This window comes from Muricoprocola aceti (genome assembly GCF_025567005.1).
Classification (GTDB): domain Bacteria; phylum Bacillota; class Clostridia; order Lachnospirales; family Lachnospiraceae; genus Marvinbryantia; species Marvinbryantia aceti.
In genome coordinates this window covers 1-57,671 of the sequence record NZ_JAOQKE010000019.1, presented here as the reverse complement: position 1 = coordinate 57,671, position 57,671 = coordinate 1, and the positions used below count along the sequence as shown (strand labels likewise).

General features: G+C 43.6%; 48 protein-coding genes and 3 tRNA genes (1 of these 51 running past the window's edge). 15 read left to right on the top strand and 36 right to left on the bottom strand.

Annotation, left to right across the window (positions count from 1 at the left end; translation table 11 throughout):
* The 4 genes from gltB to OCV47_RS12665 all read right to left on the bottom strand — a co-directional run.
* Positions 1-990: the 5' portion of a glutamate synthase large subunit gene (gene gltB / locus OCV47_RS12680; RefSeq protein ID WP_262655456.1), read on the bottom strand. The gene continues 3,558 nt to the left of window position 1, outside the view; only the first 990 of its 4,548 coding nucleotides appear in the window; its start codon is at positions 988-990; its stop codon lies off the left edge, out of view.
* Positions 991-1,336: 346 nt separating this feature from the next.
* On the bottom strand, positions 1,337-1,903 hold the full coding sequence (locus OCV47_RS12675) for a Maf family protein (RefSeq protein WP_117448433.1): 567 nt from the start codon (positions 1,901-1,903) through the stop codon (positions 1,337-1,339).
* Positions 1,904-1,961: 58 nt separating this feature from the next.
* Positions 1,962-2,879, bottom strand: coding sequence for an AEC family transporter (locus OCV47_RS12670; protein ID WP_256297243.1), 918 nt, complete (start codon positions 2,877-2,879; stop codon positions 1,962-1,964).
* A 29-nt stretch (positions 2,880-2,908) separates the two neighbouring features.
* Positions 2,909-5,314 carry an ATP-dependent DNA helicase gene (locus OCV47_RS12665; protein ID WP_262655454.1) on the bottom strand — a complete coding sequence of 802 codons (2,406 nt, stop codon included), beginning with the start codon at positions 5,312-5,314 and terminating at the stop codon, positions 2,909-2,911.
* 393 nt (positions 5,315-5,707) lie between these two features.
* Here OCV47_RS12665 and OCV47_RS12660 point away from each other — a divergent pair, with 393 nt between their 5' ends.
* The 3 genes from OCV47_RS12660 to glyA all read left to right on the top strand — a co-directional run bounded on the left by OCV47_RS12660 (position 5,708) and on the right by glyA (position 9,432).
* On the top strand, positions 5,708-6,253 hold the full coding sequence (locus tag OCV47_RS12660) for a DUF8052 family protein (RefSeq protein WP_256297247.1): 546 nt from the start codon (positions 5,708-5,710) through the stop codon (positions 6,251-6,253).
* Positions 6,254-6,256: 3 nt separating this feature from the next.
* Positions 6,257-7,978, top strand: a complete 1,722-nt coding sequence (locus tag OCV47_RS12655) for a carbon starvation CstA family protein (RefSeq protein ID WP_262655451.1) — start codon at positions 6,257-6,259, stop codon at positions 7,976-7,978.
* A gap of 215 nt (positions 7,979-8,193) precedes the next feature.
* Positions 8,194-9,432: a serine hydroxymethyltransferase gene (glyA, locus tag OCV47_RS12650; RefSeq protein ID WP_262655450.1), complete on the top strand. Its 1,239-nt coding sequence runs from the start codon at positions 8,194-8,196 to the stop codon at positions 9,430-9,432.
* A gap of 61 nt (positions 9,433-9,493) precedes the next feature.
* On the opposite strand, the gene OCV47_RS12645 is transcribed toward glyA, so the two are convergent.
* Positions 9,494-10,687: a DUF362 domain-containing protein gene (locus OCV47_RS12645; RefSeq protein ID WP_262655448.1), complete on the bottom strand. Its 1,194-nt coding sequence runs from the start codon at positions 10,685-10,687 to the stop codon at positions 9,494-9,496.
* A gap of 74 nt (positions 10,688-10,761) precedes the next feature.
* Between OCV47_RS12645 and OCV47_RS12640 the strand changes: the two genes are divergently transcribed.
* Entirely contained in the window at positions 10,762-11,277 is a 516-nt protein-coding gene (locus OCV47_RS12640; RefSeq protein ID WP_262655447.1) for a heme-degrading domain-containing protein, read from the top strand.
* Here the strand turns inward: OCV47_RS12640 and OCV47_RS12635 are convergent.
* The 5 genes from OCV47_RS12635 to OCV47_RS12615 all read right to left on the bottom strand — a co-directional run bounded on the left by OCV47_RS12635 (position 11,274) and on the right by OCV47_RS12615 (position 18,270).
* The gene (locus tag OCV47_RS12635) at positions 11,274-12,167 is read right to left on the bottom strand and encodes an RluA family pseudouridine synthase (RefSeq protein WP_262655446.1); all 894 of its coding nucleotides are present in this window, start codon (positions 12,165-12,167) and stop codon (positions 11,274-11,276) included. The two genes, OCV47_RS12640 and OCV47_RS12635, sit on opposite strands and share 4 nt — an antisense overlap.
* Before the next feature lie 55 nt (positions 12,168-12,222).
* On the bottom strand, positions 12,223-13,125 hold the full coding sequence (locus OCV47_RS12630; RefSeq protein ID WP_262655445.1) for a radical SAM protein: 903 nt from the start codon (positions 13,123-13,125) through the stop codon (positions 12,223-12,225).
* A gap of 107 nt (positions 13,126-13,232) precedes the next feature.
* A complete protein-coding gene (locus OCV47_RS12625) occupies positions 13,233-15,320 on the bottom strand; it encodes an ATP-dependent helicase (protein ID WP_262655444.1) in 2,088 nt (695 codons plus the stop codon).
* Positions 15,280-18,000, bottom strand: a complete 2,721-nt coding sequence (locus tag OCV47_RS12620; protein ID WP_262655442.1) for a DEAD/DEAH box helicase — start codon at positions 17,998-18,000, stop codon at positions 15,280-15,282. The genes OCV47_RS12625 and OCV47_RS12620 overlap by 41 nt, the downstream gene beginning before the upstream one ends.
* A 9-nt stretch (positions 18,001-18,009) precedes the next feature.
* Complete coding sequence (locus tag OCV47_RS12615; RefSeq protein WP_117448449.1) at positions 18,010-18,270, bottom strand: glyoxalase; 261 nt, start codon at positions 18,268-18,270, stop codon at positions 18,010-18,012.
* Positions 18,271-18,375: 105 nt separating this feature from the next.
* Here OCV47_RS12615 and OCV47_RS12610 point away from each other — a divergent pair, with 105 nt between their 5' ends.
* From OCV47_RS12610 to OCV47_RS12600, 3 genes are all read left to right on the top strand, one after another.
* Entirely contained in the window at positions 18,376-19,098 is a 723-nt protein-coding gene (locus OCV47_RS12610; protein ID WP_262655440.1) for an AzlC family ABC transporter permease, read from the top strand.
* Positions 19,088-19,399 (top strand): AzlD domain-containing protein, encoded by a 312-nt coding sequence (locus OCV47_RS12605; RefSeq protein WP_117448426.1) that lies wholly within the window; start codon positions 19,088-19,090, stop codon positions 19,397-19,399. Before OCV47_RS12610 ends, OCV47_RS12605 begins: the two co-directional genes overlap by 11 nt.
* Before the next feature lie 82 nt (positions 19,400-19,481).
* Positions 19,482-19,554 (top strand) — tRNA-Thr (locus OCV47_RS12600).
* Between the two features lie 231 nt (positions 19,555-19,785).
* On the opposite strand, the gene OCV47_RS12595 is transcribed toward OCV47_RS12600, so the two are convergent.
* The 8 genes from OCV47_RS12595 to OCV47_RS12560 form a co-directional block, all read right to left on the bottom strand.
* Entirely contained in the window at positions 19,786-23,445 is a 3,660-nt protein-coding gene (locus tag OCV47_RS12595) for an Ig-like domain-containing protein (protein ID WP_262655438.1), read from the bottom strand.
* Positions 23,411-24,157, bottom strand: a complete 747-nt coding sequence (gene rlmB / locus OCV47_RS12590) for a 23S rRNA (guanosine(2251)-2'-O)-methyltransferase RlmB (RefSeq protein WP_262655437.1) — start codon at positions 24,155-24,157, stop codon at positions 23,411-23,413. Before rlmB ends, OCV47_RS12595 begins: the two co-directional genes overlap by 35 nt.
* A 72-nt stretch (positions 24,158-24,229) precedes the next feature.
* Complete coding sequence (locus OCV47_RS12585) at positions 24,230-24,694, bottom strand: Mini-ribonuclease 3 (RefSeq protein WP_262655436.1); 465 nt, start codon at positions 24,692-24,694, stop codon at positions 24,230-24,232.
* Positions 24,694-26,103 carry a cysteine--tRNA ligase gene (cysS, locus tag OCV47_RS12580; RefSeq protein ID WP_262655435.1) on the bottom strand — a complete coding sequence of 470 codons (1,410 nt, stop codon included), beginning with the start codon at positions 26,101-26,103 and terminating at the stop codon, positions 24,694-24,696. The genes OCV47_RS12585 and cysS overlap by 1 nt, the downstream gene beginning before the upstream one ends.
* Positions 26,104-26,322: 219 nt before the next feature.
* On the bottom strand, positions 26,323-26,829 hold the full coding sequence (locus OCV47_RS12575) for a DUF1284 domain-containing protein (protein WP_117448421.1): 507 nt from the start codon (positions 26,827-26,829) through the stop codon (positions 26,323-26,325).
* A gap of 17 nt (positions 26,830-26,846) precedes the next feature.
* Positions 26,847-28,097, bottom strand: coding sequence for a GNAT family N-acetyltransferase (locus OCV47_RS12570; RefSeq protein WP_262655434.1), 1,251 nt, complete (start codon positions 28,095-28,097; stop codon positions 26,847-26,849).
* Positions 28,036-28,584, bottom strand: coding sequence for a 2-C-methyl-D-erythritol 2,4-cyclodiphosphate synthase (ispF, locus tag OCV47_RS12565; protein ID WP_117448419.1), 549 nt, complete (start codon positions 28,582-28,584; stop codon positions 28,036-28,038). The genes OCV47_RS12570 and ispF overlap by 62 nt, the downstream gene beginning before the upstream one ends.
* Before the next feature lie 120 nt (positions 28,585-28,704).
* On the bottom strand, positions 28,705-28,953 hold the full coding sequence (locus OCV47_RS12560) for a hypothetical protein (RefSeq protein WP_262655432.1): 249 nt from the start codon (positions 28,951-28,953) through the stop codon (positions 28,705-28,707).
* Positions 28,954-29,152: 199 nt separating this feature from the next.
* Here OCV47_RS12560 and OCV47_RS12555 point away from each other — a divergent pair, with 199 nt between their 5' ends.
* Positions 29,153-29,629, top strand: a complete 477-nt coding sequence (locus OCV47_RS12555; RefSeq protein ID WP_262655431.1) for an S-ribosylhomocysteine lyase — start codon at positions 29,153-29,155, stop codon at positions 29,627-29,629.
* Positions 29,630-30,023: 394 nt separating this feature from the next.
* On the opposite strand, the gene OCV47_RS12550 is transcribed toward OCV47_RS12555, so the two are convergent.
* The 18 genes from OCV47_RS12550 to OCV47_RS12465 form a co-directional block, all read right to left on the bottom strand.
* Positions 30,024-31,319 carry an AGE family epimerase/isomerase gene (locus OCV47_RS12550; protein ID WP_262655430.1) on the bottom strand — a complete coding sequence of 432 codons (1,296 nt, stop codon included), beginning with the start codon at positions 31,317-31,319 and terminating at the stop codon, positions 30,024-30,026.
* Between the two features lie 50 nt (positions 31,320-31,369).
* On the bottom strand, positions 31,370-32,320 hold the full coding sequence (locus OCV47_RS12545) for an ABC transporter permease (RefSeq protein WP_262655429.1): 951 nt from the start codon (positions 32,318-32,320) through the stop codon (positions 31,370-31,372).
* 32 nt (positions 32,321-32,352) lie between these two features.
* Complete coding sequence (locus OCV47_RS12540; RefSeq protein WP_262655428.1) at positions 32,353-33,840, bottom strand: sugar ABC transporter ATP-binding protein; 1,488 nt, start codon at positions 33,838-33,840, stop codon at positions 32,353-32,355.
* 63 nt (positions 33,841-33,903) lie between these two features.
* Entirely contained in the window at positions 33,904-34,911 is a 1,008-nt protein-coding gene (locus OCV47_RS12535; RefSeq protein WP_262655426.1) for a sugar ABC transporter substrate-binding protein, read from the bottom strand.
* Positions 34,912-35,229: 318 nt separating this feature from the next.
* Positions 35,230-36,240: a LacI family DNA-binding transcriptional regulator gene (locus OCV47_RS12530; protein ID WP_262655424.1), complete on the bottom strand. Its 1,011-nt coding sequence runs from the start codon at positions 36,238-36,240 to the stop codon at positions 35,230-35,232.
* A 326-nt stretch (positions 36,241-36,566) separates the two neighbouring features.
* Entirely contained in the window at positions 36,567-37,871 is a 1,305-nt protein-coding gene (locus OCV47_RS12525) for an O-acetylhomoserine aminocarboxypropyltransferase/cysteine synthase family protein (protein ID WP_262655423.1), read from the bottom strand.
* Positions 37,872-38,006: 135 nt separating this feature from the next.
* Positions 38,007-38,705 carry a glycerophosphodiester phosphodiesterase gene (locus OCV47_RS12520; protein ID WP_262655422.1) on the bottom strand — a complete coding sequence of 233 codons (699 nt, stop codon included), beginning with the start codon at positions 38,703-38,705 and terminating at the stop codon, positions 38,007-38,009.
* 18 nt (positions 38,706-38,723) lie between these two features.
* On the bottom strand, positions 38,724-39,731 hold the full coding sequence (locus OCV47_RS12515; protein WP_262655421.1) for an ABC transporter ATP-binding protein: 1,008 nt from the start codon (positions 39,729-39,731) through the stop codon (positions 38,724-38,726).
* A 1-nt stretch (position 39,732) separates the two neighbouring features.
* The gene (locus OCV47_RS12510) at positions 39,733-40,518 is read right to left on the bottom strand and encodes an ABC transporter permease (protein ID WP_262655420.1); all 786 of its coding nucleotides are present in this window, start codon (positions 40,516-40,518) and stop codon (positions 39,733-39,735) included.
* The gene (locus OCV47_RS12505) at positions 40,515-41,366 is read right to left on the bottom strand and encodes an ABC transporter permease (protein ID WP_262655418.1); all 852 of its coding nucleotides are present in this window, start codon (positions 41,364-41,366) and stop codon (positions 40,515-40,517) included. Before OCV47_RS12505 ends, OCV47_RS12510 begins: the two co-directional genes overlap by 4 nt.
* Position 41,367: 1 nt before the next feature.
* Entirely contained in the window at positions 41,368-42,447 is a 1,080-nt protein-coding gene (locus OCV47_RS12500) for an ABC transporter substrate-binding protein (RefSeq protein ID WP_262655417.1), read from the bottom strand.
* A gap of 159 nt (positions 42,448-42,606) precedes the next feature.
* Positions 42,607-42,680, bottom strand: a tRNA-Met gene (locus tag OCV47_RS12495).
* A 31-nt stretch (positions 42,681-42,711) separates the two neighbouring features.
* Positions 42,712-42,784: transfer RNA gene (locus OCV47_RS12490), tRNA-Val, on the bottom strand.
* A gap of 555 nt (positions 42,785-43,339) precedes the next feature.
* Positions 43,340-44,197, bottom strand: coding sequence for an IS3 family transposase (locus OCV47_RS12485; RefSeq protein WP_262655458.1), 858 nt, complete (start codon positions 44,195-44,197; stop codon positions 43,340-43,342).
* Positions 44,198-44,232: 35 nt separating this feature from the next.
* Positions 44,233-44,919 (bottom strand): helix-turn-helix domain-containing protein, encoded by a 687-nt coding sequence (locus OCV47_RS12480; RefSeq protein WP_262655415.1) that lies wholly within the window; start codon positions 44,917-44,919, stop codon positions 44,233-44,235.
* 89 nt (positions 44,920-45,008) lie between these two features.
* Positions 45,009-45,818 carry a basic amino acid ABC transporter substrate-binding protein gene (locus OCV47_RS12475; RefSeq protein ID WP_262655414.1) on the bottom strand — a complete coding sequence of 270 codons (810 nt, stop codon included), beginning with the start codon at positions 45,816-45,818 and terminating at the stop codon, positions 45,009-45,011.
* Between the two features lie 63 nt (positions 45,819-45,881).
* A complete protein-coding gene (locus OCV47_RS12470) occupies positions 45,882-46,604 on the bottom strand; it encodes an amino acid ABC transporter ATP-binding protein (protein WP_262655412.1) in 723 nt (240 codons plus the stop codon).
* A 17-nt stretch (positions 46,605-46,621) separates the two neighbouring features.
* Positions 46,622-47,320 (bottom strand): amino acid ABC transporter permease, encoded by a 699-nt coding sequence (locus OCV47_RS12465; RefSeq protein WP_256301595.1) that lies wholly within the window; start codon positions 47,318-47,320, stop codon positions 46,622-46,624.
* A gap of 226 nt (positions 47,321-47,546) precedes the next feature.
* On the opposite strand from OCV47_RS12465, the gene OCV47_RS12460 reads away from it, so the two are divergent.
* The 7 genes from OCV47_RS12460 (at position 47,547) to OCV47_RS12430 (ending at position 57,376) form a co-directional block, all read left to right on the top strand.
* Positions 47,547-48,293, top strand: a complete 747-nt coding sequence (locus OCV47_RS12460; protein ID WP_262655411.1) for an SH3 domain-containing protein — start codon at positions 47,547-47,549, stop codon at positions 48,291-48,293.
* Between the two features lie 31 nt (positions 48,294-48,324).
* Positions 48,325-49,080: a tRNA pseudouridine(38-40) synthase TruA gene (gene truA, locus OCV47_RS12455; RefSeq protein WP_262655410.1), complete on the top strand. Its 756-nt coding sequence runs from the start codon at positions 48,325-48,327 to the stop codon at positions 49,078-49,080.
* Between the two features lie 15 nt (positions 49,081-49,095).
* Positions 49,096-51,102: a HelD family protein gene (locus OCV47_RS12450; protein ID WP_262655408.1), complete on the top strand. Its 2,007-nt coding sequence runs from the start codon at positions 49,096-49,098 to the stop codon at positions 51,100-51,102.
* A 100-nt stretch (positions 51,103-51,202) separates the two neighbouring features.
* A complete protein-coding gene (locus tag OCV47_RS12445) occupies positions 51,203-51,901 on the top strand; it encodes a response regulator transcription factor (RefSeq protein ID WP_256301602.1) in 699 nt (232 codons plus the stop codon).
* Complete coding sequence (locus tag OCV47_RS12440) at positions 51,879-53,150, top strand: sensor histidine kinase (RefSeq protein ID WP_262655407.1); 1,272 nt, start codon at positions 51,879-51,881, stop codon at positions 53,148-53,150. Before OCV47_RS12445 ends, OCV47_RS12440 begins: the two co-directional genes overlap by 23 nt.
* A gap of 24 nt (positions 53,151-53,174) precedes the next feature.
* A complete protein-coding gene (locus OCV47_RS12435; protein WP_262655406.1) occupies positions 53,175-53,780 on the top strand; it encodes a DUF4352 domain-containing protein in 606 nt (201 codons plus the stop codon).
* Positions 53,781-53,827: 47 nt separating this feature from the next.
* A complete protein-coding gene (locus OCV47_RS12430; RefSeq protein ID WP_262655405.1) occupies positions 53,828-57,376 on the top strand; it encodes an aryl-sulfate sulfotransferase in 3,549 nt (1,182 codons plus the stop codon).
* Positions 57,377-57,671: the final 295 nt, after the last annotated feature.

The following is a 57,671-nucleotide window of genomic DNA, read 5'->3' as shown; positions in this document are numbered from 1 at the left end:
GTTCTGGGACATGGTCATGTTGTTAGCCCATGGTTCCGGAATCAGGATCATCATAGCCAGTGCCATATCCATACCGCTCATGATCAGGAATTCCAGTGTATTATCCAGCATGGCAGAGTCAGAACCGGATGCATTGATCACCGGAAGGATCTTGTGGAAGTCTTCTTCCAGATATGGGGAAGCCATGGTCTCTTCTCTGGCCAGCATCTTATCTGCATTTCCACGGATAGTGTTGATCTCACCATTGTGCACAATAAAACGGTTTGGATGTGCACGTTCCCAGCTTGGGTTCGTATTGGTACTGAATCTGGAATGTACCGTTGCAATGGCAGATTCATAGTCCGGGCTCTGCAGATCTTTGAAAAAGGTGCGCAGCTGCCCTACCAGAAACATACCTTTGTATACAATGGTACGGCTGGAACATGATACCACATAGGTGTTTTCATTACTCTGTTCAAACTCTCTTCTTGCCACATAGAGCAGACGGTCAAACGGAAGTCCTTTTTCCACATCAGCTGGTTTTTTAATAAATGCCTGCATAATATACGGCATCTTATCCAGTGCTTTCTGTCCCAGTACTTCCGGTACCGTCGGGACTACACGCCATCCAATGAGTTCCAGTCCGTTCTTTTCCAGAATGATCTCGAACATCTTCATGGCCTGGCGTCTTTTTAATTCATCCTGTGGGAAAAAGAACTGTCCAATACCGTATTCCCTTTCTTTTCCAATAGAAAAGCCGAGAGCATCACAGGTCTTTTTGAAGAATTTGTGGGAAATCTGTAAAAGGATTCCTACTCCATCACCTGTTTTGCCCTCGGCGTCTTTGCCGGCTCTGTGTTCCAAATTTTCAACTATCTTTAATGCATTCTCTACGGTTGCCCGGGTCTTGATACCCTTAATATTTACCACTGCTCCGATACCGCAGTTATCGTGCTCAAATTCTTCTCTGTACAATCCAGGAGACTGAGCAGGTACTGTTCTGTTTTCCATAACCTGACTTGCATCCTTTCTTTTGGTTTTAGAAACGCTGTAACGTATTTTTTGAATCATTGTAATCGATTTTATCGATTAAGTTTTATTTCTGCATTTCCTTTGTGCATTATCATACACCTGTCTTCTGGAAATGTAAATACCCTTTTTTTCTTGAATTGTCAGTTAATCAGACAATTTATTGTATATTGCATTATTGTCTTGATATTTTCGAAATTGTATTAAATAACTTGTCTGAATTGATACAATAGCTGGCGAAATTAGAGATGATTTTTCTTATTTTTATTTGTTTTTTTCCTCTTCTACGGTGGCTGACATCGAATTGTCTCAGTGCGTGACCACGGATTCAACCAAACTTCTTTAATTCATGCCACAGCCTACCCACCGGAAGTCCTACAATTGTGGTGTATTCTCCCTGGATTTCCCGAATGTATTTTGCAAAATATCCCTGAATTCCATAAGCACCTGCTTTGTCCATCGGCTCTCCCGTATGGATATACTCCCAGATTTCTTCTTCCGTCATAGGATACACACTCACATCACTCTTCTCATAAAAAGAAGTCTTTTTTTCTCCACAGATCAGAGTCACACCGGTGTAGACCTGGTGAGTATTTCCTTGCAGCATTTGTATCATTTGAAAGGCATCGGCCTCATCCTTTGGCTTTCCAAGAATCCGGTGCTCCTGAGCCACCACAGTGTCTGAGCCAATGACTACCACATCTCTCTGTTCATCACTTAAGGTCAGTGCCACTGCACTCGCTTTGCAGCTGGATAATTCCTTCACCACTTCCCCCGGATGAGTACTGGTCATAATCTCTTCTGCATCACTGACAATTACCTCAAACTCCAGACCAATCTGCGCCAGAAGTTCACGGCGGCGCGGCGATCCAGATGCTAATATTAATTTCTTCATGACATATCTCTCCTTGTGAAAATATTTTTCTTATATGGCATACTCACAGATACGAAATTTATAAGAACATCGCCACAATCGGTATGCTCACCACGGACAGCACGGTACTGAAAAAGATTCCCTTAGATACCAGCTGTACATCTCCATCATATTGAATAGCCAGCATCGTCGCATTCGTCGCTACTGGTGTCGCTGCCAGCACCACTGCCGTTCCCCGGATCAGATACTGCTGTTCGTGAAGCAGATTCATGGCCACCAGCACGGCAATTGGCATGAGTACCAGTCGAAATACGGTAAATACATAGACCCTCCAGTCATCGAACAGTTCTTTTAGCTTCATCTTTGCAATGGTGCCACCCAGAATCATCATGGCCAGCGGTGTGGTCAGATTTCCCAGATAGTTCAAAGCATCGGTCAGATATTCCGGCAGTGGCACTGAGGTAAAGAACAGACCAAGAGAAATCACTGCCACCACCATCGGTGTATTGATCAGCAGTCTTGGATTGAACTTTCCAGCTTTCTTTCCTCCAATCAGAACAATTCCAAGGGAATACACCACAAAGCTGAATATGACATTAAAAATAACGGCATAGATCATGGCTTCGATTCCAAAAACAGCCTGTATCACAGGATATCCCATAAAACCCACATTTCCAAAAATCAGCATGAAGGTATAAGTGCCCCACTGCTTTTTCGGTGCCCTTGTCACCGCCAGAAAGACTGCCGCAACCAGAAAATAAACCAGATAACAAAACAGACTGATACCTGTCACTTCCAAAAGGGTCAGATTCGATACCTTTCCCCGGTTGGATAAAAAAGAAACCAGTATCTGCGCCGGCAACGATACATTCAGCACCAGACTGGTCAGATTCCGAATTGCCCCATCGTTGGTCACATGTGTCTTATATGCTATATAGCCTGTTACCAGAAGCAAAAATAAAGCCAGCATCTGGTAAGTAATGATTACAATATCCATACTCTCCTCCGTATTCTCTCTTTTCTCCCTTACTTATCATCAGGAACTATGCATCCTTTCCAGAATCGTTCCAGCTTCTCTTTTACATTCCGTAATGTGCAGGTCTCATAATCTGCCCATTCCCTCGGAAAGCTGCTGCGATACTGCGCTTGTCCAAATCGTTCATCCAGCAGCACAATCACTCCGGTATCTTCATCTGTCCGAATAACTCTTCCCGCTGACTGCATGACCTTGTTCATCCCCGGATAACGATAAGCATGATCAAATCCATCCATGTCACGCCTGTCATAGTACTGCTTCAGGATCTCCCGCTCATTACAGACCTGTGGAAGCCCTGTCCCCACAACGATTGCACCGATCAGCCGGTCTTTCTTCAGGTCAATTCCCTCTCCAAAGATACCTCCCATTACACAGAAGCCGATCAGCGTGCCACTCTCACGCTCCTGAAACTGCTCCAGGAACTCTTCTCTCTGAGCTTCACTCATATGCATGCTCTGCTCCAGAATCTCCGTATCATCCTGCATTTCAGCTTCAAAAAATCCCCTTACATCCGTCATCATCTTATAAGATGGGAAAAAGACCAGATAATTTCCCTGTCTGCTGTCTGTAATCTGCCGAATATACGAAGCAATCTTCTGATACTCTGCCGGTGTCCGTCTGGTGTATTTGGTACTCACATCCAGCCCCAGCAACACTTTCTTTCTTGACGGATCAAAGGTAGATCTGGCATAGACTGCATAATCTTCTGATTTTCCAGATAGTAATTCCATATAATACTGCACCGGCAAAAGCGTAGCAGAAAACAGGATCGATGCCCTGCCTTTTTCCAGACACTGCCCGATCTTGTCCGCTGTATGAATACAGTACAATTTCAAAGCAAAGCGTCCCTCCCGGTCATGCTGTACATAAATCTCATAGCTGTCATCCAGTTCTTCATAGATCTCCAGAAAGGCCCGTACCTGAAAATAAAAGTCCAGTGTCTTTTTCTTTCCTTCTTCTATTTCGCTGTCTGTGGATGGCCGATTCATCACTGACTCCCGATCCTCCAGAAGTTGTTCCAGTGCATGACTGACATTAAACAGATTCAATGCAAAGGCATCAATATTCGAAAGCAGCGTATACTCCTCACACTCCCGCTTCCACTCCAGCAGATACTTATTTCCCCGTTCCAGAGCCGCCACAGCCTTTCTGCTGAACGGCCTCAGGAACCGCTTTACTTCCAGAAAGTCTTCTTTATAAAGGGTCGCGCTGTACATCTCCCGTCCACGCTCCACCAGATTGTGAGCTTCATCAATAAGAAACAGATAGTCTCCTTTTACTCCTTCCGCAAAAAAACGTTTTAACTTCGCCTGTGGATCAAAGACATAGTTATAATCGCAGATAATGGCATCCGACCATAATGACACATCCAGCGCCATCTCAAATGGACATACCTTCCATTTTTCTGCCTGTTCCATAATCCTCTCCCGGCTATAGTTGGCCGAATTCTCTTCATAAGAAGTCAGCAGCTCATAGACAGCATCGTTCACCCGGTCAAAGTGTCCCCTTGCATAAGGACATTTTTCCGGATTACAGTCCGGTTCTTCGCAGAAACAGATTTTTTCTTTGGCGGTCAGAGTCAGTACCTTATAATGAAGCCCCTGCTTCTTCAAAAGTGAAAATGCCTCTTCTGCCACGGTTCTCGTAATCGTCTTGGCCGTCAGATAAAAAATCTTATCCCCCAGCTCCTGTCCCACGGCCTGTACCGCCGGAAATACAGTAGACAACGTCTTTCCCACTCCTGTAGGTGCCTGAATAAACAGCTTCTTTCCATGCCAGATCGTGCGGTAAACCGCTGCTGCCAGATCTTTCTGTCCCTCCCGGTAAGGATAGGGAAAAACTGTTTTTCCAATGGATGCTTTTCTCTCTGCTTTCCATTCTATCTGCATCTGTGCCCATTTTTGATAGGCTTCTGTCAGATGCGTAAACCACTCCTCCAGCTCGCTCCTTGTATAGCTGCTGGAAAAGCGCCGTATTTCCTCTGTATCCAGATTGGCATAGGTCATCTGTACTCCTATCTTTTCCAGATTCTGTTGTTCTGCATAGATACAGGCATAACATCTGGCCTGTGCCAGATGAACCGGATCTGGCTCTTCCATTCGCTCCACATCTCGAAAAACGCCTTTGATTTCATCAATTATCGTCTGTCCATCCCGTTCAAAGATCCCGTCTGCCCTTCCTTCTACTATCAGCAGAAATCCGTCACAGTCTATCTGTGTTCGCAGCGGTACTTCCGCATGATAATCTGCCCCCATCTTTCCCTGAATCTTCCGGTGCAGTCTGCTGCCCATCTGCATGGCATCTTTATCTGCCATCGTACCTCTTCGATTGTCAATATCTCCGCTGCGCAAAATAAACTCCACCAGATTGCGCACAGATACCCTGATTTCTTCCACGTTTCTCCTGTATCCTTCCAAAACCTGCTGCTGTTCACTCCGTGACCGGCAGCCAGAACTTCACATCTTTTTCAGTATACCGCACCTGACGAAGAAATGTAAAGAATGTTATCATTACCAGCAATATATCAACAGCATACAACTGGACACGAAGCAATCTATTATTCCCATCTAACAATTACGGGAATATGTATTATTTTTTAAAAAATGTAAATTTTCTGCTAAGTATATGACATATATTTGCATTTTTATACATTTTATGTTATATTACTTTCTGCCAAAAATTTATATATTTTTTATAATCTACATATTTCGTTAAGAATTGACAATGACGTCAGACATGATCTCAGATGCTGACATCCGGGATCTTTTTCATAATACAGGAGTTAGCATATGAATCATTTAAAGTTAGAGTTAAACCGGGAGGAAATCCTTGAGAAACTGATCCGTTCCTACGAGGGGTACTTCGACATTGAACGTTCCAATGACATGGAACCTCCGCTGGAGGCTGTCTGTCATTTTAATGTGCGTTCTGCCAAATATGTGCTGCTGAAGAAGGCAGAACTGTGGAGTGCCACTTCCAACGAACATGTATACATCTTCTCTGTTCCGGAATTAACCGAAGAGATTTATCGCGCATGTGAGAAAAAGGCTTACGACGAGGGCATGAAACTAATCGATCCAAAGCCTGGACATATGTATACCTATATTACTGCAGTCTTTATCTGTGATACCTGCACACCGGAAGCGAAAAAGCTTCTGAAGAAATGCAGAATTTACAAAAGTTTTCATTTTTCGCTGCACGGCTGGATGGATTTCCATACAGTCCTTATCCAGCGGGGCGCTTCGGATTTTCCGACCAACCGCAGTGGTAAGAGCAATGCGAAATTTATGAAAAATATATTCATGAAGAAAAATAAAAAGAAAAGGAGAGTGTAATTCATGAATGCAGCATTATTATTAGTAGTAGGTTGCGTAATCCTGATTGTAGGTTACGTAACATACGGTAAATGGCTCGCACAGCAGTGGGGCATTGATGAGAACCGTGTAACACCGGCTCATGAACTGGAAGACGGTAACGATTACGTTCCGGCTAAAGCACCAGTCCTGATGGGTCACCATTTTTCCTCTATCGCAGGGGCAGGTCCTATCAACGGACCAATTCAGGCAGCCGTATTTGGCTGGGTACCTGTTCTTCTGTGGGTACTGATCGGAGGTATCTTCTTCGGAGCAGTACATGACTTCGGAGCGTTATTTGCTTCTATCCGTCACAAAGGACAGTCTATCGGTGAAGTTATCGAAGACAGTATGGGAACAAGCGCAAAGAGATTATTCATCATCTTCTCTTACCTGACCCTGATCCTTGTTGTAGCAGCCTTTGCTTCTATCGTTGCCAATACATTTAAAGCAACTTACGATGAAAGTGGCGTACTTGATAAAGTAGCAAGTTCAGCAAATGCTTCTACAGCAATGATTTCTATCTTATTCATTCTGGTAGCTATTGTATTTGGTTTCCTTGTATACAGAAGAAACGCTGGTCTTGGAATCTCAACTGTAATCGGTGTTGCAGCGATCGTGCTCTGCATGGCTATCGGTCTGAACTTCCACCCCCTGTACCTGAATGGTACAACCTGGATGATCATCGTTGGTATCTACATTACAATTGCATCTGTAACACCTGTATGGATTCTGCTTCAGCCACGTGACTACTTAAGTTCCTTCCTTCTTTACGGAATGATGATCGTAGCCGTTGTTGGTATCGTTGGAGCTCATCCTACCATCGACATTCCTGCATTTACAGGATTTGTTGACCAGGCTACAAACGGTTCCGGTGTATCTCTTGGTACCCTGTTCCCAGCCCTGTTCATCACCATCGCCTGTGGCGCTATTTCCGGTTTCCACTCACTGGTTGGTTCCGGTACAACAGCAAAACAGCTGGATAACGAAAGAGACGCCCGTCCAATCGCATACGGCGGTATGTTGATTGAATGTGCACTTGCACTGATTTCTCTGTGTGCCGTAGGTTATATCTGGAAAGAATATGTTCCAGGAGGAGTTACCACTCCTACAGCCGTATTTGCAACCGGTATCTCACGTATGTGTGCTACCATCCCATTCCTTGCAGGCGCAGAACACGTTATTTACTCTCTGCTGATCCTTGCAGTATCTGCTTTCTGTCTGACTTCTCTGGACACTGCAACACGTCTTGCACGTTACATGTTCCAGGAATTCTGGCTGAACCCAGGTGAGGATGTTTCTTCCGTAACAGGATTCAGAGCCATCCTTGTAAAGCCAATCGTTGCAACACTGATCACAGTAGTTCTTGGTATCTTCCTTGGACTGAACGGATATGCAAACATCTGGGCTCTGTTCGGAGCAGCAAACCAGTTACTTGCAGCTCTGGGTCTGATGGCTGTTGCTACCTGGCTTGGACAGATCGGTAAGAACAACAAGATGTTCTTCATCCCAATGTTCTTCATGCTGATCGTTACAATCTGCTCACTGCTTCTGACCATCAAGACAAACCTTGGTGCAATCGGTGCAGAAGGTGCTGGTTCCTGGCCAATCGTTCGTCTGGTACTTGCAGTACTGCTGATCGTGCTTTCTCTGATCCTTGCAGTAAAAGCTGTTAAGACTATCAGCGGACAGAAAAAGAATGCTTAATTGATCTATATCAGTTTCATAAAAGAGATATCTGAAGAGATTCGGATATCTCTTTTTTTGCTCTATATGTCTTTAATATGCGCACATTTGTATTTTCAGAGTTGACACTTTATTTTATTAAAGTTATAATTGTTTCTAAATTCGGTCGTCGAACATTTCTTTTTACACCTGTCTGACGCCGTTACTTACAATTATACAATCAGGAGGAACCCAACATGTATTCATTAGAAGAAATCCGATCCGTAGACCCCGAAATCGCTGCTGCTATCGAAGCAGAAGCTACACGGCAGAATTCTCATATCGAGCTGATTGCTTCCGAGAACTGGGTAAGCAAAGCTGTTATGGCTGCCATGGGAAGCCCTTTGACTAACAAATATGCCGAAGGCTATCCCGGCAAGCGATATTACGGCGGGTGTGAATGTGTAGATGTTGTGGAAGAACTTGCACGGAAACGTGCCTGTGAATTGTTTGGATGCGAATATGCCAATGTGCAGCCGCATTCTGGTGCACAGGCAAATATGGCTGTAGAATTCGCCATGTTAAAACATGGTGACACTCTGATGGGTATGAACCTTGCACACGGTGGCCATCTGACCCATGGAAGTCCAGCGAACTTCTCTGGTTCTTATTTTCATGTAGTTTCTTATGGGGTAAATGACGATGGTTTTATTGACTATGAACAGGTGCGTCAGATCGCCCTCGAAAATAAACCCAAACTGATCATTACAGGCGCCAGTGCCTATGCCCGCACCATTGATTTCAAGAAATTCCGTGAGATTGCCGATGAAGTGGGTGCTTACCTGATGGCAGATATCGCCCATATTGCAGGTCTGGTTGCTGCTGGTCTCCATCCAAGTCCAATCCCATACGCACATGTAACCACCACCACCACTCACAAGACCCTGCGTGGTCCAAGAGGTGGTATGATCCTGTGCAGCAATGAAATTGCTAAGAAATTCAACTTTAATAAAGCTATTTTCCCAGGTATTCAAGGTGGTCCTCTGATGCATGTGATCGCAGCCAAGGCTGTCTGCTTCCAGGAAGCTCTGCAGCCAGAATTCCGTACTTATCAGGAGCAGGTAGTAAAGAACAGCGCTGCACTCTGTAATGGCCTAATGAAGCGTGGCGTAAACATTGTCTCCGATGGCACCGATAATCATCTGATGCTGGTAGACCTGCGCGGAACCGGTATTACCGGAAAAGAGATGGAACATCTCCTGGATGATGCTAATATCACCTGCAACAAAAATGCAATTCCAAATGATCCGGAATCCCCATTCGTAACCAGTGGTGTCCGCCTTGGAACCGCAGCCATCACCTCCAGAGGTCTGAAAGAAAACGATATGGATCAGATCGCAGAAGCTATCTTCCTGATGCTCCAGAGTCCTGATAATAAAGAAAAAGCCAGAGCCATTGTAAAGACTCTGACCGACCGATATCCTCTTGATGTCTAAAATCCAATGGGGACGGAGTTTTCTGGCTTTCACAGGCCAGAAAACTCCGTCCCCATTGGCTTTATTTCACTTTTATCGCATGCTTCGGGCACATTTCCTGGCAGCAGTAGCATCGGATACATTTTTGATAATCATATACCGGTGGCTGTCCCTTGCCCTTCTTAAAGCTTACTGCCTTGCCAGGTACCGGACAGTGGGACACGCAGATTCCGCATTTTATACATTTTTCTTTTTCTATAACCGGACGGCGGATCAGCCGTGTCATGAAGTCTGAATACCTGCTTAAAAACGTCTTCTTTCTTCCGGTACGATCCACGTTAAACTGTGGATTACCGTACTTTTTCTGCATTTCTTTCATGGTTATATTTCTGCTTATTACCGTTTCGCTGCTTACCTCATTGGCACTGTTTTTCTGGCTGGAAACAGAAACTTCTGCAATCTGTATTTCTTCCTCTTTATAAGTACCAATCTCCATTATCTGCCCCTGCACACAGGTCGGCACCATCTGTGGATCAAGATACACCATATGACAGAATACGCTGTCCAACGCTACCGGATCGTCAGAAAAGAGAAGTACCTTCATATCAATCGGCGTCCCAGATCCTGGTCCATTTCCTTCCATAGCCGTGATCCCATCCATAATATGCAGTCGGATGTCTGTACATCTGTGAATATCTGCAAGTGCCCTTGCAAATACACTGGCATTTGGATACTTCACATGGCCTGCTGCCTTTCTCGCCCCGCAGACAAAGCCATATACATTTTTCACCGCTCCCGTTACTTTTTCCAGCGCATGGGTTTTCATTTTACAGATATTGATGATCGCATCTGCCTCTGTAATTCCCTTTGCAAAATGGAATTCTTTTGCCGTCTTTCCATCTGGAAATGAAGTCAGTACTTCCTCTTCCATGTTTGCCCGTTTCACTCCATAACGCTCCGCTACTTCTTCCAGCCTGATCTTTCCGGCCACCGCCTGACAGCTTCCATGTCCCGGTGAATCCCCATATTGCACCTGAAGATATCCCTCTTCCTGCAAAATACGAAATACTGCTTCGATCACCACTGGATGCGTCGTAACTGCTTTTTCCGGCACGGCCGCAGAAAGGAAATTTGGTTTTACCAGAATCTTTTCTGACTTGTCCAGGAATCGCCCCATTCCACCAAGGGCTTCTATTCCTGCCTTTACGGATCTATATACCTGTTCTTTGTCATAACAGTCACAGGGCACTATGATTACCTTCGTTTTTTCTGACATATTTATTTCCTTTCTGTCACTATCTTGTATTTTTTCCCGAACAAGAGTATAGTAGTTTCATTGGAGGTGGTACTATGATAGAAGAATTACTTGCTATGCTGGAGATGCAGGAAGAGATCCTGCAATTCACTCATTTCACCAATGAAGATGCCTGGGAGCTGGGAAAACTGCTCGTTTCCGAGATCCAGCGCCAGAAGCTTCCGGTTGCTGTCACGATACGCCTGAACAATGGGTATACCGTTTTCCGTTATGCGGCAAATGGCACCAACATCCAAAATGAAAACTGGATGCAGCGTAAGTTCAATACCGTACGCACACTGGAAACCAGCACACTTCATGCAGCCATGCTTCTGAAAAAATCCGAACAGACACTGGCTGACTGGTTCCTGGATGAGAAAGAATATGCGGCCGCAGGCGGCGGTTTCCCGATCCGTATCGAAGAAGTGGGCGTCATCGGAGCCGTCATCGTGTCCGGTCTTCCACATTTTGCAGATCATGATCTGATCGTCAAATGCATCAGCCGATATCTTCATGTTGATGAAGTTCCACGCATTCGTGGGCCATTGGGGACGGAGTTTTCTGGCTTTTAAAAGCCAGAAAACTCCGTCCCCACCGGCCACCACGGTGGATCTGCCCTGAACTGCATCTGCTCCCCGGTGATAGGATGCCGGAAGGCCAGTTTCCAGGAATGCAGAGCCTGATGATCCAGAATTCGATAGTCCGGATTGTACAGATAATCTCCTGTCAGTGGATGTCCAATGTACTTCATGTGTACCCGAATCTGATGGGTTCTCCCTGTTTCCAGTTTCAATCGAACCAATGAATATCCATTCCACTCATCCAGTCTCCAGAAATGAGTCACCGCCCGGTTGCCTTTTTCAAAATCTACGCACCGCTCAATCACAGATTCTTCTTTTCTGGCAATCGGTGCATCGATCACACCCGATTCCGGCACCTTGCCTTCCGCAAGAGCCAGATACTCCCTGTGTATTTCCCTCTTTTTGCTCATATCGGAAAGTATTCCGCCACTAAGTATATTTTTTGCCACAATCAAGAGACCTGTAGTATCCCGGTCCAGTCGATTGATACAGCGGTAGACAAAGGGCTGTCCCTGTTTTTCAAAATACCACATCAGCGCATTGGCCAGCGTATTATCATAATTATTGATGGACGGATGGATCGGCATATCTGCCGGTTTATTGATGACCATCAGATCTTCATCCTCATAGATAATAGTAAGCGGGAGCTCCCTTGCCACAATCTGCTCCGAGAATTCTTCCTCAATGATATGGACCTCCAACACATCTCCTTCTTTCAGTGTCTGTCCCACATAAGCCCATTCTCCGTTTAGAAGAATACCATGTTCTGTTTTTTTCAGGTGAATGATCACATGTCTGGAATAGCCCTGGCTCCGTAGGAAATCTCCAATTCGCATACCTGCATTTTCCGCATTTCCACGATATTGTAATGTTCTGTTCATGCTCTTGCTCCTTTGCTCTGTATCCATTTGCTATGTGCATCTTCACACTGCTGTCTCATTCGGTAATTCCCTCTCCGTTAAATGCCGGTATGAAGCTCTCTCCCACCGGATCTCCCTCCTGGAAAAATCCATTCTCGATCCCAAGTTCCATCGCAAAATCCAGCAGCCGATTGTACTCCCGTCTGGTTACTCTCCGGTTCAGCTCAGGACAAGCAGCAATCTGAGGCATTGGAGTATACTGGCTCATAATACTGATGAAGATCTGATCCCGATAGGTTGTATAAAGATAGTTCAATACGGCCTTTGAATCCTTTACGTGCCCTGGCAATAACAGATGCCGCACAATGACCCCTTTTTTCATCAGACCACGCTCATCAAATTCTGCTTCCGGGCACTGCCTCACCATCTCCGCCAGCGCTATTTTCGCCACCTCAGGATAATCTCCTGCATGGGAGTACTTTTTTGCCAGATCTGCATCCATATATTTCATATCCGGCAGATAAATATCTACCAGTCCATCCAGAAGACACAGTGATTCTGGCTTCTCATAGCCGCTGCTATTGTATACCACCGGTATCTGCAGTCCCTGCACCTTTGCCAGCTTCAAAGCTTCAGCCACTGCAAGCAGATAATGTCCTGCCGTCACCAGATTGATATTATTTGCCCCCTGTGCCTGCAGATTCAGGCAGATCCGGGCCAGTTGCTCTACGGTTACAGTCTTTCCTGCCTGTCCTCTGGAAATGTCTGTATTCTGGCAAAAAACGCATCCCAGGGCACATCCTGTAAAAAAGATCGCTCCCGATCCTTCCTGGCCTGATATACAAGGTTCCTCCCAGAAATGAAGGGCGGCTCTTGCCACCCTCATCTGTGCATCTGTATGACAGGCCCCTGTATTTCCAGTTATTCTGTTCACTCCACAGGCTCTTGGGCACAACATACAGTGTTCTAATTGTTTCATCCATTCATCCATATCTTCATCATTCCTATGTCTGTATCTGTTTGTCTGATCTAACTGTTCAGTACCCTCACAGTTACAGTGAGTTCTGAATAGTTACTTCATGACATTTAAGTATCCAGATATTCCAGTGGCGCAAACTGCCGGATAAATTCCTTTTTTCCATAATCCGGAAATTCCACCACGATCTGCATCTCTTTTTCTTCTACGATCTCTCCGATGCCATATTTGGCATGACGTACACGCCGGCTCCTGGCTGTGGTATCGACCGCCACACTTTCTCTGCTTCCCACCTGTTCCATTGACGCCGATTCTGTGACCTGCACATTTTCTTTCTGGCGTGCCTGCTCTATCTGCTTCTTGATATCCTGCAGATGTGCCTGCGCACTTCCCCGGTCTCTTCTCTGTTCCCTGAAATCCTCTGGGGCTTCCACCAGCCGTTCTGGCAGGAGACGTAAGAACCTGCCTGGTCCCGGCATTACCCGTGGTCCGTCCGGACTGGTATAATAGGACAGTTCCAGATACTCTTTTGCTCTGGTCATTCCTACAAAAAACAAACGCCGTTCTTCTTCCTCAGATTCCATTCCTCCTGAAAGCAGTGGAATCAGTCCATAATTCACTCCGATCAGAAAAACATAATCAAATTCCAGTCCTTTGGATGCGTGCAGAGTCATCAGCTTTACCGCATCTGACTGCTCTGCCTCCTGCTCATACAACTGCATGCCGGAAAGTGCCAGCTGATTCAGACATGCCCCTAATCCCTGGTTCTGAATGTCCATTCTCCCCAGACTGTCCAACATCTGTTTTACATCATTCATATCCTTCTGATACGAAGCACTGGTGAGAAGAATCTGCTCCTCCAGATGCAGCTGCGTAAGCAGCGTCTCCTTCCAGTTTTCCGTTTTTTTCGCATCTGTGCCTTCTTCCTGCAGGCACAGAATACGTTCCAGGAGATTTGAATTCTTCCTCAGTCCCGCTTCTTTCTCTTCCATTCTGGCTTTTTCCAGCTCCTTCGCTGCCTTTTTCTGCGTCCACCCTTCTCCATACTGCTTATCACACAGTGCCTGCATCAGACTGGATTCATCCTCTGGATAACAGACAGACTTCAACACATAGAAAAACCAGTGCAATACCGGAATCTCCTGCATACTCTTTTTGACCGATACCTGACAGGGAATTCCATAGCGCTGCAACGTCTTTTCCAGAATCTCCGACTGACTCTGCAAACGGTAAAAAATACCAATTTCGCCATATGCAATCCCCTGCTGATGCAGCTTACGGATTCTCCCTGCCAGATAATCCGCCTCCTGAAATGAATCATAATGTTTCTTTATAACAATCTTCTGCCCCTGCTCCCGACAGCCTTCCAATGGTGCACCATTTTGCAGAAATCGCTTTGCCGCTTCCAGGATCGTCCCGGTAGATCGATAATTGACCGGAAGCGACAGCTCTCTTGCCTGATATTTCATGCGCAGCAGCGGAAAAATCTGAAATACACTTCCACGCCAGCTGTAGATCACCTGATTGGGATCCCCTACTGCAAACAGATGCGTCTCCGGCTTCTTCAACTGTTCCAGGAATGCCATTTGAAGATGATCGCAGTCCTGCACCTCGTCAATAATGATCCACTGTAAGACAAGCATTTCCGGATGACTTTGCAGTAACTGTGTCGCATTTTGCAAAAGTTCCCGATATGTCATCTTATTCTGCTTTCTCTTTTCCGCCTTCAACAGTTCCATCAGCTGTGTCCAGTCATCCTGATACCGCACCTTTCGACCATCTGTCCGTTCTTCCTGATCCAGCCGTTTTTTCATACGATTCTTATATTTAATCTTCAGCCCATGCTCTCCTGTCAGCTGCAGCGCCATCTCCAGTTCTTCTTCCGGTGTCATCACCTGAAAACCAGACTGGTATCCCAATTCTTCCACTGGCAAATGCTCCTGCAGCATTCTTAATGCCACTCCATGAAACGTGCCAAACAGATCATACTGGCAGCCCATACGATCCCGGATCTCTCCTGCCGCCTTATTCGTAAAAGTCAATACACACATTTCTGAAAAGGGTACCTGCTTTTCTTCGTGAAGATAACGAATCTTTTCAATTAAAACAGTGGTCTTTCCACTTCCCACACTGGCATTTACCAGACAGGCATTGCTGTCATCCAGAACCGCCTCCTGCTGATATCGATTTAACTGCATCTTGTCCCTTTCTGTTTTCCTGTTTTTCATATCTGCGAAGCATTTTATCCTGCTTTGCTTTTCGATCCTGCTGTATTTCTGCAGACTTCTGGCTTTGATCTGCCATCACAGTCAGTCTGGTACCAACCGGCAGTTCTACATAATAGTCCAGTACATTTTTCAATCCGGCCAGATTGGTATCTGCCATGGCCCAGTCTGCATAGAATTGATTCTTCACCGTCAGCCAGATGGTCTTTTCTGATACCTGTACCTGCCTTACACTGGCAAAAAATGCCGCAAATGTCTCTCCGTTTTCTCTGGCATTCTGTACAAATTCCGTCCATTTTTCAGAAAGATTCTTCAACGTAAATGGCTTTTGTTTCCAGATCGTTGGCGCCCAGGAAACTACTTTCGTACTATTTGGCACATCTTCTTCTGCAAGCAGATTCTTCAGTCCCCACAGCACAATCTGTTTATCCAGACGGTAATCCCCAACACAGGCCACACAGCCATCTTTGCACTTGCAGCCGCTTACCATGCGAATCGCCTGCTGCACTGCCTGAGGAATCAGATCATAGATTTTTTCTGAAAATCCCAGTCCCCCCACATAGCGGTCATAAAAATACAGCGCCGTCTCCTGATCATTAAATCCAGCCAGTTCCATGGCATTTAATGACGTTGTCACACCAATGTCTTCCTGTTCTGTCATAGTCACCATCTGAGCTGCGTTTTTCAGTGCAAAACAGAGTCCTTCAAAATGATTGTTTCGAATATATCTGCCCTCTTTATCTGGCTGAAGCAGCCCACGATAAGTGCGCACTACATTGTCCGGAATCCGAATCCAGGTTCCTTCCGTCTCATATTCTTTCGTCAGTGGCTTGCGAAGCTGCTCCCATCCCAGATTCTGATGATTGTGAAACTGCAGCTTCTTATACATATAGACATAATCTTCTACTTTCAAATCTCCAAACTGAAGCCTGGTTCGCTCCCAGGTCTGACTCTTGTGCTCATGCACAATCGCAATATTTGTCTCACCACCAGATACTGTATAATAGTTTCCATGAAAAGGAATGGCATAGCCGGTCTTACTCTCCAGATTCAGCTCTACCACCTGCCAGGAATCCCCATCATGCAGATAAACTGCACCCGGATAAATCTCCCGAAAAGCCTGGCTCTCATCCATTCGTGTAATTACTTTTCCGTTGTCACGTGCCATCAGCTGATACTGATTTTCGTCTATATTACGCATGGAAAATTCACCTGCCGGATATTCTCCGCCAGCCCATGCAAATCGTCCATTCTGACTGCGCACTTCATCCATATTCAAGAGTACCGGAATCGCTTCCCCAAGATCCGGAAATACTGCCATATCATCCAGTGAAAGTGGTAACTCCGCTGCTGCGGCCCGGATATGAGCCAGTTCAATCAACAGATTGTCCGGATCAATCACAGCATTCTCACTGCTGTTTGCAAAGAGCCAGTCTGGCTCCAGTGCAATATACTGATCCATTGGCTGCTGATCCAGAATCAGATAGCTGGTACTTCCTTTCCCACTTCGTCCTGCCCGTCCGGTCTGCTGCCAGAAGGAAGCTCTGGTTCCCGGATATCCCACCAGCACAGTAGTGCTGATCTGTCCGATATCGATTCCCAGTTCCAGAGCATTGGTAGATACCAGTCCCAACAGCTCTCCCGCGATCATTTTACGCTCAATCTCTTTTCGTTCTTCCGGTGTATATCCACCCCGGTAACCTGAGATCAAACCAGCCTGATCCAGGCGGTCTCTGGTCTCTTTGAGCACAATCTCTACATTTCTTCTGGAACGTGTAAATGCCAGAAAACTCTTTTCTTCTTCTATCAACCGGGGCAACATCTGCGCTGCTACCGCTACCGTAGACTCCTGTCCATAGTAATTTCCATCTTTCCCCTGAATCTTAGGGGGCTGCACCAGACAATATCTGCGCTCTGCTGCACCTGATCCATCATGGCTGACACAGGCAAAGGATTTCCCGCAGATCTTTTCTGCAAGTTCCACCGGATTAGCTATAGTGGCTGAGCTGCACAAGAACTGCGGTGTTCCATGATAATACCGGCAGATACGATCCATACGGCGACAGACATTTGCCATATGCGATCCAAAAGCCCCACGATAAGTATGCAATTCATCCAGTACCACAAATTTTAAATTGGCAAAAATAAAATCAAATCCATACTTGCTATGATTCGGAAGCATCGAGCCGTTCAGCATCTCCGGATTTGTCAGAATTATATTGGCACTTTTTCGAATCCGGCTGCGCTCCGCCACCGGTGTGTCCCCGTCATACACTCCTGCACTGATCCTGCTTTTTCCAAAATAGTTCAGCATCGGCTGCAAGGCACGGTACTGATCTGCCGCCAGTGCCTTCGTCGGATAGACAAAGATTGCACGAGTCTGTGGATTTTCCAAAACAGCCTGCACCACCGGAAGCAAAAAACTTAAGGTCTTTCCACTGGCCGTAGATGTAGTAATCACCACATGCTTCTTCTCCTGTGCAAGCTCAAACATCTCCGCCTGGTGGACATAAAGCTTTTCTATCTTCTGTTCTTTCAGATATATTTTTAACTCCTGATGCAGCATTTCCGGGTACTCTGCATATTCTGCTGTTCTTTCTGGTATGATTTTTTCATAAATGATGCAGTCATCCCCATATTTTTCAAAAGCCATTGATTCCTGTTACCCTTCTACAATCAGGTATCTGCCATCTGGAAGTGGAAATACTTCACTGGCTTCCAGGATCTCTTCCTCAGACATACCGGCAATATCCATATTGTCCTTGAAATATTTTTTTACTTCTTTCATATCCTTTTTTACAACAGCCAGAGAATCCTCCAGAAAATACTCTGCCTCTTCCAAAGTCTCTGCTACCGGCTCGTCAAATAACTGGGTCTGTTTCTCTAAAAATGTCTCCAGGCAAACTTTATCATACTGCATAATTATCCTCCTGTTCGTCCCGTGAAAGGGTTGCTTTTCTTCTATTAGAATCCTATAATAGACTGCGGACGCTAATTCTACCTACTATTATATATTCTGGGGGTATTTATGAACAGTTATAATTTACAAAATTTTCGGGACGGGCTCCGGGACGGCATTCCCATTGCTCTCGGCTATCTTGCCGTATCTTTTACACTTGGTATTGCCGCCAGAAATTTTGGCATTCATGCGTTTCCTGCCACCATCATGAGCCTGACGAACTTTACTTCTGCCGGAGAATTTGCAGCTTTAAGTATTATCAGTATGGGAGCTCCTTATCTGGAACTGGCACTGTCTCAGGCCATTATCAATCTGCGTTATCTGCTAATGTCCTGTGCTCTGTCTCAGAAGCTGTCAGAAGACAGCTCTCTGTTTCACCGCTTCTGGACAGGTTTCTTCATCACAGATGAGATCTTTGGCGTTTCTTCTTCGCGTCCCGGAAAGCTGAATCCATTTTATACTTATGGAACTGCCGCGGTGGCGATCCCAGGCTGGGCACTGGGTACCTGTCTTGGCGTAGTCCTTGGAACTGCATTGCCAGCCCGGATCACCAGAGCCTTAAGTGTGGCTCTGTATGGAATGTTTCTGGCTGTCATCATTCCTCCTGCAAGAAAAAATAAAGTCATTGCAGGACTGGTGATCGCAGCCATGTTATGCAGTAGTCTGTTCTCTTATCTGCCATTCCTGTCAGGTATTTCTACCGGTATGAAAGTCATTATTCTGACCATTTTGTTATCCGGTGCTGCCGCGATTCTTTTTCCAGTAAAGGAGGATAACAAAGATGCCGAATAATATTTATATCTATATTGCAATCATGGTACTTGTTACCTCTCTGATCCGCATTTTGCCACTGACACTGATTCGTAAAGAAATCAGGAACGTTACCCTTCGTTCCTTTCTGTATTACATTCCTTACGTCACTCTGGCTGTTATGACCTTCCCGGCCATTTTATCTGCTACCGGAAGTCTCATCTCCGCATGGGCTGCTTTGGCTGTTGCTGTGATTGCTGCCTGGATGGGAAAAAGCCTCTTTTTCGTCTCCTCCGCAGCCTGCATCGTGGTATTTGTGTTGGAACTGATCATGCGGATATAGAGCGTGAATAAATTTACAAAAATTGCTTGACAGTTTAGTACTCATATGGTAGTATATCTAACTGTAGCGAGCAATCGCTCAGGCTGATGTGGCACAGGTGGTAGCGCACCTCATTGGTAATGAGGAGGTCACGGGTTCAACTCCCGTCATCAGCTTGCTTAACGGATGATCAGACGATCATCCGTTTTTTGTTGCATAGGAATCTTGCATAAGCATGGACTTTGATTTATTGCTCGCATAAATGTCAAAAACCCCATCCCATTTCTTTTCAGATTTGGGTGAGGCTTTACAGACTGGAAACATTTATGATTATAGCAGATTATTTTGCCAATTTTCTATTTTTGCAAAATCGGCAGTTTAAAAAGCAAAATCATCGTCCCCTTGGTTTACCGCACTGTGACTCTTATCTTTCGTTTTTTGCTGCCGGATTTCACTGTGATGTACGTTGTGCCTTTCTTTTTCGCTGTAATGATACCTTTTCCTGATACAGCGGCAATCTTTTTCTTGCTGCTCTGGAAAGTTGCTTTCTCACTGGAGGTCAGTGGCAGCCTTTCCCAGATAATGCGGTATTTTTCTCCTTTCTTTAGAGTAATGGCTGTTTTTCCGACATTCAGCTTCTTTGTCTTTACTCTTCCTTTCTGGACTTTGATCAGACATTTTGCTGTGGCACCACTTTGCATTGTTACGGTTATTGTAGTCTTTCCCGTCTTTCTGGCTGTGATCTTTCCTGTTCTGGCATTGACGACAGCTGCTTTTTTGTTTGAGCTGCTCCAATTGGCTACCGCATCTCCTGCAGTGTACTCTTTTATTTTTAACGCTGTGGTACTCTTTTTCACCTGAAGCGGAAGACTTGTGGCATTCAACTTAACTATAGCTGGAATTACTGCATCATTCCCATTCACTTTTGCATTACTATTTCCTGCACCATTTCCAGGCTCCTGTCCTACATTACTGCTTTGTCCGTCTATCGGCAGTGGTGCCTGTATCGTGACCGTTCCAAGTCTGCAGCTTACCGCATTATATTTGTCTGGCAACACACTTCCGGCATACAGATAGTACACACTTCCATTGTCCGAACTGCTTAATGTCTGCGTTTTTTCAGCTGATATAAAGCTCTGGCTGTCCACTGCTTTTCTAGCAAGATGAATCTGATACTGATCAAATTCTGTTTCGGTAATCCATGTTGATTTTTCCCCGTTGCTGTAAGTAATCCTTACTTTTACCTCCGACAGGTCCAATCGTGTTCCCGCCGTATATCTTCGGTTCTGTTCCTCATAAATCTCCAGTTTTTTTGGTATCTTTGCAGATACGGTAACCGGTATCGATATCGTCTGCCCATAATAAGTAATGGTCACGCTGGTATCCGATGTCTTTAATGTTTCCGGTCTGCACTGAAAACCAGACCGGATATAACGCATCTGTTCTTCTCCATCAATTTTTGCCAGCATCAGAATACCGTTTGGATCAAATTTCTCTCCTTCTACATAGGCTGTTTTCTTTGGTTTGCCGGATAGCTGCAAACTGGCCACTGTTACCGGCTCTTTTACCTTTATGGAATAAGTCAGCGTTCTTCCCATATATCTCACCACTACCTGACTGTTGCCACTTTTAGAACTGTCAAATTGTGCAATCATATCACTCGTGATTTGTATATAATTTGAATTGTTTACCTTCAGACTTCCCCATCGATAAAGTTCCTCTCCCACATAGCAACAGGTTGGCTGCCCGGTCACCTCAAGGCTAAAAATACTATCTGCCCCGGTCATTTCCGGTCCATCCGTCCCCATCTGCCATCCAGAATTAAAATCTAATCCGGTAAAAGAATCCCCATTTTTCCATTCCTCGTCTGTCAGCTTTTTACTGGTTGCCTGCTGTGCATCTTCTTTTTCCGTGCCAAACAACGGAAGGGTGTTATTCTTTCCGTAGCAGTTTGTGAGGTACGCATGCAATTTGTTCCCACAGATCTGACCGGTCTGTGCCACACCTCCAGTCACAATAATCTCTCCGGCATTCAGACATTGTTTTATACTGCCTCCAATACCACCATTTACACCTGTTTCACCTGCAATTCCCCCAGTATAGACTGTCGCTGATTCATCTGGCTGATTCACTTTTAAACTTCCTTTAAAACAGCAGTTCGCAATGATTCCTCTGTTGGATCCTGCTATTCCTCCGTTTCTGGACTGCAGGGCAGATGCCGTCAGCTCTGTCACTGCTGTTACGGTACAATACTGAATCGTCCCGGCCTCTTCGTTCTCACCGGTTATAACTCCGGTATGTGTACCTACACTCGTATATTGTCCATACAGAATTGTTTTCATCGTTCCGGTAACCGTGCAATGATCAATCAGTCCCTGATTCATCTGTGTGATCACTCCATACGAATTACTGGCCACTCCTGTCACATTTGCCTGCACATTCAGATTTTGTATCTTCCCTGCATTCACAGAACAGATCGGATGTGTCACCCCTTTTATCGTATGCCCATTTCCATCTAGTTCTCCTGAAAATGTTCCAATCATCGTAACTGCATTCCCAGTAAAAGTCAGGTCGTTCATCAACCGATAATGACCGCCCGGCCGATTTGCTATCTGATTCCATTCTTTTACGGTTGTGATCTGATACGGATCTTCTGCCGTACCACTTCCTGTTCCTGGATTTAAGGTACTGTTCTTTTCTCCGATAATCCGATAACGGATATGACTTCCACCATTGGACGGTACCGTAAAGCTGCCTCCCTGTCCCAGATGAAGAAGAATTGCCGCTGTAGGTTCCAGACTCACCTCACTGCCGCTTCCCCCCACATAGTACGGATAGTCATTCAATGTACTCTGTACCACAGCATCTCCCTCAAATCCGTAACGGCCTGACGACTCATCGGCTGCAATAGCCGTGTAAAAATCTGTTACCAGATCTGCAAAACCGACATTTTCTCCCATAACCGCCTGCAGATAAGTCCCGGCTGTTTTATCTGCTGCGGATACTCCATATGCAGCACGAAAAAATGCAGTGGGGTTATACTCTCCTGATTTGCGATTAATGAGATACCGCACAAACAGATACGGCAAACTATAATCCTGTGCTGTCTTATTTCGATAAGAGCGATATAAAATGGAGGATCCATTTTGCACCTCATGATTTCCCGCAATATATCCCAGCCAGTTGCTGATATCACTGTTGCCCCAGACATATTCCATTGCCGCCACCGATAAGCCCTCATTGATTCCCATATACTTTTCTGCATAATTATAGGATGTAAACTCTTCAAACAGTGCATGCTGTCCTTCGTGTACCAGAAGTGCACTGGTTGTCCGCATACTTCCGTATGTATAATCAGCCGCCGATTTGGTATTGATATGGATTGCTGTAATGTCTGGTTCATTTCCTTTTCCCATATAGACACCACTGGCGCTGGATATCTGCTCCAGGGTTATGGACAGCTTTCCACTTCCATCTCTGCATGGAATATTTCCGCCACTGAGTTCATACAATGTCTCATATGCACCCTGTTCATATGTCTGCATCATATCACCGGCTATCCGATCTGTTTTCCCCGCAGCATCATATGTATTTTTCAGTCCGTCCTCCATCCAGATGTAACAGTTGTTTCCACTGCCAATGCAGGTAAAGGCACGGTATCCATGATAGGTATAAAAGCTTCTCTGACTTCCGATTTCATAAGTGGTCAGTCCACAGGCAGCGCTGTCATTACTACTTTTAACTGCCTCACCGGAAAGTTCTGCCAGATTATATGGCACAGCCTCCCTTTCCGCCGTGTCGGATACTGCCTCACTGTGAGTACTCAGACTTTGAATATCTGTTCCTTCTGCAAAAGTCAGTTTTCCGGTACTTTCCGTATTCTCTTCCCCCGCATTTACAATCACCACATATTCACCGCTGTAGGTCTTTCCCGGTTCTCCTTCCGTAACAGCAGCACAGGCTTTCTGCCCGCTGATCACGACGATCAGCAGGAACAGAAAGCCTGCAAGATATCCGGTATGATTTCCTGTTCTATTTTTCGCCAAGCCGTTGACGTACAATCTCATAAGCTAATACCCCCGCTGCCACCGATGCATTCAGAGAATCAATATCTCCTTTCATCGGAATTGATGCCACATAGTCACATTTTTCTTTTACCAGTCTGCTGACGCCTTCGCCTTCATTGCCGATCACCAGACCAATTGGTCCAGTCAGATTCAGACGGTACATACTCTCTCCACCCATATCGGCGCAGACAAACCACATGCCCTGTTTTTTCAGTTCTTCAATGGTCTTGCTTAAATTGGTCACCTTAGCCACTGGTGTGTAGTTCAGTGCCCCTGCCGAGGTTCTGGCTACGGTTGCCGTCAGTCCAACCGCACGACGTTTTGGGATAATCACTCCATGGGCACCCGCCAGGTTCGCTGTACGGACAATAGCACCCAGATTGTGCGGATCTTCGATATTATCCAGCAGGAAAATAAATGGCGCTTCTCCTTTTTCTGCTGCCAGAGCCAGAATATCCTCTACTTCTGCATATTCATAAGCTGCTGCTATGGCAATGACTCCCTGATGCTTTCCTGTCTCACTCATCTGATCCAGTCGTTCTTTTGCTACAAAATTGATAATTGTGTCATGCTTTTTGGCTTCTCGAAGAATGGTTCTTACCGGTCCATCCTGGCAGCCATCCAGAACAAATAACTTATCAATGGTTTTTCCGGAACGAAATGCCTCTGTGACTGCATTTCTCCCCTCAATTGTTAATTCTTCGTATCTCATGTTTTCCTCACTTATAAAGATTCAGAGCCATGCTCATACTCGATATATATGGCTCTGAATTTTTGCGCTCTTTTAATGTTCTTTGTGTTCTCCGTGATGGTTATGGGTATCCACTCTTTTAAAGTCTTCCCCTTCCAGCCCAATCTTCACCAGGTCAATGATGCGCTCTGTCTTCTTCTGAAGATACAGATACCCAATCAAAGCCTCAAATCCGGTAGCCTTCCGGTACGTTCCGGTAGATGCATTCTTCGCCTTGGTACAGGACCTGGCATTTCTCCCTCTACGGTACACAGCCACCTCTTCTTCTGTAAGATGCTCCATCATCCGGTCTATCATCTCTGCCTGATTCTCAGCCTTCACAAGCGTACTGGTTCGCCTGTGAAGCTTTTGCACCGGGCTGTTATCCTGCCGTACCATAATCGTCCGGATAATCAGTTCGAACACACCATCACCAATATAGGCCAGAACCAGAGGCGAATACTGGCGCAAATCCTTCTCTTCCAGATGCATCTGCACTTCCAGATAATCCTGGTTCATTATGCTCTCTCCCATTTTACGCCTTCTCTGGTATCCTTTAATACAATTCCTTTTTCCAGCAGAAGGTTACGGATCTCATCTGCTCTTGCAAAATTCTTTTCTTTTCTGGCTGCCTGACGTTCTTCGATCAGCTTTTCAATATCGCTGTCCAGAATTTCTTCTTCTTTTTCCACAATCAGTCCCAAAATATCAGCCAGACTGACAATTTTCTCTTTTACTGTGTTGATAAATGCCTTTGTATTTTCCGCTGTTACATTGCTGTTGGCATATTTTACCAGTTCGAAGATCGCTGCGATAGCATCTGCGGTATTGAAATCATCGTCCATGGCTTCATCGAATTTCTTCTCAAACTCAGCGAGACCTTCCACTTCTTTCTGTTCAGCTTCTGTCATCTCACCTTCTGCTCCATTACCTGCCAGGAACTTCAGATTCTCTACTGCATTGATAATACGATCCAGCGCATTCTTTGACGCTTCCATCAGATCCGCACTGAAGTTCAGCGGACTTCTGTAATGTGCACTGAGCATGAAGAAACGCAGTACCTGCAGATCATATTTTTCTCCGATCTCACGAACAGTGAAAAAGTTGCCAAGAGACTTGGACATCTTACGGTTATCAATGTTCAGGAATGCATTGTGCAGCCAATATCTTGCAAATTCCTTTCCGTTGCAGCATTCGCTCTGTGCAATCTCATTCTCATGATGTGGGAAAATCAGGTCTTCCCCGCCTGCATGAATATCGATTTCTTCTCCAAGATACTTTTTAGACATCACAGAACACTCAATATGCCAGCCAGGACGTCCGTCGCACCATGGAGACGGCCAGGAAGGTTCTCCCTCTTTCTTCGGCTTCCAGAGCACGAAATCCAACGGATCTTCCTTCTGATCTTCTCCTGATACCAGAAGTGATCTGTTTCCAGCTCTCAGATCATCCAGATTCTTGTGAGACAGCTTGCCATATTCTTTAAACTGGCGGGTACGGAAATATACCGTTCCATCTGCCGCTGGATACGCATAGCCCTTTTCAATCAATGTGGCGATCATATCAATCATTCCATCGATCTCCTGTGTCGCCAGTGGATGTGTGGTGGCCGGCTTTACATTCATGTCTGCCATATCTTTCTTGCATTCTGCAATATAACGCTGAGATACTTCTTCTGCAGTAATCCCTTCTTCAATGGCTTTCTTGATGATCTTATCATCCACGTCTGTAAAATTGGACACATAATTCACTTCGTATCCTTTATGTTCCATATAACGTCTTACGGTATCAAACACAATCATCGGACGTGCATTTCCAATATGAATCAGGTTGTACACAGTCGGTCCGCATACATACATGCTTACTTTACCAGGTACCAGAGGCACAAACTCCTCTTTTTTCTTTGTCATCGTATTATAAACTCTCATGTTATTTCTCCATTTTATCATTCATTATCTATATCTGTTTAATGCCTTCACAGATACGGTTTCATTCTTTCTAAGTGTATGAAAAAAACAGGCATTTGTCAACATATCTACTGTTCTACAGGCTATTTTGTGAGTTTCTCTCATTCTGGACATGACCTCGGATTTCGCTTGCTTCTTCTTTTCCGGGGTCGGATGACACTTAGATACCCGATATGTGGCCTATCTGGAAAACAGCTTAGGAAAATGTTCCTGCCACATCGCATAATTACACAGTCCCTGTTCTCTCCATGAACATTTTCCGCAGGATTTTTCAAACATCGCTTCTGTCATATTTTTCTGCACAGTTGCCACCAGTTCCTCTGCGGTATACACAGTGCCTCCAATCAGTCCAAATGCTTCCAGCAACATGCTATCCTTTGTGGAAGTTCGTGATTCATGTTTACAGGATCGGCCTGCCACCCGTGGATCTTCAGATCGTACCAGCTCCCGGTTCAGCGTATTTCCTTCCAGGTCCACTTCTGCTTCCGACACCGGCTGCAGATTCGGACAATGGCTGCACACCTCATCCGGTGTGGGCAGAATCCGTAAGGATGCCTTTCCTGTATGCAGATAGTCGATGACCTCCGACATATGCTGACAAAATTCTTCACTGTATCCATGTCCGGAATACATCGGCATACATAATAAATGATGTGCCCGCAGTTCTATAATTTCTTTTTCTTCCATAATGTGTCTCCCCTTAATCACACAATTTCATTCAAGTATACATGCTCCAGCAGATAAATATCGCTCTGCGGAATCTTCTCATTTCGCTCCACACCATACAGCGCTGCCGCAAGCTCTGAAATGGTCAGTTCCGGGATCTCTCCTGCCCCCTTATTCTGCTCTGTATTTGCTTCCATACGAGTCAGCGTCGCATCTTCTCCTCCAAGTTCAAAGCAGAATACGCCACAATTCTCCGGTATGATGGGATCTTTTATATAAAGTACAAACTGCACTGGCTTCTTTGCTCTCAAATGACTTACAAACGCTTCCAGATTCACAATCCGTACCATGGTCATCGGCCGATATGTCATCTCACTTAATGGAATTCCATCTATATAAGACTCTGGCAGAAAACCGCAGATACGTATTGGCAGCTGATCCTGTACGCCAAACCAGCGGGTCAGTGCTTCTACTGCCCTGCGATTGGCCAATGCCTGAGAATCTGAAACTGTCCGGGGTTCTGAGCCTGTTTGCTCTTCTGGGTTATCTGCTTCTACTGCAATCTCCCATGCTTCTCCGCTTCCCTCATAACCAGTAAAACAATAGCCCTTCATCTGACTGTCTTCATAAAAAAGCAGGATCTGTCCATTCATGGATTCCTGTTCCATCCAGATACGCTTATAATAGTCTTCCGTCCTCACAGTCGATATCTCACTGTGCTTCTGTAAAAATGCATCTGACCATTCTGCCAGCTCTTTTAGCTGCTCCCGACGGCATGGTATACAATGCCATGAGCTGTCAGTATCTGTGTCCAACTCTGCCCCATGAGTAAACATGCTTTGCCGGTACACCGTCAGAAAATCAAAGGGCTGGTAGATTGCCTCCGATGCCGGCATAAGAAACGTAAATGGTATTTTTTCCTGATACATAAACTGCAATGCTTCCGTCAGGAGTCTCCGCATACGTCCCTGATGACGACAGCTTTCTCTGGTGGCCACCGCCACAATATAATAACTGTCTGCTTCTTCCTCTCCCATATGCACCCGGTAAGGATTCAGCTGTACCATGGAGACAACATCCCCAGCTTCCTCTTCTGCAAAGATCTGATTATGGTCTGCTACATAAATTTCATAATAATCCAGAAACTTTGCTGTATCTTCTTCGAATACCTCTTCCCACAGTTTTCTCGCTTTTACAAGTTCCGTCTTTTTCAATACCGCCATCGTCTTACCTGTTCTGACAGCCGCCACATCCTGCACAGCCTCCGCCAGCCTGTCCCATATAATCAAAACTGCTGATATCCATCACCGGTGTCAGCATACAGATGGCCTGTGAGGAAATGCCTTCTCCGCTTCCGGTAAATCCCAGACCTTCCTCCGTGGTTGCTTTAATATTTACCTGGTTTTCTTCCAGTCCCAGGGCACCGGCAACATTTTTTACCATCTGCGGAATGTGCGGCAGCATCTTCGGTCTCTGCGCAATAATCGTTGCATCTATATTCTCAATTACATAGTTATGATCTTCCAGAAGTGCACCCACATGTTCCAGAAGCTTCATGCTGGAAGCACCTTCATAGGCTGGATCCGTATCCGGGAAATGTTTTCCGATATCTCCCAGAGCTGCCGCTCCCAGAAGTGCATCCATAATTGCATGCAGCAGTACATCTGCATCGGAATGTCCCAGCAGCCCTTTTTCATAAGGAATCTCCACACCTCCCAGAATTAGCTTGCGTCCTTCCACCAGACGGTGCACATCATATCCCATTCCTGCTCTCATTGTCCGACTCCTTTCCGCTTCTCTTATTTTCTGCTATTTAGTATACACTAAACAGCGCATAAAAAAAAGCACCGTGAGAAAATTCTCACAGTGCCTGTTCGCATCTTAATTCGAAATGAATTATTCTGCTGCTTCTGTTGTAGCTGCTTCGGAAGCTGCCTCTGTAGTAGCTTCTTCGGAAGCTGCTTCTGTAGCTTCTTCTGTGTCAACAGTTGTTTCAGCTTCGGAAGCTGCTTCTGTAGCTTCTGTAACAGCTGTTGTAGCTGCCTCTGTGGCTGCTTCTGTTTCTTTCTTGCTGCTTCCACATCCAACCATAACAACACCTGCTAATGCAACGACTGCTGTTAATGCTAATAATTTCTTTTTCATGATAATTTCCTCCTCTTTATCAGTGCTTTACTTTAACACTGAAGCTATTCTACCACTTTTTTCAGAAAATTCAATACCCTGTTCTATAATAATTTATGAATTTTTTATGAAGATTGACTTTTCCCATTTCTTGCTTCATACTAAGGGATAAAGCAACATTTTACATTGATAGCGCTATGAAATAAAGGAGAATCTTATTATGGAAAAAATAGCAAGCTTTACTGTCAATCATCTTACTTTAAGACCAGGAGTCTACGTATCCCGCAAGGATCATATAGGTGCTGAGGTTCTGACTACCTTTGATCTGCGTATGACCACCCCGAATCTGGAACCGGTGATGAATACCGCTGAGGTTCATGCCATCGAACATCTGGGTGCTACTTTCCTGCGCAACCATCCGGAATACAAAGATAAGACTGTTTATTTTGGACCGATGGGCTGCCGTACCGGATTTTATCTGATCCTGGCTGGCGATTATGAATCGAAAGATATCGTAGATCTGATGATCGAGATGTATCAGTTTATCCATGATTATGAAGGTCAGATTCCTGGTGCTTCTGCAAGAGACTGCGGTAACTATCTGGATCTGAATCTTTCCATGGCTCATTACTGGGCAAACCGTTATCTTCAGGTACTGGAGAATATCACCGAGGATCGCCTGATATATCACAACTGATATTCATTTATTCAAACAAAGGGACTGTCGCATTAGCATATATTTTTGCTGTGTGACATTCCTTTCAACATGCATCATTTTAAACTGCTTTATTTTCAACCATCAAACTTTATGCCGATTTTAATACAAAAGGGCGACTTCCTGTCCTTCCTGCCAGAATACTTCAATTCATCCAGAGCATCGCCCCATACTCACTTGTAATCTGTTCCAGTTCTTCTTTCCGTTACGGCATATGTAACTGTCCCTGTACGCATGGTACTCCATGCAGGATGTTATAAACAGGTTTTAACTGTCCATTCAACGTCGCATACTTGAGTATACTCTATATTGGAAACATTTTGTAAAAAAGAAAGAACCATTCTACAATTTCTGCAAAATGGCTCTATGATGGTTTTTATTTATTTTTTTCCAACAGTTCTTCCAGTCTTCCAATACACTCGATCATTGCCCTGTCTGTGTGATAAATACATTTCCACTGATTTCCCACGTCTGTGATGATAGGTGTTCCGTCTGCCTGAAGCAACTGTCTGGATTCTCCCACTTCTTCAATATAGAAATATGTGTGATCAAACTCCCATAATTCATAAAATTTTTCCAGATAACGTTCATCACCGATTACCTGATACGCATCCAGAAATCCAGTCAGAGACTCAAAATTCTGCCACCATTCTTTATCCGTCACTACCACTCTTCCGTCATGCATACCATCCCGGTAGATTCCGCCATGTTCTTCATCCCATCCATTTGTAATGGTATATTCTGCAAATGCTTTTGTCAACTCCTTTGCTGGTGAAAATCCAAGTATTTTGTATGCACGATTCAACAGCCAAGTCAATTCAATATTGTGTCCATAGGATGTAGTATCTCTTGTATTTTTGTTGGCATTTTCCGGAGCGCGATCGTAATTCCAAGTTCTGTTGATCTCTCTGGCATCCTTTGTTTCAAATTTGAATGAGAACTGATTGCGTCCACACATATAGTTATAATCAATCATGTGATCCACAATGATGTTAATTACTTCCAGAAGCCGTCTGCGGTGCACTTCTTTTCCGGTACATTCATATAATGTGGTCAATGCTTCCATTGTATGCATATGAATATCCAGTGACTTCAGGTTTCCGCCTTTATCAATCTCCGTTTCCGGTATCCAGTCTTCTGTCATGTTTTCATAGTAGCCTCCTCTTGCAGTATCGACACAGTATTTCATTAACAGATCAAATGTTTTTTCTGCATATTCCTGTGCTGTTTCATCACCTGTTGCCAACGCATATTCTGCCAGAGCATAGATTGCAAAGGTCTGTCCATAAACCAGCTTGCCATTGTCCTGCGCTTCTCCTTTTCTGTTGGTATACCAGGCAAATCCGCCGTTCTTTTTATCCCAGAAATGATCAATGAAAAACTCTACCCCTTGCTTTGCAGCTTTTTCGCAGTCTTCTTCCCAGCCATATTTTTTTGCAAAACCACTTCGCAATAAACTTGAAAATCCCCAGATCATTCTTGTCTGTGTCACAATCATCTTATCTGTAGGCGTCATGACTTCCAGTGACTTCATTGGATTTCCTTTTTCATCAAAGCAAACCAAATATCCACCATATTCTTTGTCAATTCCATTTTTCAGCCAAAATGTTACACTGCGGGTCAGAAAGTTTTCCAGTTGTCCTTTTACTTCTAATGCTCTTTCCTTTTTCATTGTCTATATCTTCCTTCATCTATTTCTACATTCATTGTTTATTTAAATTTCTAATTTTTACTTTTCACAGTCCCGGTAAAGTTCTTATCGAACGCAACTGCAATCAGAAGCACGAAGCATTTCGCAATCATCTGATAGTAATCACTCAGTCCCATAATCAGAAGTCCATTGGTCAAAAGTCCCATTGTCAGGACACCGCAGACAGTACCTCTCAACTTACCACTTCCGCCACTGATACTTACACCGCCAAGCACCACTGCTGTAATGATATCCATTTCATATCCGTCACCAAGGGCTGCTGATGCAGATCCAAGTCTTGCCAGAAGCACCAGTCCTGCGATTCCTGCAAATAATCCAGCCAGAGTATAAGTTACCAACAGTTCTTTTTCCACATTGATTCCACAAAGTCTGGAAGCCTCTGTATTTCCGCCCAATGCATATAAATATGTACCATGTGGTCTCTGGGTCAAAATCCACCATGCAATCACTACAAATGCTATTGCAATGATAACCGGTATCGGAACCGGTCCCAAATACCCTTGTCCAAGGATTTTATACTTATCGCTGAATCCATAGATAGACACACCTTTGGTAATGACGTAGCAGATTCCTCGGCCGCCTGTCATAGTTGCCAGTGTTGCAACCATTGGCGGCACATGTAATTTTGCAATTACGAATCCGTTAAATATACCATATCCCACTGCCACAGCAAGACAGATCATGGATGATACAAGAAAATGCATTTTCATATTCACCATAAGATATGCATTTAATGCGCCTACCACACCAATAACCGATCCCATGGAAAGATCAATACCACCTGTCAAGATGACCATCATCATTCCCATTGCGCAGATACAGATAATAGACTGCTGGCGGAAAACATTCAGGAAGTTACTGACAGAGAGAAATCCTTTACCGAAAATTGAAAAGAACAGAATCGTTACAAACAGTATGATAAACGAAACATATTCTTTAATATTAAAGCTCTTTTTGTCCATAATTGTTTTTCCTCATTTCTACTGTTTCTTTATTAAATATCAGAAGCACTGGCCATAATTTCTTCCTGACTGAAATGATCTGCATCCGACAGGGAACCGGTAAGCCGCCCTTCCGCCAACACAATGATGCGGTCTGACATCCCCATCAATTCCGGCATATCCGAAGATACCATAATCACTGACTTTCCTGCCTTTTTCAGTTCATTCATCAGAGTATAAATCTCATACTTGGCCCCCACATCAATTCCTCTGGTTGGTTCGTCAAATAGAATAATGTCAGAATTTGCAATCAACCAGCGTCCAATGATGACCTTCTGCTGATTACCGCCACTTAAGAATGCAACAATCTGATTTTCAGAAGGTGTCTTGATTCGCAGTTGTGAAATCATGGACTGCACATCTGTTCCAATTCCTTTTTTATCCAAAAACAGTCCTTTTTTTCGTTTCTTTAAGGTCGGCATTACAATATTATCTGATACTGACAGGTTCAGCAGCAACCCCTGTCCCTTTCGATCTTCTGTAACCAGTACGATTCCATGATTAATGGCATCTTCTGGTGACTGAATCTTTATTTTTTCCCCATTTTTTATAATTTCTCCGGTATGGTTGTCAGCACCGAAAAGAGCGCGAAGGGTTTCCGTTCTTCCACTTCCAACCAATCCACCAATTCCAAGGATTTCACCTTTTCTCAGGCTAAATGAAATGTCATGAACTTTCTCTGCTTTCAGATGTTTCACTTCCAGAATATTTCCTGCATTTTCCGGAACCGGAATACGATTCGGATACTGATTGTTCAGTTCCCGCCCTACCATAAGTTTTACCAGTTCATTCTTATCGGTATCTTTTACATCCATAGTCTGGATAAAATGTCCATCCCTGAAAACTGTACAGGTATCGCATACCATAAAGATTTCTTCCAGACGATGTGAAATATAAATAATAGAAACGCCCTTTTCTTTCAATCTCTTCATAGTATCGAAAAGTATGATTACTTCATTATCTGTCAGCGGGCCGGTAGGTTCATCCATGATCAGAATTTTCGGATTATTTAATATGGATCTGGCAATTTCAACCATCTGGCGATATGCCATGGTCAGATTTTTTATTTTTTCCAGCGGATCCATTTTTATTCCAAGAGTCTTTATAATATCTGCAGAAGTCTGAATCATTTTCTTCTTGTCAATCCGTCCATTTTTACGCAGTTCTTTTCCAAGAAAAATATTTTCATAAACAGTCAGTTCCGGAACCAGATTCAGTTCCTGATAGATCATACTGATTCCCAATTCTTTTGCCTGCTCTATGTGAAATCCAGTATAACTTTTACCGTCATAGAGAATCTGCCCGCTGTCCAAATGATTCACACCGGTCAGTACCTTCATCAAAGTAGATTTTCCTGCACCATTCTCCCCTAAAAGTGCGTGAATCTCTCCTTTCTTCAAGGAGAACTCTGCACCGTCAAGAGCCTTGACACCCGGAAAGGATACGGTAATATTTTTCATTTCGAGTATGTAATTCTCCATTTACTCTCTCCTGTAAAAATGCCTTCCCAGCTGAACACTGAGGAGGCATTTTTCTAAACCATCTTAGTTTGCTGCTTCTGTAGTCTCTTCTTCTGTTGTCACTTCATCTGTAAAATAGTCATCAATGTTGTCCCATGTAACTGCTTTTGCAGGAATCAGAATCTGCTCATTAAATGTTTCTCCATCAAAAAGCTGTTCTGCGATATCCACATCTTTCATTCCATGTGCATATGGTGTATTATCACAGGTTGCACGATAAGCGCCTTCACCTGCTTCTTTTTCCGCTTTGATCTCATCCAACGCCTGATCTACTGCGTCTACACCACCAAATGCCATCTTTGTAAGATCTTTTCCTGCAGCCTTTGCAGCTTCATAAGCTCCGAGGATACCTGCATCATTTGATCCCATGATGATGTTGATATCTGGATTGGACTGAAGAATTGCTTCCATATTATTCATACCATCATCAGAATCTACACCCCCGATGGTTCCCGGCTCATTGATCCAGGAAATGCTTCCATTGGTATATGCTTTTTCAAAGCTTTCTCGCATCCCCTGTTCACGGATCATTACGTTTGGGTCATTGATGGTTCCAAATGTCACTCCGGTAAGATCACCATCCAGATTTCCCTGTGCCCATTCACCGATAGCAGTTCCGAGAACTTCACCCATATCATATTCACCAGCACTTACAAATGCATCTTCGCCTTCAATTTCTGTAGAAGAACCGATTACTTTGATTCCAGCTTCCTGAGCTTCTTTTACTACATCTACGCATGCAGCTGAATCTACTGCTGAAATAATGATTGCATCATAACCCTGATTGATAAAGTCTTCGATTGCTGAAAGCTGGCTGGCTGCATCCATAGCCGGATCCTGTACGGTACATTCCCATCCGCGTTCTTCGCAGGCAGCCTGAATTCCTTGTGATACCTTAGTAAAATAAGGAGAAGCAAGCGTCATCGTTGTATATGCGATTTTTTTTGTTTCACCTTCTGCGTTTACTGCACTTCCCAGTGCCATTACACCAAGCACTCCAATTGCTACTGCTGTCACTACCCGTCTTTTCATTTTTTACTTCCTCCCTACTATCACCTGCATTTTTCAAAACGTTTAGTTTTTATTTATGCTGTCTTTTATATTTATTTGTATTTTATGGTTTTGTTTTTCATTTTTGATTTTCTAAACGTTTTGATTGATTTAAAAATATCATCGTTTATTGCATTTGTCAACGTAAATATGGAATGCATAGACCTTTTCGTCAATTTATTTAATTCTTTGTCTTATTTTTTGTTCATTATGTACAGCATAAAATATGACAGATCTTTTTCATTTGCTTTCAGATCTGTCATATTTTATGTTCCGTTTTCATATTCTAAACGTTTAGATCTATTTTACAGTCTCTCTGACACAAAGTTCGCCAGGGATCAGTATATCCTGTTTTTCTGTTTCTCCATTTTCTATTTCTTCAAAGCGTTTTAGTGACTGTTCACATATTTCTTTTATATTCTGTCTGCTGTAAGTCAATGGCTTATACAGTACATTGTTATAATCCAATTCATCAAAACATGCCACAGAGATTTCTTCCGGTACCGATATTCCCTCTTCTTTCAGACATGCCATGACACCTAAAGCACTGGTCGCATTAATGCAGATAATCGCATCCGGCTTCATGTCGAGAATACTGTCCTTGGTATAGGCTTTTCCGGTCACGGTATTTGCTGTCTTTCCGTTCACAATCCACCTTTCATCATATGACAGTCCGGCATCCTCATACGCTTCTTTAAACCCGTCAATTCGTGTTCTGGAATAATACGGACCATAACCATCTGAGAAAAATACGATTTTCCTGCATCCTCGTTTTAACAGATAAGCAGTCAGTTCATACATAGCTGCCTTGTAATCTGTGGTTACACCATTTTCTACAATCTCATAATATTTATTTGTCACAAATAGCAGCGGAATTCCCATTCGTTTACACTCATACAGGTGCTCCATATCCTGCGGATCATGGGAACTCTTCTGGCAGGCGACCAGTAATATTCCATCTGCGCCTCTGGCAATCATCATTTTTACCAGTCTTTGTTCTTCTCTGATATCATTGTTGGAGATTCCGAGTAAAAGACCGTATCCATTCTGAGTTGCTGCCTGCTGCATTTCATAGGCAAGGGAGCTGTAAAAAGGATTCTTGATATCCGTTACAATAAACGCTATGGTGTTTGTCTTTTGTTTTACCAGATTTCTTGCACTGATATTGGGCTGGTAATTTAAAAGCTGAATGGCATTTAATACCTTCTCACGAGTCTCCGGTTTTACTCCTTTTTTTTCATTAATCACAAATGATACCGTTGCGATGGATGTTCCCGCAAGTTTAGCAACATCTTTTATTGTACATGCCATAACACAAACCTCCGTAATTTCAGACAGCATTTTCTTCTCTTCTGATTGTACCAATTCGTTAGCGCGACGGCTAGCCCTAAGTACACGAAACCACTGTTTTTTCTAAAATTTTCATTCTTCTTAAAATATCGGAAAGAATCACATTCAGAGCAGTTTGTCTTTTCTTAGAACCGCTCTTTTTCTCTGCACTGAATTCGATACTTCCCTAGTGAATTATACCATGAAAAGCAGGTTCTTCGGAGCATGCTTTTTCATTTAAACGCAAAAAAAGAGCCGTTGCTCTATAGATTACTCATCTATTTTGCAACAGCCCATTATTCTTTCTCTTATTTTACTGCTTCAAATGCTGCATCCAGTGCTGCAATCAGGTCTTCTACTTTTTCAATACCGATAGAAAGACGGATGGTATTTGGCTTGATGCCCTGATCTAACAGTTCTTCTTCGGTGCACTGACTGTGTGTAGTAGTAGCTGGATGAATAACCAGCGATTTTACATCAGCTACATTGGCCAGCAGTGAGAAAATGGACAGATGATCGATGAACTTCTGTGCTGTCTTTTCATCCCCTTTGATCTCAAATGTGAAAATGGATCCACCACCATTTGGAAGGTATTTTTTGTATAGTTCGTGGCTTGGTTCACTTGGCAGTGATGGATGATGTACTGCTTCTACCTGTGGATGATTGTTCAGGTATTCTACAATCTTCAGTGCATTGCTTACATGTCTTTCTACTCTCAGAGAAAGTGTTTCCAGACCCTGGAGGAAGATAAATGCATGGAATGGAGAAAGTGTAGCACCGGTATCACGAAGGAGTACGGCACGGATATAGGTTACAAATGCTGCCGGTCCTGATGCTTCGCTGAAGGATACTCCGTGATAGCTTGGATTTGGATCTGAGATCCATGGATATTTGCCGGATGCTTTCCAGTCAAAGCTTCCTCCGTCGATGATCACACCACCGATGGCAGTTCCATGTCCACCGATGAATTTCGTTGCAGAATGTACTACGATATCTGCTCCGTATTCCAGCGGACGAATCAGGAAAGGTGTCGCAAATGTGGAATCCACTACCAGTGGAATATTGTGTGCATGGGCTACTTTTGCAACTGCTTCAATATCAATCAGGTTGGAATTTGGATTTCCCAGTGTCTCGATAAAGATTGCTTTGGTATTTTCCTGAATGGCTGCTTCAAAGGAACCTTCTACTTCCGGATCTACAAACGTTGTGGTAATTCCGGCTGTCAGTGGCAGAGTATGCGCCAGCAGATTGGATGTTCCGCCGTAGATCGTCTTTGCTGCTACGATATGTTCACCGGATTTTGCCAGTGCCTGGAATGTATAGGAAATTGCTGCTGCTCCAGATGCTACAGCCAGTGCTGCACTTCCACCTTCTAGTGCTGCGATACGTTCTTCAAATACGCTCTCGGTCGGGTTCGTCAGTCTTCCATAGATATTTCCTGCATCTCTTAAACCAAATCTGTCCGCTGCATGCTGTGAATTATGGAATACATAAGAAGTTGTTGCGTAAATCGGAACGGCTCTTGCATCGGTGACAGGATCAGCCTGTTCCTGTCCGATATGCAGCTGTTTTGTTTCAAATCCCCAGTTTTTAGAATCGTTAATGTTTGCCATGATTGTTCTCCTCCGTGTTCTCTATATGATATTTCGATGTATGTTTTCGTTTTTTGATGTAATCATAGTAACACAGTAGGTTTATGCTGTCTAATATATGGAAAAAATATCCTGCTATAGTTTCAATCTATAGTCTTAACGTACAACAGGTCTGTTTCCAATGACCGCCTGTACCCCCATCCGTTCCAGACGATGCGCTTCTTCTCCCTCATTCACGGTCCATGCATGGATTTCCAGTCCCCGCATCAATGCTTCCTGCGCATAACGTTCGGTTACAGTGTAATACACCGGATGGAGAAAATCCATATTCAGGCCCTGGGCATATTCCGCCATTCCCACCATCCTGCTTTCTTCCAGCAAGCCACATTTTATGTTCGGTGAAAGCCGCTTAAAACGCAGTGCAGAAAAATGATTAAACGAAGAAATCCAGATCTTTTCCCTTACATCAAATTCATCAATTAAAGCCAGCACTTTTTCTTCTATTCCCCGGTATTCATTCCAGCTGGTCTTCAGTTCTATATTCGTGATCATTTCCGATGGATAGATCTCTTCGAAATACTCCCTTAAAGTAGGAATTCGCTGGACTGCGCACGCACAAGATTCCAGCACCTTCATCTGTTTTAACTCTTCCAGAGTATAGTCCCAGACAAATCCAGGCTCACCGGTTACCCTTTTCAATTCTTCATCATGGATCACGACCAGTTCTCCATCTCTGGATAGCTGTACATCCAGTTCAATTCCATCAAACCCTGCTTCTTTTGCTTTTTCAAATGCCAGGATCGTATTCTCCGGATACTCGTCCGAAAATCCTCTGTGTGCCAGATTCAGAATCATTTCTTTTTCCTCCCATTTTTAATAAGAAATACAGTCCTTCTCAGCGATTTTAAGATAACATTCCTGTCCCTTTTCATATCTTTCTTCGCCCTGGAATAACGTATCTACATTGACTGGTACCCCATTGACATCCACTGTATAACGCAGTACATTGCCATGGGCAATTATTGATTTTATAGTTCCTTTCATGGTATAATTATTCATTTCTGTTCTGTCAGGAGCACAGAACATGACTGCCTCCGGCCGAAATACCAGCATTTCCCGATCCAGCTTCAGCCCGGTCATCTGATGAAACTGGACATCCGTATAGATATTATAATTTCCAATAAAGGACGCTGCAAATCTGGTCTTCGGATGCAGATACATTTCCGCAGGAGGTGCTGACTGTTCGATCTGTCCCTGATACAGCAGATGAATCATATCTGACATCACCATAGCCTCACTCTGATCATGAGTTACAAATACTGCTGTAATATTCAGTTCCTGCTGTATTCTTCGGATCTCGTTCTGCAATGAACGTCTCAGAAGTGCATCAATAGCAGACAAAGGTTCATCCAGAAGCAATACTTTCGGCTCTGTTATGATCGCACGGGCCAGTGCTGCACGCTGCTGCTGTCCACCGGATATCTGTGTCGGATAACGGTCTGCCTGCTGTGAAAGTCCCACGATCTCCAGTATATTTTTTACTTTTTCTCTGATCTCCCCTTCTGACTTCTTTTTCAGTTTCAGCCCAAAAGCAACGTTCTGAACCACCGTCATATTGGGGAACAGACTATACTGCTGGAACACCATCCCGATTTCTCTTTTTCGTGGTTCCAGTTCGGTAATATCCTGACCATCCAGGAAAATTTTTCCGGATGTCACTTCTTCCAGACCGGACAGACAACGTAAAAGTGTACTTTTTCCACATCCGGATGGTCCCAGCAGAGTAACCAGCTGTCCCTTCTCTATGTCTAGATTGATTTGCTTTAATACACTGGTGGTGCCGTATTTTTTTACGATCTGTTTCATTTCTATATATGCCATTTTATTTTTCTCTTTCTTTGTTTTTCAGGTAAAGTGTGACTGCCGTAATCAAACATGTAATCAACATAATAATGACAAATACGGCACTTGCTTTGGTGCTGTCTGACTTCATAGTCTGATACAGATAAATCTGCATATTCTGGAAAGATGTTCCGGTCAGATTGCGCACCAGTACATAATCTCCAAAAATAATACCTGTCGCCAGCAACGCAGACACTATGATAGACGAAAAAATATTCGGTACAATAATTCGAAAGAATGCATACATTCTGGCAGCCCCCAGCATCTCTGCTGCCTCTGTCAGAACTTTTACATTGATAGCACTCATACCATTTTTGATTCCCTGATAAATATATGGCATGATGATGACACTGTAAGCTCCAAAAAGCATCACCAGACGGTTTCCCAGAACACTTCCTGCCCGGATATATGCCGTTAAAATACTGACGGAAAGAATCACTCCCTGAATGGTATACGGAATCATACAGATAATCTGCACATATTTATCCAGAGATGGGAAGTACACCGTTGTCACAAACATTGCCAGCAATATGATACACACGGTTATGCCAATAGGAATGACACAGGCTGCCAGCGTTCTTACGATGCAAAGCAGGAATTCCTTATCCTGTAAAATAATCATATAACTTTCCAGTGAAAACTGTTCCGGTACAATATCGGTCCATTTCTGAAACAGGGAATAGATAATTGTTACCACCAGTGGCAGTAACAGATACATCATAATGAAGATCATGAAAAAAGTAGCTGCCTTCGTCTTTTTCTTCATAAAGGATTCCCTCCTTTCCGAAAATGCCGTGACAAACAGTTGGTCACCAAAATCATCAGACACATCAGTACCATCATCACGACGGACAATGCTCCTCCCAGTCCCGGTCTTGTTTTCACTTCCCCTACATAGCTGCCTGCGATCTGGATCGGAAGCAGAGAGATGTTATTCATCATCAGTGCATAGACTGTTGCATAGGCAGCCAGTGCATTGGCAAACAGTACGCTAAAGGTTCCCAGAATCTCCGGCATCAGTACTGGAATACCTACTTTTCTCCAGAATATTCCTTCTTTTCCACCCAGTAATGCCACTGCCTCTTTCCATTCTTTTCGAATTCCCGCAAATGCCGGAACCAGCAGCAAGGTAGCCAATGGTATCTGGAAATAAATATAGATCATGCTCATACCATCTGAGGTATACAAATCAAAATCCGCCAATGCGGAAATTCCAAGTTTTTGTCCCACATGTACCATAAATCCTGCATTTCCCAGCAATACCATGTAAGCAAAGGCCAGCGGTACACCTGCAAAGTTGGATACCATGTTCAATATGGTCATAAACAGATTAGCAATTTTCCCCTTGCTCTCCGCAATGGCTTTAGCTCCAAGAAAAGCCACCACAATTCCTCCCAGCGAAGAGATCAGAGATATTCGTATACTGTTAAAGACTGCTTTCTGATAAAGCAGTTTTTCCGCAATCGTCTGATAATTTTCCAGGGAGATTCCTGCCCCTGTATCCGACTGAAAGCTGTTCCTAATCACCATAAGCAACGGAACGATTTCATATAAAAGCGCTACCACCAGAAATGGGAGCAACGCCATAAGATAAATGTTCTTCTTTTTGTTCATATTACTGTACCAGTAGTGGAATGATCTCTTCCTGCCATCTTGTCACTACATTTTCGCAAGCTTTTGCATAAGCATCGGTATCTTCCATTGGAATCGCATTGGCATAAGCATCTGGGGTAAAGGATGCTTCCTGTACGTCCTCCGGAATTTCCACATCTGTTCTGGTAGGAATTGCTCCGGCCAGTGCCAGATTGGCCTGTCCATCATCACTGAAAATATATTCTCTGGCCAGTGCAGCTGCATATGGATGTGGTGCATATTTATTGATTACAGAAGCATAACCACTCATGATGGAACCATCTGAAGGAATAGTTGCTTCCATATTGTACTGGCTAATCGCATTCTTATATGGAATTGCTGTAAAGCTCCAGATGACGCCCACCGGTACTTCTCCTGTTTCAAAGTTCTGCTGCAGAATATCCAGTGTATTAATTCGTCCATCTTCTGCCATCTGTGTCCAGAAATCAAATGCCGGATCCAGATTATCCAGATCACCGCCAAATGCATACGCAGATGCTATCACAGCAGCCTGTGCATTTCCTCCATTGATATCTCCGATTGCTACCGTATAGTCTCCATCCTTGAGATCTGCCCAGGATGTTGGTACATTTTCCACTTCATCAGTATTCGTCAGGAATGTGGTTGCACCTGTATAGGCAATCATCCATTTTCCATCTTCTCCTTTGGCCCAGTCCGGAACACTGTCCCAGTAAGAAGTTTTATACCCCTGCACCAGATCCTGCTCCACTGCCTGTGGACCAAATGCCTGTCCTACGTCACCGATATCCTTTGTTCCTTTATCGCCTTCTGTGGCAAACATCTGAAGTTCTTCCGCTGATGACATATCTGCATCTGCATGGCTGATTCCATATTCTTCTTCCAGTGCCTTCCAGCTTAATCCCCAGTTTGCCCATGTATCCGGCATACCTACGGATTCAACAGTGCCTTCTTCTTTTGCTTTTTCCGTAATCTCATCCAGTGATGCTGCATTCAAATCCACTGCATCGTCTGCATAACATACAGAAGCAGATGCCAGAACCGTACTCATCATCAGAAATGCTGCCAGTGTTTTTTTCTTCATGTTTTATTTTCCTCCTCATGTCAGTTCCCTTGTTGGAACTTCTATAAGGGATTTTATGGGTTGTGTGTAAAATCTGCTATCAGGGAAATGAAAAGATTATGTAAAATCTGTGTGTAATAAGAAACGAAAAAACCTGGACAAACTGTCCAGGCTGTGTAGTAGCGGAAGGGAGATTTGAACTCTCGACACCACGGGTATGAACCGTGTGCTCTAGCCAACTGAGCTATTCCGCCATATTTTTGTGATCCATACCGAAAAAATAAGTGGGGCCTACAGGGCTCGAACCTGTGACCCTCTGCTTGTAAGGCAGATGCTCTCCCAGCTGAGCTAAGACCCCACATCGATCGGTTCTCTCGAACACTTCATTAGTATACAATGAATTATGCCATTCGTCAAGCACTTTTTTATATTATTTTGCATTTTTTTTGCCATATGACACTTGAAAAAATCAAGCGCCATATGTATAATCTACTTAGAAGTAATCAAAAGACAGTCGTGAGTCTAGTGATTTTGCTTCGGATGCATGAATAATTTATAGTTACCAGCTATCCTCTACGGTCATAGAGGATAGCTATTTTCGTTTCTGATGATTTTCTATGTATGTCAACACATTAAAAATTACCAACACCAGTGTCAACACTTCCATTGTGTTCATCTCCTTTTCCTCCGTTTTTTATTTCCGAAGAAAATCATCAGATCTATCCCCTGACTTCTGTTCAATTATGTTTTTCATTATATCTCATTTTGTTATTTATAGCAACTTATCATTTAGCATATGTTCAAAAAAATAACCACATACTATTCCATTGCATAGTGGTGTGCTACCCGTCAAGAGAACAATGAAAAATAATAATTTTTTCTCCGTCAGCCTATTAACCGGCTGGCGGTATTTTTATGCTGCTTTCAACGTAAGTTCATGAAAGGCCATCGGTGTCATTATATGCAACTTACGCTGTAGTCGTCGGTTGTTATAGTATTCAATATAGTCTTGGATGCTTTGGATTAATTCTTCTTTTGATGTAAAGCGTTTCCCATAATACATTTCCCGTTTTAAGATTCCCCAAAATCCTTCCATTGGTCCATTGTCAATACAGTGTGCAACTCTGGACATACTTTGTTTCATATGATGTTTCTTCAGCCGACTATAAAATGCCTGACTGGTATATTGGAATCCCCGGTCCGAATGAAAAAGCGGATGCGCATCAGGCTCTGCCGTTACCGCCTGATCAAATGTATCCATAACAAGGGAATTATCATTATGCGCGCTGATTTTATACGAAACAATCCTGCGGTCGCACAGATCAAGAATCGCACTTAAATATATTTTGTGTACTTCTACCCCTATATAATATTTGAACTCTGTTACATCTGTCAGCCATTTTTCATTCGGTTTATCTGCGTGAAACTCCCGATGAAGAAAGTTTTTCGCAATGTGGGAAGGATTCCTGTCTGCTTTCGTACAGCTCTTCGGTTTCCATTTGATAGATGACTGTATTCCGATTTTCCGGCAGATTCTCAGGATCCTCTTATCATTGGCAGGAATCCCATAATTTACAGCCAGTTCATCACGGATACGCCGATAACCCATATCTGGATGCAGCTGATGTATTTTCCTGATAATATCGGCAATCTGTTCATTCCTGATCTCATTGTCACTTTTTGGATGTTTCAGCCATCGGTAATAAGAAGAACGAGTAATTCCAAGGTATCTGCCCATTTGTCTGACCGGATATCCCTTTGATTTGGACAGTTCCCTGATTGCCTGATATTCACATAATTTATGTATTAAAGAAAGCGATCCCTCCTTTCTAATTCCCTTACTTTTTTTAACAGGTCATTCTCCATCTGTAAGTCTTTATTTTTACGTTTCAGCTCTGCGATACGGTCCCGTAATTCTTCTTCTGGAGTGCGGCTTGGCTTAGAGCCGATCCGCCTGCCTCTCCGATCCTCCAAACCGGCACTTCCCATTTTTTCATACCGGTCCACCCAATTTCGGATCTGTTGATAGGAGCAATCATACTTCAAGGCCATTGACCCATAATTCCGGTCATGGTCAAGACAGTCTTTTACAATGCAGATTCGTTCCTTCAGTGTTGTTTTTCTTGCTTTCTTCATAGCGCTACCTCCGGTAAGTTCTTTTAATTCCTTACCTTCATTATACGCCTTGATCCAACTTGAAAGTTGAGGGTGCTGTCGGATTCCGAATCTTACACATATTTCATCTAACGAGCCCTCTCCGGAAAGGTACGCATGAACTGCCTGTAATTTCAATTCTTTTGAGTAGCGTTTATTTGTCTTAGGGGACAGTAAACTTTCTGGTCCGTCTGTCTTATAGATCCTGATCCAATCCTGAACACTCCGCTTATTTACACCGCACATTTTTGCGGCACCTTTTTGGCTAAGTTCTCCGTTCAGGTACTTTTCTACGATTTCTACCTTTTTTACTGCATCAATTTTACTTTTTCTGGACATAAAATACCCCCAAGTAGGTTTTTATATTTTTGTGTTCTACTTGAGGGTATCATATCATTTTGGGTGGCTCTCTGACTGTCTGGACAGAATTATTCAGAAACGGTCTCTGTTTCAGTTTCTGTTTCAGAAGCAACTTCTGTTTCTTCTTCAGTATCAGCTTCTGCATACTGTGCAGCGATTTCGGAGATAGTTCCGTCTTCCAGCATAGTATCGATTGCTTCGTTGATAGTGTCAAGCAGTTCTGTGTTGTCTTTGTTTACTGCGATAGCATATTCTTCAGAAGCGAATGCATCCGGATCTTCTACGATCTTCAGTCCCTCGTTATCATTTACGTAGTTCTGAGCAGTAGCGGAGTCGATTACAACAACATCACATTTGCCATTTACCAGTTCCATGATTGCTTCGGTACCTTTTTTGAATGCTTCATATTTGTAACCCATTTCGTTTACGCAGGTCTCACCTGTGTAACCCTGGATAACACAGATCTTCTTGTCGGCCATATCTTCTGCTTTTTCGATATCAGAATCTTCAGGAACGATCATAACCTGTGTAGCAGTGTAGTATGGTGTAGAGAAGTTTACGGCTTCTTTTCTTTCGTCTGTGATGGTCATACCAGCGATAGTAGCATCGATCTGGCCATTCTGAAGAGCGATCAGAAGAGAATCAAATTCCAGAGACTCCATTTCAACATCCATACCGGTTAATTCACCGATCTTTGCTGCAATAGCCATATCAATACCATCGTATTCACCAAGTACGCCATTAGCGGAAATGTATTCAAATGGTGGGAACTCTGGATTGGTTCCAAACTTGATCATTCCGTCTTCTGCACAGGCGGAAGCTCCTAAAAGCATGGTTGCGGCAGCTGTAGCAGCTACGATTTTAAACATTTTTCTCATAATTTTTCTCCTTTTCTTTTTGAAAAATATATGTGAAATTTCTGAAACAGAAATTAGACATTCTTACAATACTTTGCTAAGAAAATTCTTAGTACGTTCATTCTTTGGATGATTGAATACCTCATCCGGTGTACCGCTCTCCAGAATCTGTCCCTGATCCATGAACAGAACACGGGAAGCAACCTCACGGGCAAATCCCATCTCGTGGGTAACGATCACCATGGTCATACCGGTTTTGGCCAGATCTTTCATAACATCCAGTACTTCACCGACCATCTCAGGATCAAGTGCAGAAGTTGGCTCATCAAAAAGCATAATTTCCGGATTCATGGCCAGCGCTCTGGCGATAGCCACACGCTGCTTTTGCCCACCGGATAACTGTGCCGGGTAAGCATCGGCTTTATCCAGAAGACCTACAGTAGTCAGAAGCTCCTGACCTTTCTTCACGGCCTCTTCTTTGGTCATTTTCTTTAAAAGAACCGGAGCCAGTGTAATATTATCCATAATGCTTAAGTGTGGGAACAGATTAAAATGCTGGAATACCATTCCCATTTTCTGACGGATCAGATTGACATCAACAGATGGTGCATTAATCATCTCATCGTCTACGTAAATTTCACCTTCTGTCACATCTTCCAGAAGATTTAAACAACGCAGGAAAGTACTTTTACCGGAACCGGAAGGTCCGATCACAACTACCACTTCTCCTGCCTCGATATGTTCGTTGATTCCATTTAATACCTTCAGGTCTCCGAACTGCTTGTGTAAGTTCTTTACTTTGATCATGCGTTCGTTACTCCCTTCTAACGTACTTCTGAAGCTCTCAGACGGCTCTCAACACGGTTCAGAACCAGAGTCAGGATCTTGATCAGTACGTAATAAATAATTGCTGTGCCGATAAGAGGCATGAATGCTTCAAATGTGGCACTTTTGATAAAATCTCCGGCTTTCTGGATATCCATCAGTCCGACATAACCAACGATAGCAGTCTCCTTGATCAGAACAATGAACTCATTGCAGAGAGCAGGGAAAATATTTTTTACTGCCTGAGGGATGACGATTCGTGTCATCGTCTGGGAAGCACTAAGTCCCAGAGAACGTCCGGCCTCTGTCTGTCCCTTATCAACAGAAAGAATACCGGCACGGATAATCTCAGATACATAAGCACCGGAGTTGATACCAAAAGCAATTGCAGCAATGATCCACTTGCTTAAGTTTACAGATGCAAAAATAACGAAATAAATGATCATCAGCTGAGTAACTGATGGTGTGCCTCGGATGACATCGGTATAAATACCACCGATCAGCTTTAATAATTTATTGCTGGACAGGTTGCACAGGGCAATCAAAAGACCTATCGCAATACCGATCAGCACAGCTACCAATGATACACGGATTGTTACACCAATACCGTCCAGCAGAAGCATATAACGGTTGTCCTTGATGAAACATCTGGTAAAGGTATCACAGAAGTCAGCTGACCATGTTTGAAACCATTCCATTTTTCTCTTCCTTTCCTATATATAGTGATTTGGCTTATTTATTTTGCCATTATAGCATACAATTACGGCTAAATAAAGCTAATAATTTTGGAAATGTATATTTATAAAATAAATTTGTGAATATTGTATATTCATGCATGCAAATATATAAAGAAGCTGGTTGCGGTATATCAGATAGTTTAGTATAATAAAAATGAACAGTAAAATTCTGGTAAGGAGGTGCATTATGACAGGAATATGGGGGAGTCTGGAAATGAAAAATATTAGAAAATGGATGATGGCAGCATTGCTGATATTCGGTATATGGATTGCTGCAGGAGGCTCTGGAAGTGCGGCAACAGTGGACACCTATACAGTTCGAGTGGAAAAAGGATATCTGGCTCTCCGCACTGCACAGGCCTATGATTACCGCAATGAGATTGGAAAGTTATATACCGGAGATACTGTGGAGGTAGAAGAGTATGGTTCAGGAGATTACTGGTATGTATATTCTTCCAAACTGAATAAGTATGGATATGTGAATAATAACTATCTGTTTTACAGTGGGATCACAGATGACACGGATTATACGGTAAGTGTACAGAGCGGTTATCTGGCGTTGAGAACGGAAAAAGCATATGACTACCGTAATGAGATTGGAAAGCTATATACTGGTGATACGGTAGAAGTGTTAGATGCAAGTGATAGTGGTTACTGGTATGTATATTCCGACAAACTGAATAAGTATGGGTATGTGAATAAGGATTATCTGATTGCACCAGATATCATCAGTGGTGCAAAGTATTATGTAACAGGAACCACTTATTATCTGGCATTGAGAAATGCAAAGGCTTATGATGCAGCCAATGAGATTGGCAGACTGTATAACGGAGATTATGTTTATGTACAGGATACCAGTGACAGCACATACTGGTATGTATATGCTCCACAGTTGAACAAATATGGATATGTGAACAGAAATTATTTAAAATAATAAAAGAAAGAATCCACCGGGAATATAAAATATGAAGAAAAATTATAAAATGATCATTAGTTACGATGGTACTCGATATTATGGATGGGAGCATCAGCCAGACCGGGAAACAATACAGGGAAAACTGGAAAAAGTACTGTTCCGTATGTGCGACGAGAAAGTGCCGATCGCAGAACTGAAGTTAAATGGAGCAGGACGGACGGATGCAGGGGTGCATGCGAGAGCCATGGTGGCCAATATTTTCCTGGATGTGGAAATGACACCGCTAGAGATCCGGGATTATATGAACCGCTATCTGCCGGATGATATTGCAGTGAATGAAGTGCGTGAGGCATCTGAACGTTTTCATGCCAGATACAATGCAGTAGGAAAAACATACCAGTATACCTGCTATGCAGGTGAGGTAAAGACTATTTTTGACCGGAAGTATGTGACCTCACTGGAAAAGATGCCGGATGTGAAAGCAATGCAGGAGGCAGCAGAATATCTGAAGGGAAAACATGATTTTGCCAGCTTCTGCACCAATCCAAAAATGAAAAAGTCTACGGTGCGGATCGTGGATCAGATTGATATCACAATGCGAAAAGGATATATTTATTTTACGTTCCACGGAACCGGATTCCTGCAGAATATGGTCAGAGTGTTGACAGGCACATTACTTGATGTGGGATATGGAAAGATACAGCCGGCAGAGGTGGCTGAGATTATGGAGAAAAAAGACCGTAAGCTGGCCGGACCGACAGCACCGGCTCAGGGACTGACCCTGATAAAAGTAGATTATGACTAAAAGGTATGGCAGAACATGAGAATAGAAGAGGAAAATTATCTGAAGCTGGTGTTGAAAAAAGCAGCAAAAAAGTATGCAGAAACCGTGCAGAAGCTGGGAGACAATGCAAAAGATATGGAGAGCATGAATGACTATTTCTGGGAAAACTATACAGAATTTGACGAGTTTGGTTATGAAATGTTCGATAATAAAATGGCATTGAAGACCAGACTGACCCAGCAGGAAGAATATCAGAGAGATCGGAAACGGTACGAAAAAATGATGGATTCGCCATATTTTGGACGGGTGGACTTTTGCTATGAAGGAGAAGAAGAACCGGAAGTCTATTATGTGGGAGCAGGGAATCTGACCGATGACCATGGACAGAGGGCTTATGTATACGACTGGCGGGCACCGGTGTCCGGATTGTTTTATGATTATGATAAAGGCCAGGCACAGTTTACTGCGCCTATGGGAATCATGCATGGTGAAATTACCAGAAAACGCCAATATAAGATCCAGGAAGGAAAGCTGATGTTCGCTCTGGAGACAGAGATGAATATTGATGATGAAATTTTGCAGCAGGCATTGTCAGAAAATGGAGACAATCGGCTGAAAAGTATTGTCACGACTATACAGAAGGAGCAGAACAGCATCATCAGGGATCTGAAACATCGGATTTTGGTAGTGCAGGGATGTGCAGGCAGTGGCAAGACATCGGTAGCTCTTCATCGAATTGCGTATTTGCTATATCACAACAGAGAATCACTAAATGCAGCCCAGGTGCTGGTGTTGTCGCCGAATAGTATTTTTGGTGATTATATTTCCAGAATTTTGCCAGAACTGGGAGAAGAGAATATCTGTGAGATGACGCTGGATGATTATGCATACCGGGAGCTGAGTTGTTATGGAGAGGCACTGGATAAGTATGATGAACTGGAGGCGGTATTGCATGGTAAGCGGCCTGAAGAGGCAGATTATAAACAGTCCAGGGAATTTGTACAGGAACTGGATCTTTTTTTAATGCAGCAGGAATGGGAAAATGTGGATATTCAGGACTTTCAATATAAGAAGATCGTCTGTCCGGAAGAGAAGATTTCAAAGTTCTTTTATGAGACCTGCTGTGACGTGCCGATGCTGGCACGCATGGAGAAAATCGCAGAATATCTGATTGATGAGCAGGAGACTTTGCAGAACCGGGATATGGAAGACGAAGAAAAAGATAAACTCTTGGAAAAGATGAACCGGATGTATGTGACCAGGGATCCACTGGAGCTGTATAACAGATTTCTGGTGGAAAGTGGACGGGAAGAACAGCTGATCCATGGCCAGGAGATTCCATATGAAGATGTGTACCCACTTCTTTATCTGAAGTATACAATGGATGAGCTGCCAAAAAGACGGCGGGTAAAACATGTAGTAATTGATGAGATGCAGGATTATTCCTACATTCAGTATCGGATTCTTCAGAAAATGTTTGACTGTCCGATGACCATTCTGGGTGACTGCAAGCAGACGATGGGAGAAAAACAGACCAATGTGATGAAGTTCCTGCCGGAGATTTATGGAAAAGAGATGTTCTATATTGATATGAAGAAGTCTTATCGTTCCACCTGCGAGATTATGGAGTTTGCAGAGCAGATTCTGAACAAAGACAGTGATACGGAGTATGTGGACCGTCATTGTGAGAGACCACATATAGCACAAGTGAAATCAGAAGAACAGATGGCAGAGTGCATGACAGAGGATTTGAGAGCAGGAAAAGTATATCGTACGCAGGGTGTGTTGTGTCTGACACAGGAGGAAGCTGACCGGTTCTATAGAATGCTTGAAAAATCAGGGATAGAAGCAGATCTTCTTACGAAAGACAGTATGAAGTTTCATACGGGAATTTCGGTGATGCCATTTTATCTGGCCAAAGGACTGGAATTTGATGCAGTCTATGTACCAAATGTACAGCAATATCAGTCCCCACTGGAAAAACAGGCACTTTATATCAATGCCACCAGGGCACTACATCAGTTAAAACTATATGAAATATAGAAAAGTGGAAAACGGGCTGCATATGTGTAGTCCGTTTTCCTCATAATTGTATCAAATTTTCGTGCTATGATGCACATGGATAAAAAGGGAGAAAAGTAACGTGAAAAAAATAGAAATTCTTATCGTAGAGGATGAACCAAAGCTGGCTCAGACTCTGACAGATTTTCTCAGGATTCAGAATTATGAAGTACTCCATGCCATAGCTGGCGGAAAGGCACTGGATATTTTCAGAGAAAATAAGAAGAAAATCGATCTGGTGCTGCTGGATCTGATGCTTCCGGATATTTCTGGTTATACAGTCCTGAAGGAGATCAGAAAGCTGTCAGAAGTGCCAGTAATTATCTTATCAGCCAGATCGGCAGTCGTGGATCAGATGAGCGGATTCGAAAAAGGGGCAGATGATTATATTACGAAACCATTTACCCTTGGGCTGGTAAAACTTCATATTGAAGCAGTACTGAAAAGAGCAGGAAAGATGCGCAGTATGCTGGAATACAAAGAACTCCGGGCAGATCTCTCCGGGCAGCTGGTATATTGCAGAGATCAGTTGATGGAGACGACCAGAAAAGAGTTTGATCTGTTGGTATATTTTATGGAACATGTGGGAATTGTGCTTCCGCGAAATATGATTTTGGATGCAGTCTGGGAGTATGACTATACTGGCGATGTGCGAACGATTGACACACTGGTAAAACAACTTCGAAAAAAGCTGGGCGAGCAATGCAACTATATTCGTACCGTCTATGGTATAGGATATATTTTCGGGGAGGATCCACATGAAACTGATGGAAAAATGTAAAACATGGAACAAAATCTGGTATCTGATTGCAGCGCTGGTGCTGATGATCTGCCTGTATGCTGTGGGATGCTACCCACTTTATACCGAACAAAAGACCAGAACCATGAAGCGACTGTACCGGGAAATGAAGGAAATGGATTTAAATGATCTGGATGATGATGATCTGGAAACACTGAATGAGTTTCAGAAAGAAAAATTTGAAGTCATGATTGTCAATGAGAAGCTGGATCAGATCTATACCTCCAAAAGTGCAGTGCCCAAAGACTATATTAATAAACAATTTGGAACCCGACTGGACAAGTATACAGAAAAGGCTCCGGTCGAGAGAAGAGATCTGGAATTGCGTCAGGTATTGATTTTGCGGGGAAAAGTCATCCAGAGAGATCAGATATTTTATGTTTATGTGAAAAAAGATGTACAGTCAGGGCTGGATATCATTCAGGGAACGGTAACCTATTTTTCGATTGCATTAATGCTGATTGTGGCTGGCTGGTATCTATGCATGAAAAAAGAAGAGAAGAGCAGAAAGAAACAGTCCAGGCAGTCAGAGTATCAGTTGCTGGAAAGTCAGAGAGAGTTTATGGCGAATATATCTCATGAACTGAAGACACCACTGGCCGTGGTATCCAGTCAGGTGGAGATGCTTGAGATTGCAGAAGACAAAATAGATCGTCCATATTATTACGCATCCATTCGGGAAGAACTGGATAAGATGTCTAAGATGGTAGGAGAACTGCTGGATTTCTCCATGCTGGATAATCAGCTCAGCGTCATGGAACGAAGCCGGGTAAATGTATCAGAGATGCTGGAATATCTGATGCTCAGATATGATGCCTTGTTTCAAAAGAATGGGATTAAGGTGGAGCAGAAGTTTGTAAAAGATGGATATGTGTATGGCAATCGAATGTATCTGGAACGAGCTGTGAACAATTATCTGATGAATGCATTTCAGCATACACAACAGGGAAAAGGAATCGCTGTTACGCTAAAGAGAGAAAGGCAGTTCCTGAGGCTGGAAGTCTATAATGACGGAGAAACGATACCGGAAGAACGCATGGATCATATCTGGGACAGTTTCTATACGTCATCCAGAAAGAAAAAGCCATCGGCACAGGATGTCGGGAATATTGGACTTGGACTGTTTGTGGTTCGCAAGATTGTGGAGAACCATGAGGGCAGTTGTGGCGTGGAAAATAAAGAATGCGGAGTTACATTCTGGATGGAACTTCCAGAAAGGAAAGAACCGTAGTTGAAGCAGGAAAGGAGAAAAAGGATGAGAAAGAAAAATGGAATACAGATAGCAGGAATTCTGCTGGCAGCAGCGTTACTGACCGGCTGTGGAGCACAGACGACAGAGCAGAGTACAGAAGGAACATCGAGCGCACCGACTGAGATCCAGCCGACAGAGCTGCAGAGTGCAGAAAGCCAGGCAGAAGAAGCGGCAACAGATACAGCAGGTGATAGTGCGACTGAGACAGTGTCCGTAGCAGGATGGAAGATTACGGTAGAAGATGTGCAGAAAAATACATCGCTGGAAAATGTCAGTGTAGAACTTGGATATACCGGGGTGGAAACCAGTGACTATCAGAAAGAGGCGGATGCAGGAAAAACATTTTGCCTGATCAAGCTGCTGGTTGAGAAGGATGGAAGCAAAGAAACCATCGAGTGGGATAAGCTGAAGCTGACAGATGGCAGCGGAACGGAATATACCAGAATGTCGGATGAATTCCTGACAGACCTTGGTATGACACGCATGACAGGGAATACACTGAATTTCGGATCTAATGAAGGCTGGATTGCGTTCGAAATTGATGAAAATGCAGAAAATCTGGAACTGTGCTATCCGTTTGAGGCGGAAAGCTATCAGCAGGCGTTATAAGTAATCTGGAGTCTTTTGATATCAAAAAAGAAAAGCAGGAGGACGGGATGAGAAAAGGCAGAGTTATGAGGGCGGCAGCCATACTTGGAATCATGCTTGCAGCAGGAAGTGCAGCAGAAACGAAAGCTACAGAATCAAGAATGGTTCTGGCTGAAGAAGAGGAATCAGAAACAGAAAGTGAAATGTCTGCAGATGATGCTCTGATCGAGAAACAAAATGGTGTAGATGAAGCCCTGCAACAGGAACTGGAAAATGGATATACACTGGAGGATGCACTGATTGTGGTTAATCCCTACGGAACGGCACCGTTAAGTGCCATGGCTGTTTTTTCCACAGAAGAGGCGCTGGGGGGAACAGTGACTGTAAAAGGAAAATCACAGGAAAATGATGTTATCGGAACCTTTGAAGCGGAAACAGATCATATGGTGCCGATCTATGGGCTATACAGCGGTCAGGCAACAGAAGTAGTGATTACCCTGGATGATGGAACAACAACTACATTTTCTGTGGAAACGGAACCAGTCAATGTGGATCTTGGAACCATTCAGGCAGACATGATAGATGAGAGCAGTTATGACTATTCTGAGCTGACTTTTGTATGTTCTGTTATGGGGGCACTGTATGCACTGGATGGTGCCGGAGATATGCGCTTCTATACCAATATGGGAGGTGCCTTGGGCGTACATCTGTTGCGTAACGGGCATTTGTGTATTCCGTCATCGGAAGTGCTGCATCCTACCTATTATAAAGATGGATTGCTGGAAATTGATCTTATGGGTAAAATTTATCAGAAGTATGATGTTCCGGGTGGACAACACCATGATTTTGTAGAATTGCCAAATGGTAATCTGCTGATTGCTTCGGATCGGGAAGATTTTTCCACAGTGGAAGATTACGTGGTGGAGATTAACCGGAAGAGTGGCAAGGTGGTATGGGAGCTGGATATGAAGGATCTCATCAGTGAGGAAGATGGACAGTCAGCATCTATGGATAGCGATGGCAGCGAGGAAACAGACTGGTTTCATAATAATGGTCTGTGGTATGATGCGGAACATGATCTGGTATTGCTTTCAGCCAGACATAAAGATGCGATCGTGGCAGTGAAAAAAGAAGAAAAGGAACTGGCCTGGATACTGGGCGATCCAACAGGATGGGAGAATGTGGATGCGTCCTGTTTCTTCACGCCACAGGGAGAGACGTTTGAATGGTTCTATGCACAGCATAATGTGTCCTTGTTGGATAATGGAGATATCTGTTTGTTTGACAATGGAACGGCGAAGGTGAAACGGGCAGACAAAGAAAAAAGAGTCAGTGGGGATGAGGTATATTCCAGAGCAGTCATTTATCGTATTGATACGGAAAACATGACAGTATCACAGGTATTTCAGTACGGGAAAGAACGGGGAGCAGACTGGTATTCGGACTGGATCTCCGGAGTAGAATCATTGGACGGAACTTGGGAGCATCTCTGGATCACGGCTGGTTCTCATCTGCATAATGAAGCAGAAAACAGAAGTGATTATTATCCAAAGGATATGTTTGAAGAAGGACTGACAAAAACTACCCATATTGATCAGGTGGATAATGGCAAGCTGACTTATGAACTGACCATATCCGGAAATTCCTATGATGTGCTGACATATCGCTCATTTCGGATGCCACTGTACAGTGAGTACAGAGGAAAAAACACATACGGATATTATGGGCAGAAGGTGACCGTGTCTGGAGATTTGAAGAACCGGGCAGCTGTTCTGGAAAATGATGCAGCGTCTGCACAGATTGAGACTACAATACCAGTGGAACAGACAAGAGTAGCCACATCTTATGCCATCGATCAACAGCTTCAGGCGGAACAGGAGAATGGATATAGCTGGGAAGAACCGATGACAATTGTGAACCCGTATCAGATTGCACCGCTGACAGCTGTTATTTTATTTGATACGCCGGAAGCGTGTGCTGTGCGTTTTACGGTAAAGGGAAAAACGGAAGCAGCAGATATTACTGGAGAAGTAGAAGCAGCTGTGTCTCATCGAGTGCCGGTGATTGGTCTGTATCCAGGAATAGAAAATACAGTAGTACTGGAGCTTCTGGATGCAGATGGAAATGCAACAGACAGTCAGGAAGTGAAGATCAGCACAGAAGTACTGCCAGATCAGCTGACGGATAGCATTTATCCGGTAAAGACAAGTGGGATATCGGCTTATGAACTGACCATGGTATACGGTCAGCGGACACATTTGCCATTTGCTTATGACTGCATGGGTGATATCCGATGGTATATGAATATTGAAACTGCGAACTATGGACTTTATTTATTATCCAATAACAGGATGATCTGGCAGGATACAGCAGCCTATGTACCGAATATGGAGAAGCCGCAGTCAACCAATCTATATGAGATGGATTATCTGGGCCGGGCTTATACCATGTATTATCTGGCAGGCGGAAGCCATCATGAGGTGATCGAAAAGGAGCCGGGAGGAAATCTTCTGGTGCTCACCAGTTCTCTGCAATCACATTATGAGAATGTGATACAGGAGATTGACCGACAGACAGGAAAAGTGGTGAATGAACTGGTACTGGAGGATCTTCTGGACTGTGAATATGTGGACAGGGCAGACTGGGTGCATGTCAATACAGTATCCTATCAGCCGGAAAGCGATACGATTCTGATCAGCGCCCGTAATCTTGAATCCGTGATCAAGCTGAACTGGAATACAAAAGAGATTCAGTGGATTCTCTGCGATCCAAGATTCTGGGAGGGCACGGAATATGAATCCTATGTGCTTCAGCCAGAGGGGGAATTTGTCTATCATTTTCAGCAGCATACGGCATATGAGATGGAAGAAGATATGGACGGCAATCCAGATACCATAGAGATCAGCATGTATGATAACCACTATGTAAAAGAGCGAAAAAGCAAGCTGGATTATTATGATAATGATGATGCATCTTATCTGCTGGTATATTCAGTGGATGAGGCAGCAGGTACCGTGCGTCAGATTAAGAAAATTCCGACGATTTACTCAAAAATCACATCATCTATGATATATGATTCAGAAAGTGGACATGTATTTGGTATGTGTGGATGGGTACCGCGTGCAGAAGACAAGAGAAAAGGCATGACCTACGAATTTGACTATGATACAGAAGAGATTCTGAATCAGTTCAGTATCAAGACTACCTTTTACAGAGCCTGTGAGATGCAGATCGACTACAATGATCTGGCCGCGTCGATGAAACTGGAAGAAAATACCATCCGTGGAGAACTGATCCAGCCGGTAAAAGTGACAGATCCGGAAAATGTGACTGCACCACAGGCTGTGATCAGCCAGGAAAACGTGACATTACATTTGACGGGAAGTGTACTCTATGTGGGAACACTTGATCACCAGGTTTCACAGATTGTATTCCGGGGAGCAGAACATACTTATGTGTACGATACCACACAGATTGTGCTTCGTGTTGCGGATTATCTGCAACATTATGAACATCTGCCAGTTCCATTGCAGAATCTGGAACCAGATGAATACAACATTTATGTAATGTATCAGGATCGCTGGTGTGATACCGGACAGAACTTTACAAAAATATAAAATGACACCCTCAGGCAGGAATAGCTATTCCTGCCTGAGGGTATTGTTGTATTCTGATCTGGCATATCAGGAATGGAAAACAGCGAAAATTACGAAGTCTGTTTGCAAAATCAGATTATATGGAAGAGTAGAATTTAACTTTGTAAATGACAAAGATATAAAAAGAATGGGAATTTTGTAAAAAAATGAAAAAAACTGTTGACAAATGCTGGTACGGATGATAATATAATGAAGCTGTCTGAGAGAGACAGCAAGAAACACAAAGCTTCAATCGAAAGATTGAAAAATAAATAAA

What these genes read in the sequence shown, in the direction of transcription:
- truA (WP_262655410.1), top strand. Translation starts at nt 48,325, where the DNA reads ATGAAGAAAAATTATAAAATGATCATTAGTTACGATGGTACTCGATAT.
- OCV47_RS12505 (WP_262655418.1), bottom strand. Translation starts at nt 41,366, where the DNA reads ATGAACAAAAAGAAGAACATTTATCTTATGGCGTTGCTCCCATTTCTG.
- OCV47_RS12450 (WP_262655408.1), top strand. Translation starts at nt 49,096, where the DNA reads ATGAGAATAGAAGAGGAAAATTATCTGAAGCTGGTGTTGAAAAAAGCA.
- OCV47_RS12585 (WP_262655436.1), bottom strand. Translation starts at nt 24,694, where the DNA reads ATGAACCAGGATTATCTGGAAGTGCAGATGCATCTGGAAGAGAAGGAT.
- OCV47_RS12535 (WP_262655426.1), bottom strand. Translation starts at nt 34,911, where the DNA reads ATGAAAAGACGGGTAGTGACAGCAGTAGCAATTGGAGTGCTTGGTGTA.
- OCV47_RS12525 (WP_262655423.1), bottom strand. Translation starts at nt 37,871, where the DNA reads ATGGCAAACATTAACGATTCTAAAAACTGGGGATTTGAAACAAAACAG.
- OCV47_RS12575 (WP_117448421.1), bottom strand. Translation starts at nt 26,829, where the DNA reads ATGGAAGAAAAAGAAATTATAGAACTGCGGGCACATCATTTATTATGT.
- OCV47_RS12550 (WP_262655430.1), bottom strand. Translation starts at nt 31,319, where the DNA reads ATGAAAAAGGAAAGAGCATTAGAAGTAAAAGGACAACTGGAAAACTTT.
- OCV47_RS12480 (WP_262655415.1), bottom strand. Translation starts at nt 44,919, where the DNA reads ATGTCCAGAAAAAGTAAAATTGATGCAGTAAAAAAGGTAGAAATCGTA.
- OCV47_RS12530 (WP_262655424.1), bottom strand. Translation starts at nt 36,240, where the DNA reads ATGGCATGTACAATAAAAGATGTTGCTAAACTTGCGGGAACATCCATC.
- glyA (WP_262655450.1), top strand. Translation starts at nt 8,194, where the DNA reads ATGTATTCATTAGAAGAAATCCGATCCGTAGACCCCGAAATCGCTGCT.
- ispF (WP_117448419.1), bottom strand. Translation starts at nt 28,584, where the DNA reads ATGAGAGCAGGAATGGGATATGATGTGCACCGTCTGGTGGAAGGACGC.
- OCV47_RS12460 (WP_262655411.1), top strand. Translation starts at nt 47,547, where the DNA reads ATGACAGGAATATGGGGGAGTCTGGAAATGAAAAATATTAGAAAATGG.
- OCV47_RS12545 (WP_262655429.1), bottom strand. Translation starts at nt 32,320, where the DNA reads ATGGACAAAAAGAGCTTTAATATTAAAGAATATGTTTCGTTTATCATA.
- rlmB (WP_262655437.1), bottom strand. Translation starts at nt 24,157, where the DNA reads ATGAGATACGAAGAATTAACAATTGAGGGGAGAAATGCAGTCACAGAG.
- OCV47_RS12555 (WP_262655431.1), top strand. Translation starts at nt 29,153, where the DNA reads ATGGAAAAAATAGCAAGCTTTACTGTCAATCATCTTACTTTAAGACCA.
- cysS (WP_262655435.1), bottom strand. Translation starts at nt 26,103, where the DNA reads ATGAGAGTTTATAATACGATGACAAAGAAAAAAGAGGAGTTTGTGCCT.
- OCV47_RS12660 (WP_256297247.1), top strand. Translation starts at nt 5,708, where the DNA reads ATGAATCATTTAAAGTTAGAGTTAAACCGGGAGGAAATCCTTGAGAAA.
- OCV47_RS12475 (WP_262655414.1), bottom strand. Translation starts at nt 45,818, where the DNA reads ATGAGAAAAATGTTTAAAATCGTAGCTGCTACAGCTGCCGCAACCATG.
- OCV47_RS12500 (WP_262655417.1), bottom strand. Translation starts at nt 42,447, where the DNA reads ATGAAGAAAAAAACACTGGCAGCATTTCTGATGATGAGTACGGTTCTG.
- OCV47_RS12465 (WP_256301595.1), bottom strand. Translation starts at nt 47,320, where the DNA reads ATGGAATGGTTTCAAACATGGTCAGCTGACTTCTGTGATACCTTTACC.
- OCV47_RS12640 (WP_262655447.1), top strand. Translation starts at nt 10,762, where the DNA reads ATGATAGAAGAATTACTTGCTATGCTGGAGATGCAGGAAGAGATCCTG.
- OCV47_RS12670 (WP_256297243.1), bottom strand. Translation starts at nt 2,879, where the DNA reads ATGGATATTGTAATCATTACTTACCAGATGCTGGCTTTATTTTTGCTT.
- OCV47_RS12440 (WP_262655407.1), top strand. Translation starts at nt 51,879, where the DNA reads ATGAAACTGATGGAAAAATGTAAAACATGGAACAAAATCTGGTATCTG.
- OCV47_RS12515 (WP_262655421.1), bottom strand. Translation starts at nt 39,731, where the DNA reads ATGGCATATATAGAAATGAAACAGATCGTAAAAAAATACGGCACCACC.
- OCV47_RS12625 (WP_262655444.1), bottom strand. Translation starts at nt 15,320, where the DNA reads ATGCAGTTAAATCGATATCAGCAGGAGGCGGTTCTGGATGACAGCAAT.
- OCV47_RS12540 (WP_262655428.1), bottom strand. Translation starts at nt 33,840, where the DNA reads ATGGAGAATTACATACTCGAAATGAAAAATATTACCGTATCCTTTCCG.
- OCV47_RS12610 (WP_262655440.1), top strand. Translation starts at nt 18,376, where the DNA reads ATGAACAGTTATAATTTACAAAATTTTCGGGACGGGCTCCGGGACGGC.
- OCV47_RS12520 (WP_262655422.1), bottom strand. Translation starts at nt 38,705, where the DNA reads ATGATTCTGAATCTGGCACACAGAGGATTTTCGGACGAGTATCCGGAG.
- OCV47_RS12630 (WP_262655445.1), bottom strand. Translation starts at nt 13,125, where the DNA reads ATGAAACAATTAGAACACTGTATGTTGTGCCCAAGAGCCTGTGGAGTG.
- OCV47_RS12605 (WP_117448426.1), top strand. Translation starts at nt 19,088, where the DNA reads ATGCCGAATAATATTTATATCTATATTGCAATCATGGTACTTGTTACC.
- OCV47_RS12620 (WP_262655442.1), bottom strand. Translation starts at nt 18,000, where the DNA reads ATGGCTTTTGAAAAATATGGGGATGACTGCATCATTTATGAAAAAATC.
- OCV47_RS12675 (WP_117448433.1), bottom strand. Translation starts at nt 1,903, where the DNA reads ATGAAGAAATTAATATTAGCATCTGGATCGCCGCGCCGCCGTGAACTT.
- OCV47_RS12655 (WP_262655451.1), top strand. Translation starts at nt 6,257, where the DNA reads ATGAATGCAGCATTATTATTAGTAGTAGGTTGCGTAATCCTGATTGTA.
- OCV47_RS12645 (WP_262655448.1), bottom strand. Translation starts at nt 10,687, where the DNA reads ATGTCAGAAAAAACGAAGGTAATCATAGTGCCCTGTGACTGTTATGAC.
- OCV47_RS12430 (WP_262655405.1), top strand. Translation starts at nt 53,828, where the DNA reads ATGAGAAAAGGCAGAGTTATGAGGGCGGCAGCCATACTTGGAATCATG.
- OCV47_RS12435 (WP_262655406.1), top strand. Translation starts at nt 53,175, where the DNA reads ATGAGAAAGAAAAATGGAATACAGATAGCAGGAATTCTGCTGGCAGCA.
- OCV47_RS12510 (WP_262655420.1), bottom strand. Translation starts at nt 40,518, where the DNA reads ATGAAGAAAAAGACGAAGGCAGCTACTTTTTTCATGATCTTCATTATG.
- OCV47_RS12595 (WP_262655438.1), bottom strand. Translation starts at nt 23,445, where the DNA reads ATGAGATTGTACGTCAACGGCTTGGCGAAAAATAGAACAGGAAATCAT.
- OCV47_RS12470 (WP_262655412.1), bottom strand. Translation starts at nt 46,604, where the DNA reads ATGATCAAAGTAAAGAACTTACACAAGCAGTTCGGAGACCTGAAGGTA.
- OCV47_RS12560 (WP_262655432.1), bottom strand. Translation starts at nt 28,953, where the DNA reads ATGAAAAAGAAATTATTAGCATTAACAGCAGTCGTTGCATTAGCAGGT.
- OCV47_RS12635 (WP_262655446.1), bottom strand. Translation starts at nt 12,167, where the DNA reads ATGAACAGAACATTACAATATCGTGGAAATGCGGAAAATGCAGGTATG.